Below are 57,671 nucleotides of genomic sequence, written 5' to 3' on the forward strand. Positions count from 1 at the left end.
TCATATCGTATATTTCTTTTAGTGCGTCTGAATTAATAATGTCATTTGTTGGTCCATCTTTTACAACACGACCATCTTTTAGCGCTACTATGCGATCTGAATACACAGAAGCAAAGTTAATATCATGTAAAACAATGACTACTGTTTTACCTAACTCATCAACAAGTTTGCGTAAAATCTTCATAATTTGTACAGAATGCTTCATATCTAGGTTGTTTAATGGCTCATCCAGCAATACATAATCTGTATCTTGCGCTATTACCATGGCAATAAATGCTCGCTGACGTTGACCACCTGATAACTCATCTAAAAATTGATCTTGCATATCCTCTAAGTTCATATAATTCAGTGCTTGGTTTACAAGTTCGATATCTTCAGCATTTAAACGTCCCTTTGAATAGGGGAAACGTCCAAATGAGACTAACTCGCGCACTGTTAAACGAACGTTCATAAAGTTCGATTGTTTTAAAATCGATACGCGCTTGGCAAACTCCTCGGACTTCCAGCTACGTACATCGTTTTTATCTAATAGCACTTCTCCTGAATCTGCAGAAAGCAACCGACTAACCATTGATAATAATGTTGATTTACCGGCGCCATTCGGACCGATAAACGATGTAATTTTGCCTGTTTCAATTGTGACCGATACATCTTCAACAACAGCTTTCTTACCAAAGAATTTGCTTAATCCTTTTACTTGAATCATCCTGTCGCCCTACTTTCCTTCAGTAATAAGTAAATAAAGTACACACCGCCAATAAAGTTAATAATGACGCTTAGAGTTGTACTAAATTCAAATAAATGTTCTACTACAAACTGACCACCGACAAGTGCGATAATACTAATTAAACTTGCGCCAAAAATAAGCGTTGTATGCTTGTACGTCGCAAAGAACTGGTACGAAAGGTTCGCAACAATTAATCCGAAGAATATTATTGGTCCAACAAGTGCTGTGGACGTTGCAATTAATACGGATGATAAAATTAACACATTCATGACAATGCGATCGTAATTCACACCTAAATTCATCGCATGTTCACGTCCTAGTGACATTACATCTAGCTTATTCATCATCGTAAAGCCGTAAATAAACGCGACAAGTAATATTACAGCCGCTACCCATACTAAATCACCATTAACATTATTAAAACTCGCAAACATTTTGTTTTGCAGGCTTAAATATTCATTTGGATCAATGATTACTTGCATGAACGACGTAACACTACCAAGTACCGTCCCTAAAATCATCCCTACTAATAACAAGAAATAAATCGGATGCTTATCTGCACGGAATAGGAAGCGATATAAAAGAAGTGCAAAAATTACCATTGCCACGATTGAAATCGTAAAGTTTAAATATTTATTCATAATTAATATGGATGTGGAGCCGAAGAAGAAATAAATACACGTTTGAACAACCATATACATGGAATCAAGCCCCATAATAGAAGGCGTTAAAATACGATTATGTGTAATCGTCTGGAAAACGACCGTTGCATATGCAATTGCCACACCCGTAATGATCATCGCTAATACACGTATCATACGACGTGGGAACGCATAATCAAAGCTTCCCTTAATATCATACAGTCCGTATATTCCAATACAAATAATACTTAAAATGATTAGAACTATAAACTTAACATTATTATTTCGCATATGCTCTCCCCCTAAATAGCATAATTAAGAAGAGTACGCCGCCAATGACGCCAACAGTTAAATTAATCGGTATTTCATACGGATAAATAACTAACCGTCCAAAAATATCACATGCAAGAAGGAACAATGCCCCTAATACTGCCGTATGTGGTAATGTTTTTGATAAATTATCCCCGTTATAAATCGACACAAGATTTGGTACAATAAGTCCTAAAAACGGAATGACTCCGACTGTTAAAATAACCGTTGTTGAAATAAGCGCAACTAAAATGAGTCCTAAATTCAACACATACTTATATTTCACGCCGAGGTTTTTCGCAAAATCTTCACCCATTCCGGCAACAGTAAAGCGATTAGCATAGAAGTATGTAATAATTAATATCGGAACACTCAAATATAGGAGCTCGTAGTTGCCCTTTAAAATCAAGGTAAAGCTTCCCATCATAAAGGCTGAAACGTTTTGTAAAATATCGGCCTTATACGCAAAAAACGTCGTAATGGAAGATAGGATATTCCCAAACATAATTCCGACTAACGGAATAAAAATCGCATCTTTAAACTTAATCCGATTTAAAATGTGCATAAATAATAGTGTTCCTAGTAACGCAAATGTAAAACTAAAGAAGATCTTTTGCGTATAGGTAGCACTCGTAAAAATCATTGCTATTAAAATACCAAGTTTAGCTGCATCTAGTGTCCCTGCAGTCGTTGGAGAAACAAACTTGTTTCTACTCAAACTTTGCATTATTAAACCAGCAATACTCATACCGACACCAGCCAAAATAATGGCAGCTAGTCGAGGTAACCGACTGATTAAAAATATTTCTGTTTCCTCTGATTGAAAATCCAATAAATCTAGCAGTGTAATGTCTTTCGCTCCGATAAATAATGAAATAAAGGATAGTACAATCATTGCTATTAAAAGATATCTTAGTTTCATAATAATCCCCAATAGATTTATTTTTTTGATAGTATTCTCAATGAAAATGATTATCATTGTTTGCGAAATTAATTATAACATCGAAAATTCCGAAATCAAATTACAAATGACATTGATAATCATTAATAGGAATTTTTTTGTATGCAAAAATCCACTTATCAGAAAATAAGACACATTTTCTAGCTAAAAATTACCTATAATTTATATATTTTTATTAATTCTTGCTTCTACTTTAAAATTGTTATAATTTTTTCGCTTCCAACTGATAATACATCAGAAAAGCGCATTCGCCCCCGTTTGCACGCGGGCAAGCTGCTTGCGAGCCCGAAGCGAAAGTAAAAACTCCACCACTTTCGCCCGAGGGCAGACCGCAACCTAGAGCGTGCGGCGCGAATGCCTAGACATTTGCAAGACACAACTCGCCCAAAATAGGGCGAGTTGATGTCCTTACTTATGTGGATGGGAAGTTATACTTTCTTATCCATTAGAAAAGAGCTACGCTAAAAGTGTGAATTCTCACTTTTAGCGTAGCTCTTTCTCTTCTCTATTTTATAACTACTACATTTTTAGCATAACGGTTAATGATATCGCGATTCACATCGTAACCTATGCCAATTTCTTTCGGCACATAAATATAGCCGGCATCCACAGTCACTTCTGGTACAATCACATCCTCATACCAGTAGCGGCTCGATGCTGCAGTATCTCCAGGCATAACAAAATTCATCAGTGACGTTAATGCAATATTATGGGCTCGTCCAATGCCTGCTTCAAGCATGCCACCACACCAAACAGGGATGCCATGCGCCTCACAGTAATCATGAATGCGTTTTGCTTCTGTAATGCCCCCGACACGTCCAATTTTAATGTTAATGATGCCACAGCTACCAAGCTTCACTGCTTTGCGAGCATCATCAAAGGACGTAATACTTTCATCTAAGCAGATTGGTGTCTTCAACTGCTTTTGTAAAATAGCGTGATCCACAATATCATCATGAGCAAGCGGCTGCTCAATCATCATTAAATTAAATTCGTCTAACTGCTTTAATAAAGCTATATCTTCTATTGTATAAGCAGAATTGGCATCAGCCATAAGCGGGATGTCTGGGAAGCGGGCACGGATTTGACGAATAACATGTACGTCCCAGCCTGGCTTAATCTTCACTTTTATGCGTCTATAGCCTTCGTTTAAAAATTGCGCAATCACTTGAAGTAGTTCTCCTACAGTCGGTTGAATGCCTATGCTAATGCCAACTTCAATTTTTTCTCGTGTCCCTCCAACTGCTTGAGCGAGCGACTGCTTTGTAAGTTGCGCATATATATCCCATACTGCACCTTCAATGGCTGACTTGGCCATATTATTGCGACGAATCGATTGGAATAACCCGGTTACCTCATCTGGATGCCCCAGTTCCCTACCTATCAGCATAGGGACAAGAAAATCCTGTAGCATGTGCAGCGATGTTTTGACCGTTTCCTCCGTATACCAGGGCGTATCAAAAGCAACCCCTTCTCCCCATCCAACGACCCCGGATTCATCCTTTGCTTCTATTAAAAGAAATGTTTTGTCTTGCATTGTACCAAAGCTCGTGGTGAATGCCGTTTTCATTCGCATTTCCATCGTATATAGTTTGACTTCAGTTAACTTCATAAATAGGCTCCTTTATTTAAAGAGCAAATAGAGAGCGTTTCACGAATAAATACTGATTCACATGCTCGTTATGGGGCGTTAAATGAACAATCGTAAAACCCTGATCAAACATTGCCTGAAAAATAGAACGTGTTTTATAGCGCCAGTCTTCAGCTAACGGTGGACTCTCGATTTTAATCTTTTGGAAATATTGCGGAATTGGTAACAAATATGCATCACGGTAATAAGAAATTGATGGTGCAAATTCATTGTCCTTATCAAGCATTGGTAAGCCTACTGCACTTAGTGACCAAGATACGAGTTGTTCTGCACCCTCGAGTAGCTCCTCCACCTTCGCATCCCAGCGCAAGTAGTCATTATCTACGAGCTGCCATTCAACGACTAAACGGTCTGTTGGTAACGAGCGGTTAAATGGGTCTTGCATCTCGCCGTAGCAATCTGAAATATACATATTGGCATACGCACGGAGCTTCGTAAAGTTCAAATAACCATTACGCGCCTCAAGCGGATCAAACGTCCACTTACATTTGCGGTAGCCACGTGTCGTAGCGATATCCTTTTGATAAATTTTTAACAACTCACCAACACCAAGTTCACGGAATTCCCGCTTAATTCCTAGCATATGTGAATATAAATACGTCTCGCCGTCCATATAGCCGGGGCAACTATAATTAAAACCGATTAGCTCCCCATCCAAATAAGCACCCAGCACTAAACCGCCATTACGGATAGCAGATACCGTTTGATGCACTGGAATACTATCTACGTCCCAAATTGTGTGCTCAAGGTGTCTTGCCTCTTCTATTTGCTCAATTGAATTTAACTCTTTCACTATTACTGATTCTAACATAATGTTCTACCTCCTCATTTTTAGCGTGCTGCAAAGCGGATAGTACAGTTCTTGTTAAAATTTCTATGCCTGTAATTAATCGCTGCTCATTAAATGTCATATTAGGGTGATGTAGTCCTGGTGACAGTCCGCAGCCAAGCCCAAGCATTGTCGCCTTCAATCGCGGTCGCTTGACGGCATAATAATGAAAGTCTTCTCCTCCTGGCGTATGAATAGCTGGCTGTAAGTGCTCCTCTCCTACTACATCAATTATCGCTTGACTCAGTATTTCCTGTGCATGCTCATCTACTTCTGCTGCCACAATACTCGACACCTCAGTAACATGAACTTTAACGCCGTGGAGCCGCCCAATGACTTCAATATGATGAATTATTTGCTGTTCAATCATATCCATTACTTCATTGCACTGCGCTCGCACATCAATGGTGAACTCGGCACGGCCTGGAATAATATTCGAGGCTTCACCACCTGCCTGAAAACGCGTCAGCTTAAACGACGCAGGAATCATCGGATCATGGTGAATTGTTGTAAGAGATTGTACAATTGCTGCTCCAATCTCAATGGCGTTTTGACCTAAATGTGGACGTGCAGCATGTGCATCCTCACCAACAATTTCTCCGATAAATGTTTTTGCCGCACCGTGATACAGTGCTGGACTATAATCCCCGTCGTTAAGTTCTTGAATGGGACGTACATGTACGCTAAATAAATAGGATAGCGGATCAATTACGCCCTCTTCTAATAGTTTCAATGCACCTCCGCCTTTTTCCTCCGCAGGCTGAAAAATAACTCGAATCGTGCCATCTACTATTTGCGGTAATTGCTTCAATAATAACAGTGAACCAATGGCCATCGTCATATGACCATCATGCCCACATGAGTGATTTGCTTGCCAAACACCATCTACCTCCTGCCACAGCGCATCCATATCTGCACGTAACCCGACGACCGGACTACCGTGTCCAATATCCACATATACACCTGTACATTGCTTAAAGCGCTTCGGTTCAAAACCTTCTTGCTGTAGCAATCGGGATATGTAATTGGTGGTATATACTTCCAGCCAACTTACTTCAGGATGTTCATGTAAATGCTTAAATATAGATAATATTTTTGGAGCTAGTTCACTTAATATACTTTTCATTTTAATCGCATCCTTCCGTCTACTTAATGACATTATATACCATAAACAAATTTTGTAATTGCTTGTCATTAAATTATTTTTCTTATCCACAAGCAAAAGTGCTAAAGCGCCCACTTAGCCCTGACAAGCTGCTTCCGAGTCCGAAGTGAAGGCGCGCTCTTTGCCTTCGCCAGAGGACAGACCGCGACCTCGAGGGGCTGGCGCTTTCTCCTAGAAGTTGCATGTACTTATTTGAACATTATCCCCAATGCAAAATTTAGGAATTTCCATAGCAAAATAAAACCCAGTTCGTAGATATTCTCTACAAACCAGGCTCTAAATAAACTTATTTTATTCCACGCATTGCTTTTGAAATTTTCGGCGTTAAAAATAGGATAACAATACCTAGCAGCACAGATAACGCACCAAGTACACCGAAATACGCTGTTTCAGAAATAACTTCGTAAATACGTACTAACTGTGCATTGATTGCAGATGCAGCTGAACTTGCTAAGAACCATAAAGCCATTGTTTGTCCAGCGAATGCCGCAGGAGCTAATTTTGTTGTTGCAGATAAGCCAACTGGAGAAAGTAATAGCTCCCCAAGTACTACTAGGAAGAATGAAAATACAACCCATAATGGACTAACTAAAGTTTCACCATCAGTAATTAATGAAGGAATCATCATTATGATGAATGAAGCTCCTGCAAAGATTAATGCGAAGGCGAATTTTTTCGGCGTAGATGGACCACGCTCACCCCATTTTGTCCAAAGTAGCGCAAATAATGGGGCTAATGCGATGATGAATAATGGGTTTAACGATTGGAACCATGACGGTGGAATTTCAAAGTTTCCAAGAGTTAAATCCGTACGAGTATCAACAAATGTTGCAAGGGTTGTTGCAGATTGCTCTGCGATTGCCCAGAACATAACGGCACTAATGAATAGTGGAACGTATGCTAATAAACGGGATTTTTCAACTTCCGTAGTTTTAGGACTACGGTACATGTAAATCATAAATACGGTAGGAATTAATACACCTAAAGTTGTAATTAATAACGAGAAGTTCTCAATACTTGCATTACCAGTAGTGTAAGCGATAATGCCTAAGACTAAGACTACAGCACCACCGATTGAGAAGTTGATTGCTGCTTTTTTCTTTTCTTGTTCGTTCATTGGGTTAGTTGGTTGAGAACCAGCTAAACCAAGATTTTTCTTAGATAACACGAATACGACTAAACCAATGAACATACCAACTGCTGATACTGCAAATCCAGCGTGGAAGCCCCATTTTTGTTCAGTCCAACCCACAAGAAGAGGTGACAAGAATGCACCCATGTTGATACCCATGTAAAAAATAGAGAAACCAGAGTCACGACGAGGGTCATTATCTGCATATAAATCCCCAACGACCGCTGATACGTTCGGTTTTAATAAACCTGTACCAATAATAATGAAGAACATTGATGCATATAGAGACATTGCGCCACCAGGAAGTGCAAGCGCAATATGCCCGATCATAATTAAAATACCACCGTAGAATACAGACTTTTGAGTACCTATAATACGGTCAGCAATCCAACCGCCAATAATTCCTGACATATAAATTAACGAACCATAAATCGACATGATTATATTCGCTTGTGAACGATCTAATCCTAACCCACCATCTTTTACTGCATAGTACATGTAGAAGATAAGGATGGCACGCATACCATAATATGAAAAGCGCTCCCAGAATTCAGTGAAGAATAGAGGAAATAATCCTTTTGGTTGTCCAACGAATCCTGTTTGAGGGACCGACTTTACAATTTCTTCTTTTGTATACATTGTAATACCCTCTTTCCAATTAATTACTATATTCCGATAATTGATTATTCTTAATTCAATTATCAGAAAACTACACTTCAATACATTAAAGTATTCAAGTGTAATTTGCAATAGTGATTATTAATGTTATAAAATTCTCTTTATTCTACATTTTCCGTTAATTATGCATTTTATTCGTTGTAAACACTAGCAATGACATTTGGTGGATTCTATTGCATAACAGTTTAAATTAATTTGGTTTTGTTGTCCGTTACGATAAATTACTTTATTCATATAATTTTTCCAACAATAATACTTATTGGCAAAAGAAAAAAGGCGATTACTTTGAGTATTTATAATTATCTACTCCGCAAACCAACTGGCGCAATAATATCAACGGATACATAACGCCACATGACAGTTCTAATTGTTATTGCAACTAATCGGTGTACTTATACATATAATATAAATAAAAAAAAGGTTCTACACCAAAATCTGAACTTGACAGCACATTCCACTCCAGGCGGTCGTTTCCGTTCCATGTGCCTATAAAGTAGTACACTTTCTTTTAAAGTAAAAAACATGTTTTGGTAAAGACCCAAAAAAATACAAGAAAAATATGCCGATAAAGGTTTAGTAGTACTAGCTTTGCCTTGTAATCAATTCGGTAAACAAAATCCGGAAGATGGTTTTAAAACACAATCATTTTGTAAAATTAACTACCACGCAACATTTCCCCCTTTTTTTCTTTAGATAGAAGTAAATGGCGATAAAACACATACCTTATTCAACTACTTGAAGCATGATATGAATCCGCGTGATATTAACAATAAAAATATGGTGGAGTTAATACGGGCAACACTTGTACACCGGTATTACCCAAACTATTAAATCGGGTGCAATATTCGTTGGCACTTTACGAAATTTTTTTGGCGAAGAAGAGTCAAGTTGTAAAATGCTTTAAGCCTACTGATCCTAAACTAAACATTGAAGAAATTTTATAAATAAATAAAGGAAGGTCGACTGATTAAATTGTCGACCTTCCTTTATTTATTTCACTACAAAATGCTCATATTTATTAAAATCAGATTCCTTTACCTCAACAGATAATAGTGTACCTTTTTCCTCATAACTAGTATTAAAAATCGTCGCATTTGTATTTAAATACGAAACGACTCCACCTTGATCATACGGAATGAGCATGTCACACTTCACATAATCTGAGAAGATTTGCTTCCGAATCATTAACAATAGCTCGTCAAGCCCCACTGGTTGCTTCGCAGAAATCCATATATTATCTCCGCTCACTAACGGATACTCCACACCCGCTAAATCGGATTTATTGTACACATATATAGTAGGAATATCTTCAACACCTACCGCCTTTAGCGTATCATTTGTGACGTCCATCATAAAACGATACTCCTCATTCGAAACGTCTACTACATGTAAGAGCAGATCTGCTTCACGCGCTTCTTCCAGCGTCGAACGGAATGCCTTCACTAGATGGTGAGGTAGCTTACTAACAAAACCAACTGTATCTGTTAATAAGAAAGATTTATTATCCGGTAATTCGATATTACGAACAGATGTTTCAAGTGTCGCGAACAGCATGTCCTTTTCAAATACTTGCTTGTTGTCCTCCTGCCCGATTTTTCGTAGCAGTTGGTTCATGATTGTCGATTTCCCGGCATTCGTATAGCCAACAATGGATACGACAGGCATTGCATTTTTACGGCGTTGCTTACGTTGTGTTTCACGCTGATCCTTTACCACTTCTAAATCCTTTTTAATTTTTGCAATTTGGTCCTCGATTTTACGACGATCCAGTTCGAGCTTCGTTTCACCAGCACCACGGTTTTTGAAGCCGCCTCCTGTACCACCACCTTGGCGAGATAGGGATGCATGAAGTCCCACTAAACGCGGGAGCATATACTGTAGCTGTGCAAGTTCTACCTGCATTTGTGCTTCGCGCGTTTTTGCACGGCGGCCAAAAATATCTAGTATGAGCATCGTACGATCGATTACTTTACATTCTAGATCACGCTCCAAGTTACGAATTTGTGATGGAGAGAGTTCGTCATTGAAAATAACAATATTGGCATCTACCTCATCAAAGAATGCCTTTATTTCTTCAATTTTCCCAGTTCCCACATAATGTGAAGGTGTCACACGCTCTAAATTTTGCGTCACCGTGCCAACAACTTCTACATTTAATGCTTCCGCTAAATTCGCTAGCTCTTCCATTGAATATTCAAAATGACTATTTTTTTGTAAATTGACGCCAACTAAAATTCCTTTTTCAATCAATGTTTCAATGTCTTTTAAATTACTCACTAATTTGCCTCCCTTAAACAAAGGTTTGTATTTCCATCGTAACATAGAATACCCATTTTTTATTTATAAAGACACCTCTCGTACCAAAATAGGACAAGATGATGTCCTTTATAATTTGCTTAAGAAAGCGATTCGTTCTTAACTACTAAAAGTAAAAGCCCACGACGAAATTTGCCGTGAGCTCTAGCCTAGTATTATTTTTCTTTGTTTAATAGTTCAAGTGTTCGATTGAATTCTGCTTCAATCTCTTTATTTGGCTTATAGGTTACTAAACTAACAATTATCGCGACGAATAAACAAACTAAGAAACCTGGTACGATTTCATAAAGCTGATCAGAAAGGGATGTTTTGCCCCAAATAAATGCCGTCAAAGCACCCGTAATCATGCCAGCAAGTGCACCTATATTTGTTAATTTACGCCAAAATAACGCCAATAAAATAATCGGTCCAAAGGCAGCACCAAACCCTGCCCATGCAAAGCCAACTAAACTTAAAATCGAGCTATCTGGATTCCATGCGAGCACGGCCGCAATAACAGAAACAACCAGTACCGCTAATCGACCAACCAACACATAATGCTTATCTGTTGCGGATTTATTAAATAACGCTTTATAAATATCTTCTACTAATGCTGAAGATGTTACAATTAACTGTGATGAAATCGTACTCATAATTGCCGCTAAAATCGCCGCTAGTATAACTCCTGCGATAAACGGATGGAATAATAGCTGACCCATTACAATGAACACCGTTTCCGGATCCTTTAATTCTCCTAGCGTGCTTGCGTTTTGCTGATAATACGCAATACCAACCAGCGCTGTAGCAATCGCACCACCTAAACTTAAAATCATCCATCCAATGCCGATTCGACGCGCTTGTGTCATTTCCTTTACCGAGCTAATCGCCATGAAACGCACGATAATATGAGGCTGACCAAAATACCCTAACCCCCATGCAACAGATGAGATGACCCCCGCAACTGTCGCCGTTTTGGCAAATAAGTTTAAATGCTCCGGATTCACAGCTTTAATGGATTCGATCGTCTCACCAAGTCCACCCGTATAAAAAATACCAAACAGAGGTACCGTTATTAATGCTAAAAACATAATCAAACCTTGTAAAAAGTCCGTATAACTTACCGCTAAAAAGCCACCGAATAATGTATAGGCAACAACCACACCCGAAACAATTAATAACCCTGTATGGTATTCATAGCCGAATGAACTATCGAAAAACTTACCGCCTGCAACCATTCCTGACGATACATAAAACGTAAAGAATACTAAAATAATAATTCCGGAAGCAATCCGTATTAGCTTGGTGCTATCACGTAATCGATTGTCTAAAAAACTAGGAATTGTTATCGAGTCATTTGCTACTTGTGTATAAACACGAAGCCGCGGTGCCACAAATAACCAGTTTAAATATGCACCGACTGTTAACCCAATTGCAATCCACGCTTCTACTAAACCTGACAAATAAATCGCACCTGGTAAACCCATAAGTAGCCATCCAGACATATCTGCCGCACCCGCACTTAAAGCCGTAACAGCCGGACCCAGCCCACGTCCACCGAGCATATAATCACTCAAGTTTGAAGTTTTAACAAATGCATACCATCCAATTGCGAGCATTGAAACCAAGTAAATGGCGATTGCTAATAACTGAAACGCATTATCTGACATTAAACTCCCTCCTTTTCCTAATTATCTACAAGTCCACCGCACCACTTAATTGCCACAAAAAAATCCCAGTCCAAAACGTACTAAAGAAAAAATTCGGTTCATTCATACTATTCGACGAATTACTGCACTATGCAGAATATCCGTTCAAAGTACATTGCAATGTATGGTTATGTTAAACTAATGCCAATCACTTAAAAGAAAAGGCGGATATGATGGATTTTGAACAAATGAAAACGCAACTACTTGAGCTGTTGAACAATAGAACATTAATTAACGCAACAATTAGCCAACCGCGCCAAAAGTCAAATGAACTAAAACGTGTAAAGTTAAAGCCTATCGATTTGCGCGGCGTATATACAATTCAAATCGAGTACCAGTACGAGCGCATCCTGAAACATGCAAACGTGGCATTAGAAGAATTCCCCACGCATCTAGAAGCATTACTCGAGCAATTCCGTCAAATACACGCAGAATTCTCAACTGAAAAAGTTCATATACAGCTATCAAAGAAAAACAAAGTGCTTTGGAAATCAGACAAAACGGCAGAAATAAAACAGGTGAACCTATCACATAACCGTAAAAAACAATATTTACTGGACGATGCCACAGCTTACCCATTCCTTATTCGCCTTGGCGTACAAACAGAGGATGGCAAGGTAAAAAAACAAAAATACGATAAATTCAAGCAAATTAATCGCTTCGTCGAATTTATTGACGATTCTCTTGAGTACTTGCCGAAGGATCGCCAAATTCGTATTTTAGATTTCGGTTCAGGCAAATCGTATTTAACGTTTGCCCTTTATCACTATTTAAAAGTAGAAAAAGGCTTTAATATTCGCGTTACTGGATTGGATTTAAAAAAAGAAGTAATTGAGGAATGTAACCGCATTGCACAGGACCTAAATTATGATGATCTTGAGTTTTTAGTCGGTGATATAAATGATTTCAACGAAGAAACGGCTGTCGATATGGTCGTCACATTACATGCATGTGACGTGGCAACGGATATGGCTTTGGCTCGCGCTGTGAAATGGGGAGCAAAGGTGATTTTAAGTGTTCCTTGCTGCCAGCACGAACTAAATCGCCAGCTTCAAGCGCCTGCATTAGATGTGATGGTGCAGCATGGTTTAATTCGTGAACGCTTCGCCTCTCTTGCTACAGATGCAATTCGCGCAGAGCTTTTGTCACTTGTCGGTTATGATGCGCAACTGCTTGAATTTATCGACATGGAAAATACGCCGAAAAACATTTTAATTCGGGCTTACTTCACAGGAAAAAAACCATCCGAGGAACAACGAGCAAAATATAATGCATTCATACAGTTTTTATCTGCAACACCTTTTTTAGAAAATGAATTACGTGACTATTTGCAATAAAAATGAAAGGGCTGAAATAAACAGCCCTTTTTGTTGTACAGAAGTAATACATTTTAGTAATAAAAATTTAAAAATTCTGTTCCAAAATGATTTTGAATAAATACATTATTATATCAAATACTATAAAAATGTAACTGTTTTTGTTGCAACCTTGCTTTGACAATATTTCACACTCCGAAGTAACCAAACTATTCCAAACTTTTTTCAATCGTACGTTTTTTCCTTTGATTACTTGTGAAACTACTGATATTACTGACTTTATCACACTTTTATTATTCTTAGTCTTTTGCTAGGCTTTAGGTCCTATATATACCACTTGTGAAAGTGTGAACAAATCTTATATTACAGTATTGTAAAGATTGATAATACAACGTTAAAAATTGTGTAGATTCTTTATAGTTTTTGTTATGATGAGTGAGGTTGAAAAATTACAAATCAAAACTTTTATATACATTCAGGAGGCATTCCATGTTTAGTTCAAGAAAGCAAGATCCATTCTTCGCAGCGTTACACAAAATTGCTGAAAACGTCCAAGAATCGGTGCATTATGCAAATGATTACCGTATCGAAACAGTAGCAGATTTAAAAGAAATTAGCATTCGTATGAAGCAATATGAAACTACTGGTGATAAATTAATTCATGAATTGATCGTAATGTTAAACAAGTCATTCATGACACCAATTGAGCGTGAAGATATTTTAGCTTTAGCAATTCGCATGGATGATATTTTAGACGGTACAGAAGGCACAATTGCCCACTTTGAAATGTTCTCTTTAATAGAAATCGATGAATCAATGCGTACCTTCCTTGGCTACATTGTAAAGTCAGCAGATGAAATCGTAAAAGCGATGGACCTTTTAAATAAGAAGGATTTAGTTGGTATGCGCCAACATGCAATTCTGATTAAGGACTATGAGCGTCAATGTGACGAAGTACTTCGTTCATCAATTAAACAATTATTCTTAAACGAAAAAGATCCAATTCGCTTAATCAAATTCAAAGACATTTATGAGCAATTAGAAGAAATTGCTGACTACTGCCAAACAGTAGCTAATACAATCGAAACTATTATTATGCGTAACGCGTAAGAGCGGGAGAATTACTAATGGACATAATATTAATCATCACGTTATTAGTCGTTGCTTTCGCATTACTATTCGACTTTATTAACGGCTTCCATGATACAGCCAATGCGATTGCGACTTCAGTTTCAACGCGTGCTCTACCACCACGTGTAGCAGTACTTATGGCGGCATTTATGAACTTTATCGGGGCCATCACATTCGTAGGGGTTGCAAAAGCAATTGCGAGTGACATTGTTGACCCATTTGCTTTATCTACACCTGAAGCACCTTTAATTGGTTCAGTCGTTATTTTAGCAGCTTTACTTTCAGCTATTACTTGGAACTTAGCAACATGGTACTTCGGTATCCCATCTAGTTCTTCACATACACTAATCGGGTCAATCGCTGGTGCGGCAATTGCAGCAGCTGGCTTTGACATCTTAAACTATACAGGCTTTATTAAAATTCTTGAGGCGCTACTTTTATCGCCATTCATCGCTCTTGCAGCCGGTTTCTTAATGATGTCTCTATTTAAAATAATCTTTAAAAACACAAACCTTTATAAAACAAATAAAGGCTTCCGTACAATGCAAATCTTCACTGCGGCAATTCAATCATTCACACATGGTACGAATGATGCGCAAAAAGCAATGGGTATTATTACGATGGCTTTAATTGCTGGTGGCTTACAGCATACAGATGATGTTCAAGGTTGGGTGCGTCTTGCCTGCGCAGTTGCAATGGGTCTTGGTACGTCAATCGGTGGTTATAAAATCATTAAAACAGTTGGTGGTAAGATTATGAAAATCCGCCCAGTAAACGGGGCTGCTGCTGACTTAGCATCTGCAACGGTTATTTTTGGAGCAACATTAATTCACTTACCGGTATCAACAACACATGTTATATCATCTGCTATTATGGGTGTAGGTTCTGCGCAACGTGTGAAAGGTGTTAAATGGGGAACGGCTCGTAAAATTGTCTTAACTTGGATTATTACAATGCCGATATCTGCTTTAATGGCGGCAATCATCTATACAATCTTAAATTTATTCTTTTAATAAATAATAAAAATAGGGCTATGTCAAAAAAGTGGAAATCCAACTTTTGACATAGCCCTTACTACGTTAAAGAGTTAGCTGTTCAAGGATTTCGCGTCTGTCCGTAATGCCCTTCACTAAATGAATGTGTCTTAGTAGCCTAGTGAGACACAATCTTCTTTATACATTTTTTTGTAATATGCTTTACACTAGAGGAAAAGATTAATGAGAGAGGCGGATTTTTAAGTATGCACGCTTTATCTATATTCGTAACAAAAAACGCAAAAAGTATTATAGCTATTTGGGTCGTGTTTTTTGCTGTTATGGCATTCTTCGCTATTCAATTACCTACAAAATTACAGGGAGATGGGTTCTTTGTAGAAGATGATCATATACGTATCACCGAAGAGCTTTCTGAAACGTTCGGTCTTCCCGCCAAAACGATTTTTGTGTTGTTTGAGAATAAGTCGGATGAAGAAATCAAAGACATCTTAACAACTATCGAAAAAGTAGAGGAAATCAGTTCTATCACCTCCCCCATCGGCATTGATGCCTTAAGTAAAGACGGCATTTCCTATGCAATGCTTGATTTTGATAATACGGTTAATAATTATCCAGCGATTGTGGACGAAATCCGTACAATTTTAACGAATGAGGTTGGGGTTGCCATTACGGGTGAACCCGTTATTAATGAAGATATTAATGTAGCGAGCCAAAAGGATTTAATGCAAGCCGAGGCAATTGGCGTACCGATTGCGATGATTGTACTACTGCTAGCATTCGGTACGGTTGTTTCCGCACTGCTACCCATTATTATTGGTGGCGCCACGGTTATTTCTGCATTTGGAGTTTTAACGCTACTTAGCGAGACATTTAATTTATCAATTTTTGTTTTGAACATTGTGCCCATGCTTGGTCTTGCGCTTAGCATTGACTTTGCGTTGTTATACATTAACCGTTACCGTGAGGAGCGTGAACAAACATCTGTTGAAGAAGCTGTCAAAACATCAATTCGTACAGCAGGGCGCTCCATTATTTTCTCCGCTGTTTGCGTTATGATTGGGCTTGGTGCGATGGTTGTTATTGAAGTGGAGATTTTCCAAAACATCGCATTAGGTGGCACGATTGTTGTATTTTTAGCGGTAGTATCTGGCTTAACTTTACTACCTTCAGCAATTTTATTATTAGGTGATCGTCTGAATAAATGGCGCCTATTCCGTGTTAGACGAGTTACCACTCGTTGGCAGCGTTTTGCGTCGTTTGTCATGAAGCGTCCTATTATCATTATCTTTGTAGCTTTTATTTTACTTGGGATTGCAATGATTCCTATTAAGGATATGAAGCTAACGATTCCTTCTACAGATGCGCTACCAACATCTTATGAAGCGCGCCAAACATACGATAAACTCGCAGCAACATTTGGTTTAGGTGAAGAAGCAGTTGTTTTTCTACTTGCTGAGCGTGAGGGAGGCTGGGAGGATGCGGACGGCCTTGAAAAGATGATGGCAATCCAGCAGCATCTTGAACAGTACCCGCTTGTAACAAAGGTAAATTCGATGTTTACTTCCGCACAAATAGATTCAGTAAACAAGTGGCAGGCTGCAATGACAAATCCTGAAAGCCCAGCTTACCTACAAACAGTTCGGGATTACTTCGTGCAAGACGAGCAAATGTATCTAACGTTCTCACTTGATGCAGACGGTGCCTCAAGTGAAGCCCAAGCCTTTGTACGGGAATTAAAGGACGAAGATTTAGGCGTTACGTTTGGGCTATCTGGACGACCGAAGTTTAATCAGGAAATTTTTGATGAAATTGCGAGCAAAATTGTTGTAGCGCTTGCCATTATTGTGACGACAACATTTATTATTTTAATGATTGCCTTCCGCTCAATCTTAATTCCGTTAAAGGCCATCATTATGAATATTATCGGTTTAGGCGCGACATTTGGCATTCTCGTTTATATATTCCAGTTCGGTCATTTCGGACTGGAGCCAGGGACGATTGTGCTGATTATACCCGTCATCACATTTTGTTTAGTATTCGGTCTCAGTATGGACTATGAGGTATTTTTAATTTCTCGCATTCAAGAGGAATACCAAAACGGCTCGAACAATACAAAGGCAACGATTGACGGGCTCGTTTCAACGAGTAAAATCATTACGTCAGCCGCGCTGATTATGATTGTTATTACAGGGGCGTTTGCCTTTACAGATGTTATTCCAGTCAAACAAATTGGTGTCGGCATTGCGATTGCTGTAGCCATTGATGCAACGATTATTCGTTTACTGCTCGTGCCAAGCTTAATGCGTCTATTTGGCGATTGGAACTGGTGGTTGCCGTTTAGAAAAAAACGTTAATACGTTAAAGAGCGAACTACGATAATATTCGTAGCTCGCTCTTTTTTTCAAGTCCTATCTTCTTGAGAGAAATGCATTTTTTTGATTCTGTACATTTAATACACGGAAGTTCAGTTAACTACGTATCACAACGGATTGCTCTACTACCGGTGTCACATAGCTTGTATCGTCCATGTCAATTTCTTTAGCCGGTTTTGGGTCCCAAACTGCATAAAAGATTTGAATGGCTATAACAATTAAAACGCATACAGCTAAAATTGTTCCTACAATCATAAAAGCCACTTTCTTACCAGTAACTTCTTTACCTGGTGCCACTTTTTCTGACATATCTATTTCCCCCGCATTTTATTTAGTCGATCTAAAGCCTTCTTCTCGTAAATATTGTACTGCCGATTCGCGCGTTCCAAATGCTTCTTCTAAATTATCCTGGTGGTACACATTCCAAGAGCGATTTTCAAAAACTAACTCTAATTTTGTTCCTTCTCGTGATGTCCATGCTTCAACAATCGGTGAATCATCAATTTCCTCAGATAAATAGTCAATCGACGCAGTAATAATTTCTCGTAATGCATCTTCATCGTAATCACGAATGTTCACTAAACCTTGATCACTTGCTTCTTTTTCATATTTCAACAAATCGCCAACGAAAACAAAGCCGTTACCATTTGGATGTAATTTTTCAACAACAATCGACTTTTCATAAAGCGTCGCTTCAAAGTGATAATTTAAACGCTTTAATGAAACCTCTTTTTTCGTTAATTCGGGGAATGATTCAATGATTGCTTGTTTCTGTTCAAATGTTAGCATTGTATGCTCCTTTACTTTTCAATCTTACTTTTTTAGTATACCTTGTTCGCGATTAATTAAAAAGAGAAGCACGTTCTCTCCCTACTGCTATACCGTCTTTGTAGCGGTTTCTTTGATTTTCTTACGCTCATGATAAATATTTTGTACGATGACCTTCAATACCGCATAGGTTGGGATGGCCACTAAAATACCAATGAAACCAGCAATATTACCTGCTGCTAGTACAAGTGAAATGACCGTGAGTGGGTGAATGTCTAAAGATTTCCCCATGATATTTGGTGTAATTAAATTACTTTCTACTTGTTGGGCAATGAGCGTAATGACACCTACCCAAACTACTAAAATGGGTTCCTGAATAACCGCGACAATTAAGGCGGGAATTAGTGAAAGCCATGGCCCAATAAACGGAATCATATTCATAAAGAATGCAGAAATAGCCAGTAATAATGAATACTCTAAACCAATAATTAAATAGCCTATAAACATCATTATCGCAAGTAAAAGACTAATGAGTACTTGTCCTTGTACATAGCTACGTAACACTCTATCGACATCTTCAAGTGTTTCTTTGATCCAAGTGCGGCGTTCCCCAGTAAATAAATCGTAAATTTGTGGAGCAAATTTTTCATGATCTTTCAGCATAAAAATAAAGAAAAACGGCACTAAAATTAATGTGAATGTCGTGGATACCGCCCCACTTACAAATGAGACAATCCATTTACTACTTGTAATTGCGATGTCTTGGATTGAGTTAGTAATCGACGTGACAAACTCCTCCACTTGAGGCGGAAGATTTTTACTGTTATCAATTACATAATTGGTCACTTCTTCTATCTTTTCGCCTAAATACGGTGCATTCGCTGCTAAATTATTGACCTGTGTGGCAATCGGATTACCAATTAATAATAAAAGACCTATTACGAGACCGGCTAATACAAGCACAATTGTTGTAAGACTTCCCCAACGCGGCATGCCACGCTTTTCTAAAAGTCGCTGCAACGGCTCGGATACATAGTACAACACACCCCCAAGTAGTAAAGGAATTAAAATCGTTTTAAAAATAATGACAATTGGATTAAAAATTGAGCGAATCTCAATAAAGTATTTAACAATTAATAATGCAATTAATATCCCAATCCCTACTTGAAACCAAAGCTTCTTTGTCATTTTCTAACATAACTCCCTTTCTGTCAGCTCTATCAGTACATTCTGCCCTATTGCTTTATTATAAATCTATTTACGTTTTTGTCTGTAAAAAAGTGTCACCAATTGAAAAAACCTCTCCAAAAATTTCTAGAGAGGTTACTTAAATTATGGCGCTGTTAAACGCTACTGTTGTTTTATTAGCTAATACAACCGTGATAAAGACCAACGTGGGTGTCATTATAGGAGTAGCATGTATACCACCCGTTGCGCAAGGCTTGGTTGTAGTAAGTGTTCACTACTAATGTTTAATTCAAAAAAACAACACTGTTATTTAACATAACCTATATTATAAAGCTTGATCGTCTACGCTATTTAAGTACGTTTCAATCGTATCAATAACTGACTCTACACAGCCTTCTTCAAACGGTGATATTAAGCCTGCCTCGCGCACTAAGTTTGTGAATGATTGAGATCCACCCAGTCCGCAAAGATGTACATAATCTTTCCAAGCCGCATCAAAATCTTCGCGTGAACGCTTCCAGAATTGGAAAGCACAAATTTGTGCTAGTGTGTAATCAATATAGTAGAAAGGATTTGCATAAATATGCGCTTGACGTTGCCAGAAGCCGCCCATCTCTAAATATTCATTGCCATCATAATTACGGTGAGGTAAATATTTCTCTTCAATTTCTTTCCACGCTGCCTTACGCTCTGCTGGTGTCATTTCTGGATTTTCATACACAACATGCTGGAACTCATCCACTGTTACACCGTATGGCAAGAATAAAAGCGCTCCACTAAGATGCGCGAATTTATATTTCTCTGTTTGGTCTTTAAAGAATAGCTCCATCCACGGCCACGTGAAGAATTCCATACTCATTGAATGAATTTCACAAGACTCATATGTCGGCCACAAATATTCAGGGATTCCGATATTGCGGCTTGAATACACTTGGAACGCATGCCCCGCTTCATGTGTTAATACATCAATATCACCTGACGTACCGTTAAAGTTTGAGAAGATATACGGTGATTCATAATCTTCTATAAACGTACAATAGCCGCCGCCTTCTTTCCCCTTTTTCGCCTCTAAATCCATTAAGTCACGCTCAATCATAAAGTTAAAGAACTCGCCTGTTTGTGGAGATAGCTCTTCGTACATTTTCTTACCGTTTTCAACGATCCACGCAGGCTCGCCTTGTGGTTTAGCGTTTCCAGATAAGAACTTTAAGCCTTCATCATAGTACTTGAAGTCTTCTACACCAATACGTTTTGCTTGGCGTTCGTATAATTTGCTGGCAAGTGGCACGATGAAATCACGTACTTGATCACGAAACTTTGCGACCATTTCTGCATTATAATCGACGCGGTTCATATTCACATAGCCAAGCTCAACATAGTTTTTATAACCTAACTTCGTTGCAATTTCATGACGTAATTTTACAAGTTGATCAAAAATAGTATCAAATTTTTCACCGTTTTGTGCAAAGAAATTAGTGCTCGTATCACGCGCTGCTTTACGAATGGCACGGTCAGTTGATTCACTGTAAGGTCCTAATTGGGCAAGTGTTAGTGTTTTCCCGTCAAACTCAATTTGTGCACTTGCTACAAGCTTGCTGTATTCAGAAACAAGCTTATTTTCCTTTTGCATGAGCTCAATGACTGCTGGTGAAAAGCCTTTAATTTGATTTTCCGCTAGAGCAAATAACTGCGTGCCCCATTTTTCTTCCAGTTGCGGGCGGAACGGAGATTTTACGAGCTCTTTGTAGTATTCAAAAACGATTTCTTCCGCTTCAGGCGATACTTCATCCAAGTAGTCGCGCTCTGTTTGATAAAACTCATCATTCGTATCAATCGAAGCACGGATATACACTAAATTGGCTTGTGTTGAAAAGTAATTACGTTGTGCATTGATTTTTTTAATTACTTCGCTTTGCTCTTCCACTGTTTGAGCCGCCTTGAATTGCTCAATATACGCACGTACGGCTAACTTCATTGCATCTAAATTGGGACGCTTATATTCATAGTCTTTAAAAGTAACCATTCTTCACCCTTCTTTCGACATTATTCGGATACCGAAATTTCTATCTCCATTATTTACTATTTCTGAGCTTGTTGCAACTATTCAGACATAAGAAAGTTGCTAAAGCGCTCGTTTGCATCCTAGTGAAAGATAATGCCGCAATCATCCACTTCATGTAAGCCCCCATTTCAAAGTTGTGGCGCTTTAGCAAAGATTTGAAAAAAAACAACTCATCCAAAATAGAGTGAGTTGATTTCCTTACTTATGTGGATGGGAAAGTTATCATTTCTTCTCCACAAAAAAAGTAAGAGAGTTCTCCTCCCTTACTCTAATCTACCTAATAGAGAATTGTTTAACCGATTCCTGAAGACCAATGATTTCATCGGACAAATCATTTGATGACTGTGTAATGAGCTCAATCGCACGCTGCTGCTCATCTACTGAAGCCGTTACCTCTTCTGTCATCGCTGCATTCTTTTCACTAATGGAGGCGATGCTTTCAATCGAGTGCATAATTGTATTTTTTGAAGCATTTAATTGAATGACACTTGTAGAGACATCTTCAATTGATGTAATAATTTTTCCAACAGCTCCCTCAATTTCCTTGAATGAGGTTTCTGTTAATTTCACAGATTCGTGTTGGTCTTGAACAATCGTGTATGTTTTAGACATTTCTGTCGTCACAAGGTTCGTTTCATTTTCAATGCCACGCAGTGTATTACGCACTAGGTCCGTTGCTTGGCTTGTCTGATCTGCCAACTTACGTACTTCTTCTGCTACTACGGCAAAGCCTTTACCATGCTCACCTGCACGCGCAGCCTCAATGGACGCGTTCAATGCCAGTAGGTTAGTCTGATCTGAAATCTCGTTAATTGTGCCAACGATGCCTTCAATTTCCTTCACCTTAAAAATTAAACTGCCAAATACACTTTGCACCTTCGTAATCAGTTCATACGTTTCATTCGAACGTTCCTTTAATGTGCTTAAATTACGTAAACCTTGTTCATTGGATTGACGCATTTGTTCAGAGGACTCTAACATCGATTTATTTTTCACATGTAGCTGATCAATTTCATCTGCAAACTGCATTGTCGAACGATTTGTCTCTTCTGCATCAACCGCCTGCTGCGAAGCCCCCCTTGCAACTTCTGTTACAGCATTGACGATATCCTCACCGAATGCTGTCGTTTCTTCTGCAACCGCTGTTAAATTCGACGATGTTCCCTGGATTTCCGTAATCGTTTTTTCGACATCTGTAATTAACATCTTTAACTGCTCAACCATGTTATTAAAGCCATCATTTAAAATACCAACTTCATCGCTACGGCCGATTTGTTCGATTTCTACGGTTAAATTCCCTTTAGCCACTTGTCGAACACGGCCAGCTAATCTTTGTAAAGGTAATGCCAGGTGGCGCGAGAACAACATTGCTGCTATTCCACCAAGTACAGTTGCGACTGCTATTGTCAGGACGATTACCTTCAACAATGCCATCGCTGGTGCATTAAAGTCCTGAACATAGGTACCTGATGCCACGATCCAGTTCCAGTGAGGATCTAGCTTCGAATATATTAACTTTGGTGCAACGGCTGTTTGACCAGGTAACTCGAACTCATAGTAAGTAAATCCACCGCCTGCTAATGCTTGGTTTTTTACTTCACGTATAAAATATAATCCAGAGCCGTCTTGAGCATCCCATAAATTATCGCCTTCACGTGTTGGATGACCAATTAATGTACCGTCATGATCGAGAATATAAATGTAGCCATTTTCCCCTAAATCGCTCGGGTACGATAACGTTCGTTTACCTTCCCCATCTTTCTCGCCAATCAGTGCCGTATACACTTTCTCCTGCGCCTCTTCTAATGTCAGTGTACCGTTTTTCACCTGCGCATCTGCCGTGGCAATTAACTGCATAGACGTTTCAACACTATTTTTTATAATTGTTTCGCCAAGTTCATCCATCCCTTGCTTTGCCTGCATATAGCTAACAAGACCGATAATCACACTTGGAATCAAAAATAGTAAGAATGAAAATATTAATAACTTCCCTTGAATAGTACGTAGAAACCTCATTCATCATCACCACTTTTCTATTTGTTTGAATATTTATTCTTTATTTACATTATTACACAAACAGAAAATTAAACAATGTGAAAATCGGTTTTTTGTAGATTATAGTCAATTTTCGCTATAAAAAACAGGAAAATACACTTCACTCATTATACTATGGAGCCTACTCATTTTATTTTTCAAAAAAAAAAATCCAATAGCATCAATCGCTACTGGATTTCGTCATTATTAACTATTCACCTAAATCGGCATTGTGGTATACACGTTGAACGTCTTCTAAATCCTCTAATGCGTCAATCATTTTTTCGAATTTCACTGCATCTTCTTCAGATAAAGTAACTTCTGTTTGTGGAAGCATTGTCAATTCAGCTACTGTGAATTCAGTAATACCTGCTACTTGTAATGCTTCTTGTGTAGCATGGAATTGATCCGGTTCCGTATAAATGATGATTGTTCCTTCTTCATCCAAAATATCGCGAGCATCTAAATCCGCTTCCATTAAGATTTCAAGAATTTCATCTTCTGTTTTGCCTTCGATTCCAAATACAGCGGTTGCATCAAACATGTAAGCAACGGAACCACTTACACCCATGTTGCCGTTGTTTTTTCCGAATGCTGCACGTACGTCAGAAGCTGTACGGTTTACGTTGTTTGTTAGTGCATCCACGATTACCATTGTGCCACCGATACCGAAACCTTCGTATCGTAATTCGTCGAAGCTCTCCTCGCCGCCGCCTTTAGCTTTATCAATTGCTTTTTCAATAATATGCTTCGGTACTGAGTATGTTTTTGCACGTTCTAAAACGGTTTTAAGTGCGCGGTTAGATTCTGGATCTGGCTCCCCAGATTTTGCAGCTACATAAATTTCACGACCAAATTTTGCATTAATACGGCTAGTACTTGCGTCTTTAGAAGCTTTCTTTTCCTTGATATTATTCCATTTACGACCCATTTGGATTCACTCTCTTTCACATATATAAAGTAACTTAGTACTTTAAAAGACACATCTCACTCACTACAGAGCGAGATGTTGCCCTTTCCTATGTGGTTAAGAAATTTATACTTTCTTAACCACGAAAAAATTTATTTATGACTTCATTATTATACATAAATACAATGCGAAATTAAATTCCAAAGTATGAATTTCTGTTATGCCATTGGATTTTTTTAATATACCTTCTTCTAAATCAGCTTTTACTTTAACAAGGTTTGCCTAGGCACCAGCTTAGAAAGACACATCTCGCCCAGTATAGGGCGAGATGATGTCCTTACTTATGTAGATAAGAAAGTGATAATTTCTTATCTACTAAATAATCGGCCATTAATTCAAGCTCTAGATGGTTTCAAAATCAGCTCCAACAGTGCCTCGCAACCCTCAACTGCAAGCCCGTACGTTTCCTGAAAATCACCCGTATACCACGGATCCGGTACATCCATTTTGTGTGACGTTAAATCAAGGAAACGGAAGATTTTCTGGCTATCCGGCTCTCCTAGCATATCACGGATATTTTGTACATTACTCGCATCCATCCCGACAATATAATCAAACGCTTCAAAATCATTTTTCGTTAATTGGCGGGCACACATACCACTCGTAGAAATGCCGTATTCTCTTAATTTTGCCTGCGTTCCTTTATGAGGTGGCTCATCGATATGCCACGAGCTTGTCCCCGCTGAATCAAATTTTATTTCCGCTGACAGTCCTTGCTGCTCAACTAAATCACGCATAACCGCTTCTGCCATTGGTGAACGACAAATATTACCGAGACAAACAAACAATACTCGAATCATCAAAATCCCTCCTATTAGAAAGACACATCTCCCCTAAAAATATAGGGCGAGATGATGCCCTGTATTATGTGGTTAAGAAAGTTTTACTTTCTTAACCACCGAAAAAACACTCCCGTTTTACGAGAGTGTCTTGGACTTATTTAGCTTTTAATTCATTTGTTAAACGCGCCAGTTCTTCTTCTAAATGCTGCATAGATGCCTCGCGCGCTTCTTTTCCGCTCTCTACCATAAACGGCTTGCCGTAAAGTAAATAACCCTTTTCACGTTTTAGCACACCTTTGATATTACGCGGGCCAATATACGCTGCCGGCACGATCTGCGCTTTTGATAGCTGAGCAATCGTAATCGCACCCGCCTTTAAATCTGTGTTTTCTGCGCTACGCGTACCGCTCGGAAATATCCCGACAATATTCCCTTCTTTAATAAGTTGACGGGGGATTTTAATAACACTCGGCCCCGGATTATCACGATCTACTGGAAATGCATTTAGCTGTTTAATTAACCAACCAAGCCCTTTCATATCAAACAATTGTTTTTTCGCCATGAAATGAATTTCACGCGGAATCATTGAAACACCTAAATTAAAAATATCCACATAGCCATTATGCGTACACGCGATGACAAAGCCGCCATCCTTCGGTAAGTTTTCCTGACCATATACCTTTGCCTTTGAACCATTAATCATTAAAAATACTTTTACTACTGTTGCTGCAAATTTATACACGATTGTTTCCTACCTTATTATTATGATGCCTCCATTGTAATCGAAAACTACGTCTCGGTTCAATGAACAGTATTAAGTTTCACTATTTTTAGCAATAGCTGTGACTAACTCTTGAAGCCAACTATGTAAGTCACTGAAAGTAAACCCTGCTTGCTGCGCCTTTGTATTGTGCATATACCAGGAAGATGGGATTGCATAAGGCGAACGAATATCTTCGTTACCAAGTAGTGCAATTTTCGCACGCTTGCCCGTTGCCTCCTCAACTAACTCCAACAGTGCTTTTAATGAAATTACCCCGTTTGCTGTGGCGTTGAACGGACCTTCTACACCACTCATGCCCGCCCATAGTAAGAAACGTGCGGCTTCACTTGCCTGAATAAACGACATTTTCGCATCCATATTGACAAATCCAATCGGCTCTCCGTTTGCAACCCGGTGAACATGGAAATGCAGACGCTTTGTGTAATCATCTTCACCCATAACAATCGGGAAGCGCACCGCTACGACCGGAAATTCAGCATATTTATAAAATACTGCCTCTGCCTGACGTTTGCCTTCACCGTAAGTAAAGTCCTCGATATTGCCCATTCGGATTTCATACGTAAACGGATCAAAATCTGCTTCAACTTTAGCCATACCGTCTATTGCGTAAGTTGATAAAGTAGATGTCAGTACTAGCTTGCCAATGCGCCCATTGAAAATATCACAAAAAGCTTTTGCTTCATTGGGTGAATAACAAATATTGTCATACACAATATCAAAGCTACGTCCTGCTACTGCAGCAGCGAATGCTTCTTTATCACGACGATCTAGCTGAATATGCTCGACCTCATCGCCAAATGGATTGATAGTTTGCCCGCGCGTCACAATCGTTAGGTGATGCCCTTCTTCAATTAATTGCTCCACTAATTTACGTCCAAAAAAACGGGTTCCGCCAAGCACTAAAATATTCTTCATTTAAGTAACCTCCTTTGCAGCGATTATCCGCTAAATAGTAATACCCTTAAAATATATTAATTCACAAAATTTTACAACAAATATAAAAAAAGAGCGCGCTAGCTGCACGCCCCAACTAAAATATTCAAATCAATCGTAATTTCACTAATCTCGATGGCTTTGTGGTTTTCAATATGCCAGCCCATTGGTGTCATTTCTAACAGCTTAGGTACAAGTGATACTTCTAGTGGCATCGTGTACGTAATGCGCGTTACCGCAACTCGGTCAAAGCTTTCTTTAAAGCGCTCCACCGTTTGCTCATTCGAGTAGCTTTCTTTTTCAGAATCCGCGAATGCCTGTGCACGTAACTCTTTTAGGTAACCTGCCTGTGGTACAACTTTAATAACCTTGCCACCCGGTTTTAATAAGCGCTTAAACTCCTCGTAATTTGCAGGCGATAAAATATTTAAAATCGTATCGAATGACTGTGCATTATACGGACTATTTGCTAAATCACCGACACACCAAATCAGTCCTTCGTAAAACTTTGCTGCCGCTAAAATGCCTTCCTTGGCAATATCAATGCCTACACCTACTGAATTTTCTAGCTTCGTACAAATTCTTTGCAAATGAGAGCCTTCTCCGCAGCCCGTATCTAAAATGACCGGTGCCTCGCCTTCGATCAAACTCGCTATTGTCTGTTGCATAGTATCGTATAGACCGCTTACGATAATTTGCTGACGCGCCTCGAATAATTCCTTACTGTACATTGAACCTGCTGGACGGTGCATTAAATTAATATAGCCCTGCTTCGCAATATCAAATGAGTGATTGCTTGCGCAACTCATCTTTCCTTCTTCACTTACCGTCATTGCTTGCGCGCAAATTGGACAAGCGAATAGTGGTTCATTATTTTTCATCGTTTGTATACTGATCGCTCGTTTTGATAATTGGCCCATCGTCATTCTCCTTACTACTTGTTCGTTTTGTATCGTATCATACTAAACAAGAAAAATCCCTTATGCCTACATGACATAAAGGACGGCCGTTACAGTAAATATTCATTTTGCAACTGCTTGCGCATGTCTCGAGAAATCGCAAATTCATGCTCTAAAAATTGCTCCGTCGATTCATAGCGCCGCTCAATCTCACGAAATACGGCATTTAAATATTGCTCTTTTGCCGACATAATATCGTAAAAGTGAGTTAGCTCCAAATTGCTATAATTTTTACTTACAGTATGAGCTAATTTTTCAACCATCGTCGTCAGTAAATTATTTGTTACTAAATAATCCTGCATAATCGTTTCCTTCGGTACATCGAGCGCCATTAAAATGAGTGCACCGCCAACACCTGTTCGATCCTTGCCTGCTGCACAGTGATGCAGTAAACCCAAATTCGTTTTTTCCTGAATGAGCTTCATCAACGCTTGGAAAGACGGATTATTAAATGGCATTTGTGCATAGAACTGCGCAAACGTATCCGCATCAACCTGTTTATAAAAATCCAGATTGGTTTGTTCCTTTTGTGAAACGCTCGGCATTTTGAAAGGTGCTGATCCTTTTGCTGGTACCCTTATATTTTGAACGCCCTCAATGGCTGGGTCTGGATTATTCGTTGCTTCATGTTCATCCCGGTAATCAAAGATTGTACGAATTCCTAAGCTTTGTACTTTACGTCTATCCTCTTCGGTCATTTTCGTTAAGCTAGCTGATCGAAAGAAAAGCCCGTTTCGAACTTTGCGTCCATCTTGCGTTGGATAGCCGCCCATATCTCGGAAATTAAGTACCCCGTCTAATGCAATCACGCGTTCTGTACTATATGGCATAAATTCTCCCCCCCCACGTATGCTGTCTATTTTCTTATTCGCAGTTTGTTGAAAAGTCGCAAAAAGCTCGGCACTACTGCACCGAGCTTCCTATTAATCTAATCTATTTACTAATAGGCAGTCCAACCTGCATCTGCAGTTACAATAATTCCGTTCACAAAATCGGAGTCATCTGAAGCTAAAAATAAAGCTACCTTGGCGATATCTTCTGGTTCTCCGTTACGCGGATTAAAACCGACACCTGCCATCGCACGACTAATGCCGAACTCATTTGGCTCTTTTAATGATGCGGTAATATTCGTATTCACTCCTCCAGGTGCAATCGCATTACAACGAATGCCCTTGCCCGCATACTGAAAGGCTGTATTTTTTGTTAAACCAACAACTGCATGCTTAGCAGCTGTGTAAGACGCACCCGCACGTGAACCATATAAACCACCAATTGATGCAATATTTACAATAACCCCTGCACCCTTCTCTAAGAAAATCGGCATTGCCTGACGTGTTGCACGCATGACGCCCTTCACGTTCACTTCAAATACACGATCCCACATATCATCTGTCACATCGCCAATTGGAGAGAAATCATCCATAATTCCGGCATTATTTACTAAAATATCAATTGTTCCATAACTATTTAACGCTGCTTTAATGAGCTTATGAATATCACCTTCATTTGCCACATTGGCCACTACTGCTGTTGCAGTTCCACCAAGCGCCGTAATTTCTGAAACTGTAGCCCCCGCACCTTCCAATGTTAAATCTGAAACAACTACTTTCGCACCTTCCTGCGCATAAAGAATTGCGATTGCCTTTCCCATACCAGAAGCTGCACCTGTAACGACTGCCACTTTATCTTGAAGTCTCATAAACAAATCCCCCTCAATCGTGATGTTATTTATTCCCATATTGTGTATCTTCTGTTTATTAAGATGTTTTTCCTGCTTGCATATATCAATTCAAGCAATTTTAGGATCATGTTTTTTCAGTAAAATGACAAACAAGCTTGCTAGTAAGCAGAAGCCACCTGCTAAAATAAATGCCCACATATACGAACCGAATACGTTAAAAGCAACCCCACCAAAATAAGCAGCGACACCAGCGCCTACTTGATGGGCAGCAACTATCCACCCATACATCATTGCACTTTTTTCAACTCCAAACTTTTGGCGTGTTAACCCGATTGTTGGCGGGACCGTCGCAATCCAATCTAGCCCGTAAAAGATAGAGAAAATAACTAGCCATGTATAGGAACCTTGTGACAACGCAAATGGTAAGAAAACAAGTGACACACCGCGCAAAGAATAATACCAAAATAGTAGCCAGCGATTATCAAAACGATCCGAAAGCCAACCTGACAGCGTCGTACCAATTAAATCAAAAATCCCCATAAACGATAGCATGGATGCCGCCATTACTAAAGGAATACCAAAACTTACACAATAAGAAATAAAATGAGTACCAATTAGTCCACTCGTTGATAAGCCGCAAATGAAGAAGCTTCCAGCGAGTAGCCAAAATTCCTTTACACGCAAGCCTTCAAGCAGTGAGCCTATTGCCATTTTAAATGGATTTCGCCCTTTCACAGGCGGTTCCTCTACCGTCATATCTTCTTGCCCATATGGCGTTAAGCCGATATCCTTTGGGAAGCTACGCATTAATAGCGCAATAATGATAAACATAACTACACTTAATACTAAAATTAGTAGGATGGCTGCACGCCATGAATAATTTTGGATGAATATTGCTAATACCGGCAATAAAACTAATTGTCCCGTTGCTGTTGCTGCTGTCAATATGCCCACCGCGAGCCCGCGCCGTTTTGCGAACCAACGATTAGCTACCTGTGTACTTAATACCGTTAAGAATAAACCAGAGCCTATTCCGATCATGACACCCCAAATTAAAATGAGCTGCCACTCGGTTTGCATAATAAAGGTAAATGCTAGTCCTATAGCGAGCACAGCCATGGACCAAAGCATCATGCGCTTTAAACCAAAAATCTCTACAAACGCTGCCATAAATGGTCCTGAAAATCCGTATAAAAATAAACATACGGCAAATGCAAAGGAAATTGATGGCCTGCTCCAGCCAAATTCCGATTCGAATGGATCGATGAAAATACCGGATGACGAGCGTACAATACCGGCTACGATGATTGCACAAAAAGTGACGGCTAAGACTACCCAGCTATAATGGAATTTCTTCATTTCGTATCACGAACCTTCTTTTTTTCTCTATTGTACATGAGGATTTGAATTTTGATCAGAAAATCTAAACAAAAAAAGAAGCCTCAAAATAGGACTAGATGATGGCTTTTTTTATGTGGTTGAGCAAGTTATACTTTCTAAAATCCTAAAAAACCAAGTATATTCTATAGAATATACTTGGTTCCTATTAATTTCTATAAATTTGAGTTATGCCTAAGTTAATAGAACAACAACTGCTTTGCTAATCAACACATGAAAAAAGAGCAAATCATACTGTGTTAGTTCAATGAAACTGCTTTAGTTTGTTTTTTTATCAATGCATTCTTTCCTTGAACCATGCCTTCAAGCGCCTTATAAATGGACTCGATGTCGGTTTGTGATAACACCTCACCACTTAGTTGCGTTAACCACGCCTTAAGCTCTGTCGTTTTTATGACATCCGCATTTTGCGAATGAATTTCAATTTGCTGGAACGAGCAACTATCTGTAAACAATATTAATGTTTCAAATAAATCATAATTGATTTCAGGCAATGCATCCTGTAAGGCAAAAATCGAACGTCTATTTTCATGAATGGGGTTAGCAAAGGCCCGCTGTTTCTCTCGGTGGAATAATTGCACCCACTCTTCGTCCTGCTCACGTCCAGAAATCCAACCAGACATATGTTTCAAGTCAATTATGTAAATACCTGACTCGTGCAATAACACCGCATCAACATGGCGTGTACCTGATGCACTTGGAACGAGTAAATCAAGCAATATTTTGTGAGAACCTTCGACATGATTCAGCACCGTCAATAGTTTTTTTGAAGCAAGCGCCTTTTTATTCGTCCATAAATCAAAATAGGAATAGCCTGTAATTTTACTGAAAATAGTATCATCATGCTTATATAACGAAAAGGCAAAATAACCAAAAAGGGAGATGATAACGAAAATTAGCCAAAATGTCATTCTGTCCACTCCTTACATACGTATCTGTTTATTCCCTATTTTAACAAAGTTCGCAAAACTTGACTATGCACCCATTGGCTACATTATATGTGTCATTTCACATGAGGGTTTTCCGACATTGCGCAAATAGTCACTATGTACCGTTACCATTTCATCACGAAAAGGAAATGGTTGAGTGACCAAATGTAACGTAAAATAATGTTATAAGCAATAATTTGTACCCTGCCTACACGAGCTTAGTATAGAAACTTATAACACCATCCACATAAAACGAGAAAAAAATCACGATGAGTAACACAAAAATAACTGATACACTTTTTCCCGCTTCTCCAGCGTTTCACGTTCAAGTAAAACGCTTAGTGCGATCTCGAGAAGAACTTTACCTAGTCCCCAAAGAAATAACAGTTCGCACGATACGAGTGGGCTAGTTTATTTACAATGCAGGATACAGTACTTCAAAACGCTCACAAACGAGCAGTAAATTTTCAGTAAAGGGAAGATCCAATTCAGCAAGGGCTGCCGTGAAGAAATTCACATGACCATTCCACCATTCATGGTATTCGCCTTCACCCTCCGCCAGTGCAAAATCAATGGGCACTTCTTTCATCGGAGAAAGCATCACACCCACATTTTTTATAATGGCAACCGGCTCATCACTTGCATTTAGTACAATATTATACTGACCTACTTGGGGAAGTGGTTCATTTTCTAACTCATAAAATAGATGGCCCGAGCATGTCGCCGTTTTCTTTCCTTCGACCACTAATTGTGCGAGCCAGTCAGCATCTGAACCGAATTGAAATGCTTCTGGTAGAGGTGGGACCGGCTTTTGTAATTGTTGCCAGTAGTTGTCCCAAAATTGTTGTATTGTCATGGTTATCCTCGTTTCGTTTGTTAAATGCATATTCCATTCATCATAGCATTGAAATTGCAGAAAAAATCGAAATATTGTATATTTTATCGAATTTCCCGGGAAATTAACGAAGAAAAAGTGCGCATTAGCTACGCACTTAACATTGTAAAATTGATTGCAATTCCGCTAAACACTTGATTTCATATGTAGGCGTAACGGCTGTGGTATTTTGCTTTCCGGATGGATTTAACCAGCATGTATCAATGCCTGCCCCTGCTCCACCGACAATATCTGCACTTATAGAATCACCAATAATTAGTGTTTTTGATGCATCAAAATTAGAAATACGCTCAAATACATAATCAAAAAATGGTTTCATTGGTTTTTGATAACCGGTATCCTCTGACACGAATATTTGTTTAAAATACGGCGCTAACCCTGTATATTGAATGCGTGCATTTTGCGTTTCCGAAATACCATTCGATGTTATATATAAGTCATAATGCTTTGATAATCGTTGAATTATTTCAAATGCCCCTTCAACAAACACTTTGCTCTCTGCTAAAAAACGACGGTACTGTGCATCAAGCTCTTTGCCGTTTACTTCAATTCCGAACTCTCTAAACGTCTTCGCAAAACGTGTTGCCATTAACTCCTCACGCGTTACCGTACCTTCTTCAAGCGCATGCCATAAGCCACTATTAATTTCTTTATACCTTGCCTCTACTTCTGGTGTTAAAGGAAATCCTTGCGATTCAAATAACTTCGGTAATGCGATATGTTCTGCCGCGCCAAAATCTAACAATGTATCATCTAGGTCAAATAATAGATATCGATAGCTTTTCATTTTGAATTCTCCATTCTTTTATACATTCACTTTCTTACGGTAACACAAAAATCCAGAGTGTATGTACAATTTCATTTAATCTCTTTACAACAAAACCCTTTTCCGATAGGATTTCTTTTAGATAGAAAGAAGGTTAGTAGGATGCTATTTGATTTAGACCCACAGCTCGTTGTAATTTTAATATGCTTTGGCTTTTTAGCTGCCTTTATTGATTCCGTTGTTGGCGGAGGTGGACTCATTTCTCTCCCTGCGTTAATGTTCACAGGTCTTAGTCCGTCTGCAGCAGTTGCGACGAACAAGCTTGCTGGAACAATGGGCTCGCTCACAAGCACAATCACGTTTTATCGTTCAGGCAAAATCGATTTAAAATCGGTGCTGAAATTTTTCCCATTCGTATTTTTTGGCTCCATGATAGGGGCTTGGATTGTCCATTTAATGAATCCCGAGCTACTTAAGCCCTTGATGCTTATCATGTTGGCAGCAGTAGCGATTTATACAATTTTTAAAAAAGACTGGGGTAGCCTTTCCGCTGTTAAAAAGCTTTCAAAAGGAAAGTTTGCATTATTTTTAATCGTCATTACTTTAATCGGTACTTATGATGGCTTTTTAGGACCTGGGACAGGCTCGTTTTTAATCTTCGCTTTTTTAATTGTTGGCTACGATTTTTTAAAGGCTGCAGGCAATGCCAAGTTTTTAAACTTTGGGAGTAATATCGGCGCTCTGCTCATGTTCATGTGTCTTGGCCAAATTAATTATGCATACGGTCTCATTATGGGTGTAGCACAAATTCTTGGCGCTATATGCGGCTCAAAATATGCGATCAAGCGTGGCAGTGGCTATGTACGTGTGTTGTTTATTACAGTAACTGTACTGTTGCTTGCGAAAAACGCGTATGATTATTTCTTGTAAGTACAGCCTATGTTGAATTCCATTGTTGTTTTTTGTAGGGACCATTTATCGTTCCTCCGCACATCATTTCTTCCTATTTTGTGCGAGCTGTTTCTTTTTAACGTGATATGCCTCAATCGTACAAATTGGTATACAACTTATTTGAAATTAAGCGACATTGGCACTTATTTGTGAATAAGTTGTATCTCCAATTCGTCTTTTTATGTTTTTAACAAAAAAAAACTGTTTGTTATAAAACCTAATTAAACTAGGAGGTGCTACATCTGTAGTGCCCCCTAGTTTTTATTTTTTATTTACGAATTCAAGCTCAAGCAACTTTTCTTTCATTTCCAGCCCTCCGCGGAAACCAGTTAGTGTCCCATTTTTTCCAATGACGCGGTGGCAAGGAATTACGACCATAACTGGATTAGCTCCAATAGCCGTTCCAACTGCACGTACAGCTTTTGGATTACCAATTATTTGTGCAATGGCGGAGTACGTTGTCGTTTCACCGAACGGAATGTCCTGCAACGCGTGCCAAATTCCCTTCTGAAAATCGGTTCCTTCATAATGTATCGAAAAATCTAACACTTTGCGCTCACCGTTAAAATATTGTTTAAACTGTTCAACATATAGCGCAAGCTTTTCAGCATTTTCCACAAGTTCGCTCCCTTTAAAGCGTTTTGCTGCCCATGCTTCAAGCTCCTCCACATCACGATTTTGTGAGCCAGTATAGCAAAGTCCCCCGTCTGTAGCTGCTAACAGAAAGCGCCATGGTCCATCTTCAAAATACGTCCAGTATATTGTTGGTTGCAAATTTTTTCCCCCTTGATAATTATTTTTCTTCATTAAATATTGTTATATAAAAAACTCCGAACACTTGTGTCCGGAGCTCGAACTTATTTGTTTTGCATTTCCTTTGTTGGCCCCATAATCGGCGGGACCGTTAAACCTGCTTGACGTAGTAAAACAGTCATTTGACCGCGGTGATGTGTTTGGTGGTCGATGAACGCGCGCAGTAATTTTCCACGCGAAGTTGGCCCACCAAAACCAGCCACTTCTTCTAATAACATCTCATCTGTTAATGTTGAAGCTTCCTTGTTATAGGCCGCGATGACCATTTCATACGCTTCAACGATTTCTGTCATATCTGTTGGCATTGCCATATCAGATCCTGGTGCTGGAATTTGTAAGCCCGCGAAATGACCAAATGCTCCCCCTGCACCAACTAAGTGCCAAGCTAACCACCCTAAAGAATTGTGATCATCAACAATGGCGAAATCTATTTTTTCATTCGTAATAGCTTTTATTACATTTAATGTGCCGGCTGATGATACTTGCCAATCTTCTAGAAAATCTTCTACTGTACGATACATTTGCACTCACTCCTAATCCTCTATTTCTGTTTTATCATAACCAAAAACCAGGCTGTCTGGCTATAAATAACGTTTGATGATTTGCCAATCCGCAACCTTTTCTTCGAAAGACTTTATATTTTTCCCAGGTATTGGACTTGTTGAGGGCATTTTTTCGTACTGACGGTTTTGCAAAATATCAAAGCCAACTCGTTTTTTAAACACATCAAATGCTTTACCCCCATTGAATAATATGAGCTCAATTTGTGGGAACTCTTCAAACAGTTTGCCAAAAGCATTCGGAATTTCATTACGAATATTCGAATCAAGACTCCCTTTGCGCTCGCATGATTGAATAACATCCCAAAGCCCGATATGGTACGCGCGCAAAAGTTGAATGCGCTGTTCGTAATTAGTCGGGATGTCCGTTTTAAGAATTTCTCCCATGATCGGCCAAAAATGATTACGTGCATTGCCGTAATACTGCTGTTTTTCCAGCGATTGCTGACCAGGCATTGAGCCAACAATTAACACGCATGTATCCGCTCCGACAATCGGTGGAAGAATATTGGTAATCGGTTTTTGTGGTTGCATGGAATCACCCTTTCTTAAAGAGTAGTATACAGGAAGTTGCGTTTTATTCGGCTGTTGGAGGAGTTTCTTTCGGGATTTGAAGCTGTTGTTCGAAACTTTATGGCATGTATTCAGAACCTAACTTTTCAAGAAAACTAGACTTGAAGAGATCGTTAAAAGTGGTTGTTGCTGTTTCGATTTTATTTACCCCTCAGCTATACACACGGCTTAAATGTTATTAATCACCACTATGTAAATGGATTGCTAAAACATTTAATTAGAAAGACACAACTTCCCCAAAATAGGGCGAATTGATGTCCTTATTTTTACGGATTGGAAAGTTATTCTTTCTAATCCGCATAAAAAAAACGCTTAGGAGATTTCCTAAGCGTTCACGTATTATTTCGGTTTAGCAGCGTTATTGTCATCACGTGTATAAGGCTTTCCAACCATTAAATGATCTAAAATTTCTTCGTAAGAGCCATTATGAATAAACGTCACGTCATTTAGTTCCGTGAAATTGGCGAAATACGATTGAATCAACGTCCCTGCAAACATAGCGCCCCCAGCTGAGCCCTGCACATTATAAATATTGTCATCGAGATTTAGTACAAGCGACGTGTTATTATTTTCAAACGTATAATCAAGTAAGCCGACATTAAATTCCGCTGTTTGCTCAAAAATAAAACGCACCAACTCCGTTTCCTCGCCTGTATAAATAACGTCATACGGCTCTACATATTCTGCATTAGCGTCCGATTTAAATAGCGTTAATGGAATCTGTTGTTCTGTATTCGAAGTAGATTCTTCTTGTGATGCATTCCCCTGCTCTGTCGAAACATTCGGATCGACTTCTTCACCTTGCCCACAGCCTACCAACAGTACTGCGAGTAGTGCACTAAAAATTAATTTCTTCATGTTACATAGCTCCCTTCAATTGCCACTATATCCTTAGTATAACGAAAAATTATCAGTTGTCTTGTACCGAATTATCCGGGACAAATTACTCGGCTAGCCTAAATTCGTGTTTGGGGTTGCTGTACGAGCTGTGTCACAAGTTAATTTTCACTTTTGACACAGCTACTATTGCTACTATTTACTTCAGAGATTTGCTCATATTCATCCAAACTTCCCCGCCGTGCTTAGAAGAGGATAAACCCTTATTCACGTATCCTAGGTTCTCATAAAACGACACTAAGTTTTCTAAGCATGTAAGCGTATCGGTTTCACGTTGATGCTTTGTCGCCTGTTCCTCCAGCTTCTGCAATAATCGTTTCGCAATGCCGCGCTTTTGTGCTGATGGTGCAACCGCTAATCCTAAAATCGTTTGATGTCCACCAAGAGCAGGGTTTTCTTGAATGTCTGCAAATAATTCATCGGTAATAAATTCTGTATGGACGACCGGTCCGTTCACTAGCCCAATCAGCGCTCCATCTTCCTGCGCTACAAAAAAGCTATCCGCAATCTTTTCAATTCGCTTCTCAAATGCTTCGCGTGTTGCCGCCTCTATTGGTGTAAAACACATATTCTCAATTGCAACAAGCTGGTCTAAATCTAGCTTTTCCACATGCCGAATAATCATCATTATTTCCCTCCGCTATTCCGTCCTAGAAAAAATAATAGCAGTGTTGGACAGGAGAAAGAAAGGTTTTTTAAATAGATTGTTGAAAACTAGTACATGCTAAGATATCCTCTGCCGGCATTGTCAGCAATATACTTTGCTCTTTAACGCAACAGTTTTCTTGAAAAGACTGTACCATTCTGTAGCCCGCGCAGTAGCCAATCCATAGTGGTAACCCTGCCCGTTCGTCTCCATATAAAAACGGCCGGTGATTGTTCAAGCCTTTAAGTTTTAACGCTGGCAGAAAATGAGACTGCCAAATTTCTTTTACCTTATCAACCGAGTAACGCTTCGTCCAAGGACTTAACCGCTGCTCACCATACAATGCCTCCACTGCATATTCTGCAAGGCCTTCCACCATTAGTGAATCCAATAATGTTATTTCAGAGGTCAATGTATTGAGATAATGAAGCCTACACACATGATGGTATTCATGTGCAAACAACGCCTTTAGCTCTCCTTCATCTAATCGTATAGAAACAAATAAAAAGATGGCATCCTTATAAGCGATACCGTTTTTAGGTATCTCCCCATTGGTAATCGGGAAAATATAAATGGGCACATTTGGACCATTCCAGTCAGTTTTTAGACGTGCAAATTCATTTTCTACAATTCCCCAAACATTTTGTCTTACTAGTTGTTTCACGTTTTTTTGTAAATAAGTGACTTCATGTCTATTAAATAAGCCGTTTTTTATCAACTCATAATGGATTGCCTCTATTGGTACACTAGTGAATAACCCAATAAGTGGCTCACATAAAACTTCAATTAAGTTATCTTGCTGCTCATTAATTTGATACAACCATCTATCTGTTCGCACAACGCCCATTCTCTCATCCTTTTTAATAGTATATGCTTTGGACGATTCGCTCGTGTGTGCTCATTAGTTCTACATATATTAGGACACAGTCTAAATAGATAGGGGGAATAACGATGAATCAATCTGATGCATATAATTTATGCTGTAAATATCAAGGACGCAAAGTAATTATTACAGATAATCGGGGACGCCGGCATATAGGACGCATTACAAAAGTAGATAACCGAAAAGTGTGGATCATGCCGGATGATGTTGGGAGTTACGGCATTGGCTTTTGGGGCTATGGAAGACCAGGTATCGGATTTGGCTACGGCATCGCGCTCGGTGTGATAACAGGCATTGTACTATCTTCATTATTTTTATTTTAGGACACCTGTAATTAGATGGGACTGCCTATGCAGTCCCTTTTCGTTTCTACTATTAAAAATTCTAATACATATAAGCTAACTAGAGAAAGGTCATTGGTGCTCTGGCCTTCGCTTTTCCGCGGGCGGTGGCGAGACTCCCCAAGCAGAGGTGAGGTACCCATTTTTCTCATGTATCAAAAACAGGTAAAAAAAACGAATTGTTTTTCTCCACCTGTTTTAATTTAGGGACTTTTTAGACAGCCCCTTCGTTTTCTATAATAGGAAAATCTGAATTATTTATTTCTCTCGAATACTATACGTCCTGCAACGACCGTTTTCACAGCTTTCGCTCCAAGCATTTCTTCTGACGTGCCCGCAAATAAATCACGGTCAAAAATCGAGAAATCTGCTACGTATCCTGGTTTAATCAATCCGCGTTCATGTTCTTTGCAAATCGCCTGTGCACTGCCAATTGTGTACATTTGTATCGCTTCAAAGCGTGATACCTTCTGTGCTGGCAAATATCCGTCATGTGCTTCAGAAGGTTTTTTACGTTCAACAGCTGCATAAATAGTAGCAACCGGATTAATATCCTCTATTGGTGCATCTGTTCCTGCTGCGCACATAATCCCACGATCGATTAATGTTTTCCAAGGGTATGCGAACTCGAGACGGTCCTCTCCTAGACGATCAATTACCCAAGGGAAATCTGACGGCACAAAGGCAGGCTGTAGGTCTACTACAACAGGTAATTTACTTATGCGCTCCACCAATTCTTCATTCAGCACAGAGCAATGAATTAAACGATCTCGCTTTCCATTTGGTACAGGATATTTTTCAATAACTTTCAGTACTTGCTCTGCGCCTGCATCACCAATCATATGTACTGCAATCGCCTCATTGTAGCTACGCGCAAGCTTCACCAATTCCTCTAATTGTTGATCTGTTTGAATGAATAATCCATTATTACTCGGCTGATCTGCGTATGGTTTTAATAGTGCAGCAGTTGAACCACCGAGCGCCCCGTCTGCAAAGATTTTCATCGCTCCTAGTTCAACAAATGGGCCGTCAAACTGCACATTTTCTTCCATCATCTCTTTAAACACAACATTATGACGTAGCAAGTTCACGCGAAAGTTACGTTTCTCCCCAACGACGCGATGATACGCCGTTAGCGGATTCATAAAGTTCCCGAAATAATGCATTTCTTCTGTATGTCCGCCAGTTAACCCATGTGACAGCATATCACCCACTGCTAGATTGAGCGCATCTGTTAGAGACTGAATATACGCTTCGCCTTCTTTTGGAATAGCATCCGTTACTAAGTTTGACGCCAATTCATAGAGTAATCCATTTAGCTGACCATCTGCAGTACGACCAATTTCACCGCCTGCTGGAGACGTACTTTCTTCCGTAATACCTCCCGCTTTAAGAGCTGCTGAATTTCCTAATATGACGTGATGGCAAACTCTCGTTAATAGAATCGGTTCTTTACGAATTGCATCAATCTCATCTTTTGTTGGAATTCGTTTGTCTTCAAAATTATTTTCATTCCAGCCCTCACCAAATAACCACTGATCAGCAGGAGTTGTCTTCGCTGCTTCTCTTACCATTTCTAGCATTTCTTCAGTTGACTTGGCTTTTGTTAAATCCAATCGAAGTAACTTTTCTCCTTGAAAAATCATATGAAGATGGCTATCTACAAAGCCTGGATACATGATCGCACCTTGCAAATCAATCTCCTCATCTGCTTGTGCACGAAGCGCATCTAGCGTGCCTGTTGCGAGAATTTTATCATGCTCAACAAGGACCGCTTCTACCGTTTCATTTTCTTGTTCCATTGTGTAAATCGTCCCACCGTACCAAAGTTGTTTCATAAAAAAACCCTCTCTTTCATTAGTAAATGGCATCCCAATAGTCCAATGCCCAATTAATACACTTATTTTACCATAGAGAAATCAAAATTTTCTTATTAATAAGCCACTACTAAATCGTCTAGTAATGCACGTTCTACTTAAATGAACTAAAAAAATAGTTCAAATAATACTATGCTTCGCTCTGCCTAACATGTTCTCGTCCACCTTTTGTATTAAACATTATGAGACTATTTAACCGTTTTTATTAAATGCATATATATATCTGCTTTAGAACCGATATTAGCATCGTAAAGTCAGAGAAATTTGATGTCACAAAGCTATAGGGGCTAAGGAGGTTACTATCACTCTATGCCAGCCAGCTGCCATTACCTAAAAAGAGACGGAGGAATAGGGAATGTTAAAAAAAATAATAACCGTTGTTGCTACGGTACTTGCAACAGGATTGATTTTATCGGGGCCAAGTGCTTATGCTGCACCAAAAGCAAATGTGTTAGCAGTACAAAAGCAAGAAACGAAACACCAGAAAGAGCAGGTCAAAAAAGAGGAAATACAGAAGAAAAATCAGGTTAAAAAAGAAGAAAAACTTAAAAAAGCTCAAATACAACAGCTTAAATCTATCGATAAGAAATTAGACAAAATCGAGGATAAATTAAGTAATTATCAAGACAAACTTTCAGATAAAGAAGAAGAGTTAACCGAGAACATCAATGAGCTGGACAAAAATCAATCAGATGACGTCCAACAAGTTGAACTGATTGAAAATGAATCAGGTGACATCCAACAAGATGAGCTGGATGATGAAGAGTTAGATGAAGAAGCACTGACAGACGAAGAGATTGAGGAACAAATAAAGGAAGTAGAAGATAAATTAAAAGAACACCAAGGTTATATTGGAAAATTCAATTCATTACAAAATCAATTAAATGCTGTTACAAAGCAATTAGATGTACTTTCTTCCAAAGGATTCGATCGCACAATTTTGGCAGAACGATATGACCGTATAGCCTCGCTAAGTCAAGAGCTTGCTGAAGTATTAGCACATATTAAAGATGTACAAGACCAAGTAAAAGAAGCGATTAAAAAGGATACTACTGTTGAAGAAATACCACCCGTAACTACGATACCGCCTACGAAAGAATGGAAAATTAAATTTAACAAAAAACTAGATAAAAATACTTTATCTAATCTAGATATTATTGTAATGGATTCTGAGAAAAATATTATAGAAACAACGTTCAGTTATTCAGATAAAACGGAAACTGTAACAATTACATCGCTTCAACACTATACAGCAGGTGAAACATACACTCTTTATATAGGTAAACAAATTGCAGCTAACAATGGATTAACTTTAAAAAATTCATATAAAATGAATTTTTCTATTAAGTAAAGGTTACTAAAAATACATAAACCGAGAGTCTTATTTTTCGACTCTCGGTTTTCTTATCGTACTAATTTCTTAGCCCCGAATGTAAATTCTATTTTCCCTCCATTGCCTCCAACGCTTTGCTTTTAAATCCACATTGTTCCATCGCTTCAGCAAGCTCTGCTCTTAATTGTGTTACATTAAAATTTACTAATTCCTTATTAGTCACAACCTGTTTTCCAGCAATAAATACGTCGCTTACATTACTAGCATTAGCTGAGTACACTAAAGCTGAATACGCATCAAAAATAGGAAACATATTGACCGAGTCAGTTTCTACTAATATGAAGTCTGCTTGTTTTCCTACCTCAATCGAACCAATATGCTCCTGCATTCCTAACACTTTTGCTCCCTCAATGGTTGCTAACTTTACAATTTCTTCGGCCGGAAACGCACTACGATCCTGCAAATATGTTTTATGGAAATTCGCAAACAAACGCATTTGGCTAAATAAATCGAGCGTATTACCACTACTTGGGCCATCTGTTCCGAGTCCAACTGTTACACCTGCAGCGAGTAAATCGCGCACACGTGCTACCCCTTTCGCAGATTTAGTATTGGCACCAATGCAATGAGCTACCTTCACATCGTATTTCTTTAATAACTCGATATCATGGTCTGACAAATGAATACAATGCGCGGCGACTAGTCTTGAGCTCAATACCCCAATCTTCTCTAAAAACTCAATTGGCGTTTGATTGTGTTGATCGCGATACTTCGCCATTTCAAAGTCCATCTCACTAACATGCATCATCCAAGGCACCTTGTACTTTAAAGATAATTTATCGACCTGTTGTAGCACTTCAATAGTGTTGGAGTATGGGGCGTGAGGGGCGACTGATGCTTGAACCATCGAATGTCCTTGCCATTTCGGCAGAAAACGTTCAGCGTATTGTAAGCCACCCATTGGCTCAGCCACATCCACTGTTACCGAATCAATAACTGTTTCTGCTAAAAGTGCACGGCTATGCATTTCCTCTGCTGCTTCTGCCAATTGTTGTTCAAAATAATACATATCAAAGAACGCAGTCACTCCCGCAAGTTGCATTTCGGCAATGGCATATTTCCCACTCGTGTAGGCAAGTTGTTCATTCATACACTCATTTTCTAATGGGAATAAGAAACGGCGTAAACGGTCTGGATAGTCGTCTCCTAAAGACCGAAATGGAATCATGCCAATATGGGTATGTGTATTAACCATGCCAGGTAATAAAATTGCACGTTTCGCATCCATGCACTTGTCATACTTCACATCCTGTGGCAATGAATCCATCGCGCCAACTTCTAAAATCTTCGTATCTTCAACTACTAAATAGCCATGTTCAAATTGCTCCATTTGATCATTCATCGTTAAAATCCAAGCGTTTTTAATGAGTATTTTCAATTTTCCTCACCCTCAACTAATGGAATCATCTTTTGAGAACGCACATTCATCATACCTTTGTCCGTAATTTTGATAACAGGTGAAACCGGTAAAGATAAAGTAGAAAAAGACATGATTTCATTGCTGTTGCGATAGCCTAACGCATTCATCGCTTGGCGTACTTCCTTCAACCCCGCACCAAGCTCTTGAATGGATGCATCACTAATAATGCCACCCACCGGTAATGGACAAGTTGCTTGTACCTGGCCACCTTGTGCAACGGCATAGCCACCTTGAATGTCTAGTATGTGGTTTTGAGAAATTATCATATCTGCCGCGCACGTTCCCATTACCATTAAATTGTGATGATCATGCGCCCAAGTTGTCGCTATAGCCCCTTTTTCACGTAATGCATTTTCGACGAAGCCGTATGCGATGTTGCCAGTTTTCCCGTATCGCTCCATCACGACAATTAAAGATAATCCACTGTTCTCCCAATCTAAATAGCCATCTACTACTTCAACCTCTCGCTGCACATGTTCTGTAAATGTACCTACTTCGGCAATTTGTATTACGTTCACTAACGCCTTTCCAGAAGCAGTTACCTTAATACACAAATCTTCCGCTGTTAATGGACGACATTGTATGGATTGATAGAAATGCTCTGGAAAATTAGGTTTTTCTGCAGGATAACGGAAGTCCTCTCCTTTTTCATGCACCAATTGGCCATTTTTATAAACCGCCGCAATGTCCAACTTTTCAACATCATCTAGCAACAGAAAATCTGCTTTAAAGCCCGTCACAATCGCACCACGATCTTGGAATCCCATACGTCGAGCAGGCGTGTAGGTAGTACAGTAAATTGCTTGTTCTGCTGGCATGCCACATGCGATCGCCAAGCGTACATTGGCGTCCAAATGCCCTTCTAGAAAGTCGTCGGCCATTACATCATCCGTGATAATAGCTACATAGTCATAGAAATTATTTTCAACGACAACACGCATATTTTCCGACGTTATCGATTTCTTTTGAAACTCTAAAAACATCCCGCTTGAGATTTTCTCATAAATTGATTCGGGTGATTGATGGGTATGATCTGCCGTTAATCCTGCATATAAAAATTTTGCCAATTCTAATCCAGAAACGCGCGGAATGTGGCCTTCTAAAGGCATAAATGGCTTGTTCATTTGAACCTCACGTAAAATTTGGCGAATTAAAGAATCTGGTTCATTGACAATACCATTAAAGTTCATCGCTTCTCCTAAAGCAATTACTTTCGGATGTTTTAACAGCTGTTTCACTTCTTCAACACCAATATAGCCGCCTGTTGTTTCTAATTCTGGCGTCGTCGAAGGAACAGAGGAAGGAATCGCATAGAAAATATCCATCACACTCGGTTGGTCAAAGAATGCCTCTAGCCCTTCCATACCAAACACATTTGCAATCTCATGCGCATCCGCTACTATCGTAGTCACACCATATGTTAGTGCTGTCTCAGAAAAAATAGACGGGGATGTCATCGAGCTTTCAATATGCATATGAATATCCATCAACCCTGGCACCATATATTTTCCTTCTGCATCTACAACTTCAGCAGCCACCAAATTTTCAAACTCGTCAGTTGTAATATAGTAAAATTTATCCCCAATTATTGATACATTTTTCTTTTCAAACTTTTTTGTAAACGTATTGAAAACTTGAGCATTTAAAATAGCTAAATCAATATTCATTTCATATTCCCTCCATGTTACAAAGATTAGAAAGACACAACTCGCCCAAAATAGGGTGAGTTGATGTCCTTACTTAGGTGGATGGGAAAGTTATCCTTTCTTATCCACTGAAAAAGAAAAAAGGCCAAGAATAATCCTTAGCCTTCCTCCTTACTAACCCTTTATTTGTTCAGTATTCTGTTCCATTGACTAATCCAAGATTCAAGATTTTCATTAACGAATGTTGGATTAACTAAGTTTGTGCGTTTTGCAACTTCACCGTACGTTTTATTTTTAGCTGTTTCTTCATCTAATACAACTTCTTTATTCGTTGGAGCTTCGTTTAAAGAAACAGAAGTTTTTTCTTGTATTTCTTGGCTTAATCTCCAGTCGATATACTTATAAGCTAAATCTTTATTTTTAGAGTTAGCATTGATATTGATTGTGTTGAAGTTTGCATATGTGCCTGATTGTGGAACAACATAAGCAACATCTGCATTAGCTTGCGTAATAATTGGAACAGCAAAGTCACCAACCACAGCAGCTACGATTTCACCTGACTGGAACATGTTTGCTAAGTCTGAAGATTTACTATACGTTTTGACAACGTTTGGAGATAAGTCAGTAATTCCTTTGAAAGCTGCTTCCCCTTTATCCGTTGTAATGTCAACATTTTGGTTGCTACTTGCTACATACAGCATTGCTGGACCAAATGTTGATGTAATGTCTGGAATTGAAATTTTACCTTTTAATTTAGGATCCCAAAGGTCATTCCACTCTTTAATTTCCATACCGGCTGCCTCTTTATTGTAAACAATTCCAATACTGTTCAATGTGTATGCTGGGCCAGAACCATCTGCAGCTAATTCTTTTGCGCTATCGATTAAGTTCTCCATATTCGGCACTTTTGAGCCATCAATTTTTTCAAATATCCCTTCCGCTACGCCAGATGCCGCATTTGCTTGAGATAATTCAATTACGTCAACCGTTGAGTTCGGGTTACTTTGCAATTTTGTATAACGTTCCGAGCTTGTACCAGTTTCTAACACAATGTCTACATTGTATTTTTCTTCAAATGGTTTGAAAACATCTTCCTGCATTTTGTCTTCTTCTAAACCAAACGTTGAGATAACCAATGTTTGTTGCTCGTCTTTTGTAGATTTTCCACCACATGCGCCTAAAACACTAGCCGTTACTAAAGTTAAAGCCACTAAACCTAATTTTTTCTTCATATTTTTCTCTCCTTTTAATTACGCGTGAACGTATTTTCCCTACCAACATTTACTTCTAACTTACCCATCACATTAACTATTGTGTACCCATTTGAACTCTTATTAAACGATGATCAGTTTGTGAGCTGGAATCGATAATGCCACGTTGTCTCCCACTTGATAGATGACATGATCAGGTTCATTGACAAGTAATGTACCAATCGAAGTTTCTATTTCATATTGATACGATTTCCCTAAGAACGTACGAACTTTTATTGTGCCAGATACGACATTATTCGTTTTCACTTCAGTACTAGCTACAATATCAATGTCATCCGGACGAATCGTTCCGGTCTTTCTTTCAGCATCCCATGCGCGCGTACTTTGGAAAACCGTTCCATCAGCGGTTTTGTATTTCCCATCTTCTACTTTCGTTAAATCAAAGAAATTTTCAAAGCCGATAAAGCGCGCGACAAACTCAGTTTTTGGATTTTTATAAATCGCTTCTGGTGTGTCGAACTGTTCGATAACCCCTTTATTCATGACCGCTACCTTGTCAGAAATCGAGAAACATTCCTCTTGATCGTGCGTTACAAACACAGAGGTAATCCCTAATTGACTTTGGATCCGTTTAATTTCGATACGCATAGCTACGCGCAATTTCGCATCTAAGTTACTTAACGGTTCATCTAATAACAATAATTTTGGTTCAATGACTAAGGCACGTGCTAAAGCAACACGTTGTCTTTGTCCACCAGAAAGCTGTTTCGGATAACGATTAGCAAGCTCTTCTAAGCCTGTAATAGCTAATATATCATTTACCTTCTTATCAATGGCTGCCTTATCTTCTTTGCGTAATTTCAAGCCAAACGCAACGTTTTCCTTAATTGTTAAATGAGGAAACAGTGCATAGCTTTGGAATACCATCCCAAATTTACGCTTATGAACAGGCACCTTTGTTAAGTTTTGATTGTCCACTAAAAATTGCCCATCATTCGGTTCGATTAAGCCAGCAATAACACGTAAAGTTGTTGTTTTCCCGCACCCAGATGGCCCTAATAAGGAAACTAATTCCCCTTTTTCAATGGATAAGTTCAAATCTTTTAATATATCCGTTTTGTCATCATAACTTACTCGAATATCTTTTAATTCAACATAGGACATTTATTATTCTTCCTCCTTCGCACATACATCTTGCCTGTTCCTATGAAATACTTGCTAACCCTAACGTCTTTTCAATAATAAACATTAGAACAATCGTACCTAGCATTAAAATCACTGATAATGCAGAAACAGATGGATCATAATTGTATTCAATATAATTCATTAAGCTCGTTGGGAGCATCGTCACACCTGGTCCAGATAAAAATTGCGACACAGGAATATTGTTGAAGGAATTAATGAATGCCAACATGAAAGAAGCAAAAATTCCTGAAGTAATATTCGGTAAAACGATTTTGCTAAACGTTTGTAATTTTGTGCAACCTAATGTCCACGACACTTCTTCAATGGAAAAATCTAATTGCTCGATAGTCGAGCCAACTACCCGAATCACATAAGGTAAACATACAAGGAAATGCCCTAGTAGCAGTCCTTGTATAATCGGAAATTGAAATTGAATAACAACAAATTGATACAATGAATAACCAACTACTAAACCTGGTACGATTGTTGGTGATAGGAAAAAGCTTTTGATCCAATTACGTCCGAATACATTATGGCGTGCTAAAGAGTAAGCTGCCGGAACACCTACAAGCAAAGCCAGAACCGTAGCAAAAAGCGCGATCTTTAAACTAAGGGCAAAGCTGTTCATAAATGATTCATTTTTAAATACTTTGCTATACCAATCAAGCGTGAAGCCTTCAATCGGAAATTGAATTGTTGAGCTAGTTCCAAAAGAGGTCACCACAATAATAATTAGTGGTATAAACAAAAATGCAAACACTAAACAAGCAAAGATCCTTAACCCCACATTTTTACGCACGTGCTTCACCTCTCTTATCTAAACGATTCGCAATCCAGTTAAATAACTTCATTACGACTACAGTTGTCACTATCATGATTAACGCGATTACACTTGCACCTTGCCAATTACCTAACGCCGTCGCATTTTGATATAAGAAAGTGGCTAACATCATGTTTCGGTTCCCACCTAATAATTGCGGAGTTGTATACGCAGTCAAGGTACCTGTGAATACTAAAATACTGCCCACAATAATTCCTGGAACACTTAAAGGTAAGATTACCTTCGCAAAAGCAACTACGCGATTGGCACCTAACGTTTCAGCCGCTTCCATAATTTCCGAATCAATATTTTCTAAAATCCCTACTAACGTAATAACCATTAAAGGTAGGAATAGATACACGGAGCCAATCGTAATGGCAAACTCCGTATAAAGTAATGTAAGCGGTTCGGAAATTAAGCCGATTTTCATTAACCCATTATTAACAATGCCGTCTTGTCCTAAAAGCGTAATCCATGCAAAACTCCGTACAACGGAATTTGTTAACAACGGAAATAGAGTTAACGACATTAACAAGCTACGCCATTTTTTCGGACTTTGCGAAATGTAATAAGCAGTTGGAACGCCGAATATTACACAAATTGCCGTCACAATGAGTGAAATTTTTAGTGTTCGCCAAAAAATACTGAAATTATATTCATCCTTTAAAAACGAAGTATAGTTTGAAAAGGTGAATCCTCCATCAAAGAACGTTGGAAAAATGATGGATACTAGAGGTAACACCAAAAATAAAATCAAAAGAATCAATCCTGGAGCCAGTATGATATAGGGGATTCTTCTATGCGTCATGTCGATCCTCACTTTCCTTTTTTAAAGGGATTATTTATTGATGAGAAATACCATATAGTATACGGTTTTATCTTTTCACACCATACAATGCATTATAATTAATTCGACACGGTTCGACAACATAAAAACGAATATTTTTTTGATATAATTAATAAATATTCGTCATTTCAGCAAGACCACTGCAAAGATAGTATTTTTTCTTCTCTTTTACTACCAATTCGTCATATTTTAGATAATTCCAATAAAACAATAAAATTAGTACCTTAATTACAACCGGCTTCTACTGAATCAGGAATGAGAGGATTGGTGAAAAAGAGTGAGCAGATGCGGGATATAATATTAGGGGTTATTTGGATAATATGAGACTATATTTGTAAACGAAGAAAGGAGCAGATTTTATGGACATGCAGCATTACGTTGATTCGATGGATGATAAATGGAAGGACGCCTATGCGCAATTAGTAGAACTATTAGACAATACGTTGCCAATAGGATTTGAGAAATGTTTTCTGTACAATATGATTAGCTATGTTGTGCCACTTGCTACATATCCAAGCGGCTATCATGTGACGCCTAATACACCACTCCCGTTTATTAGTATTGGTGTACAAAAAAAGCATATTGCCATTTATCATATGGGCATCTATGCAAACAAGGAATTATTGAATTGGTTTACCGAAAACTATCAGCAGCAAGTCCCGACAAAATTAAATATGGGGAAAAGTTGTATTCGCTTTACAAATCCTCACAAGATTCCATTTTCTCTTTTGCAGGAGCTTTTTGAAAAAATAACACCTGAGCAGTGGATTACTGCCTATGAAAAGGAGCGAAATCGATGAAATCTGTTCGAACGTTTTTAATGTTTCAAGGAAATGCAGATCAAGCAATTCAGCAATATGAGGCATGGTTCCCCGCGTGCATCGTAGTTCATAAAGCGTACCAAGAGGATAATAAACTTATAGCGATGGCCGTACTAAATATTAACGGCTATGAAATCTTAATTAATGATAGTTCTATCCAACACGGTTTTACATTTACCCCGTCTACATCTCTGTTTATCGAGTGTGATTCAGAAGAAGAAATTCAAGATTTAACCGAAAAATTAACACAAGACGGTGAAATATTAATGCCACTTGACCATTACGGCTTTTCGAAAAAATTTGCATGGATTCAGGATCGCTTCGGCGTGTCGTGGCAGTTAAACTTAGCATAGTGGATACAAGTTTTTCCGTTTAATGGGGACACCTAGAAAAAGACCTAACATCTTAATAGATATTAGGTCCCCTTTTAAATTCCGTATGTACAGTTGTTCCTCTTACTATTGAAGATAACTTTGGATTTCTTGTATGATCTCCGCAATGTCACGGTTTGTCGTTGAAATGCGGATAAATTCACTTTCAAGCGCATTAAACTCTTCTAAAAATCGTTGGCGAAGCTGGTCATCATCTAACTGATTGTCTAAAAAACCTCTACCTCTTTCATCCAATCTCAGCTGACGCTCATTTTCATCCACATCTAAATAGAAAATATAATCCGGCTTACGAATCGAATATAGCTCTGTCTCATGCTCATACGCTGCATTTACACCTTTTGCTCGATGCGAAACGACTGTATCAATAAAATAGCGAACACAATAAATATTGTCGTCATTTTGGCTCATCTTTTCATTAATAAGCTCCGTTAAATATACATTCGATGCTAAATAATATAAATAATGAGCGGTTGGCGAAACATGATAAACCTTTTCATCTATCTCATTTCGGTTCACCGAAAAAGGAACCGGTGGCGATTTTAATAATGAAGAACCTTTATCTTCTAAATGTAGCTGTTCCGCAACCGTACTTGTTCCACTACCATCTAAACCTGTCAAAATAACTAACTTACCCAAACCGAGTCACCTCTCCTTTTTAAAATCTACCAAAATGTACCACAATATTATTGGAGCGTAAACATCATCAGAGAAAGCTAGCGATTAATGGGGAAAATAAGAAAGAACGGACAGAACCTTTTTCTATTAAGTTGCGTCTGGGGCGTATTTCGCTTTATACTTCTCAAGAATTCGGCTAAACTGCGATGCCAATATTTGTTGAAATAGCATGCCGAATACAACGGGCATCACTACTTTCGAAGGAAAATACGTGCTTGCCACAACAACACCAACCGCAATATTGCGCATGCCACCTGTAAAAATAAATGTCGTAATAATACTTGCATCCTTCTTCCATAAAATATGTCCGATCAATAAGCACATTGCATAGCCAGATACAGCAAGCAAAAATACAACTAAAATGACACCAAGCGTTTCCCACGAAATGTTTTTAACATATGGGGCAATGACGCTACTATTAATCATAACAATTAAAAATAAGCTTATTTTTGAAAATGGCGCGAGTGTTTTCCCGAGCGTTTTCTCAATTTCCCCTTTTGTCCATTCATTGAAGAGCACACCCACGATCGACGGGAGAACAATCATCCATAATAAATCAAGCATTAGGGATGCCGTGTCAATTTCAATGGCTTGCCCAACAACAAGATGCACTAAGGCCGGCATCACAATTGGAGCGAGGAGCGTATCAATTAAAATAATCGATAAACCAAGCGCGAGATGCCCACGACTAATACTAATCCAAATAAAACTCGTCACCCCTGTTGGAACAGCTACAGACAACACAAAACCAATCGTCAGTAAATGATCATCAAACAGCGCCGTTGACACAAAGTACGCCCAAACTGGCATGACAATATGTAAAAAAGCAATCGTTAATAAAATAACAGCAGGATACTTCTGAAAGCTCTGCAACCCTGTAAAATTCAAACTCAAACTTCCTGCAAACGTCATAAACGCAAAAAGCACTGGCACTAAAAAAACTAGCTGACTCCCTACATCCCCAATCAGCACACCAATCACCAAACTAAGCGGCGTCAAAATCGGCATCAACTTTTGGAGCCGGACATTCAACCTGTCTAACATATAGATGCCTTCTTTCCTTGTGAAAATTAAACTGCAGTCGGGCCATTGAAAAGCGCTAAATCTACATCTAGCCTTGTCATACAGTACCCACACTAAACATTTAATGATATACCATATTTTGTTGCATTAGGATTTGATGGAAATAACAATAGCACTGGCTTTATACTTTTTGAATCATCTCTATTTGCTTATGGATTTTCGAAATAAGGCTCGCTTTTTCAAAATTTTATTTGCATTTTCCGACTGATCGTTTCCATTCCAAAAGAGTCATAGAATAACATTGCCTTTTCATTGAATTCCCATACATTTAATTCTAGTGAACTAGCCTCTCTTGCTTTTGCCCAACTAACACATGCTTCAAATAATATTTTGCCAATTCCTTTTCGTTGCTCACCGGATTTAATCCCAAAATCATTAATATAAGCATATTCTCTTTCTACTAAAGAATCGAAAGAAGGCGACTTTTCCATACTCATAACTGCAAATCCAACAATTATTAGTCCCTCTTTAGCCACTAGGATTTCACTACAATTGTCTTCTAATAATTCCTGGTAATAAGATGTTGGCATGACTTGAGCTACACTTTTAAATACGTTTGGCAAAGCCTCGACATGTTCTTCATGCCCTTCTTTAACAATTTCATTAACCGCTTCAAAATCATCTATAGTTGCAATTCCAATTGAAATGGCCAAATTTATTCCCCCTATTTTCTGCCCTTACTGTAAGTATTCGAACTCCGGAACACGATTCCCTTTAGCAGCCCTAAAATACATGCAACATACCCCAAAAATTAGGGTGAGCTGATGTCCTTATTTATGTGGGTGGGAAAATGATACTTTTTTGCACTAAAAAAGTATAGACCAAAATCGTCTATACTTTTAAGCCACCTAATCCATAAGTCAAATTACGTTCAGCGTTCTTCTTTAGATATGAACGTTTTACAGCAAGTATCTGAAGACTTACTCGCTTCTTCAGGCATAGTCCGTAAATCAAAATCGGAAGCAAACTCTGTATTCTTTTTGTTTTTTGATTGGTAATCCATATTGATCTCAATTTTTTCAGCCCCACAAACATTTCCTTCTACATGGAAAACACAATTCGATACAGTACAGTTCACCTCTACATTAGGCATAGCGCTCCTCCTCATGGATTTGATATGTCTTGAAAAATACAGAAAAGGTTTCATTCCCTCATCCATACTCCTCATAGTGTATTTTGTCCATTTCAAGGTTTTTTATTAACTAATATGATAAACGTTCTTTTTCAAACGAAGAACATTAAATTTTTCTATTACCGTTAACGTCACTTCCTGATGATACGGATCACCGTGATGTAAATAAATGAGGTTGTTGTTCATTTTGCAATACATTTACGACAATTATACGCTATTGCAATTAAATGCCTAGTTATTTAGTTTCAAAAGAGCTGTTTCATCAACTAAGGTAGATGTGTTAAATAAAAATAGCACGTCATTAATTCCATTCTTGGACATATAATCAGCAATACTGCCGTTATAATACCGCATGTCAATCACATGAATTTCTGGTACATGTCTTGTGAGAAATGGGATTACGTTATGCGCATACGAGTCTTTAATGACTAGCAGCTTATCCTGTTCAATCTGTTGTGAATTGAGCTTGGTTGTAATCGTCATCAGCGCATGGACACCACCTAGGAAATAGGAATACTGATCCTTCTTAGCAAGAAAACTTGAATCATACATACTCGTCATCGTTTGATTCGTATCCGCGATATACATCTCTGTAGGAATGAGCTTACGAGGACTATAGACTTGGATGGTATCCGGTGCTAATCCACTAAACTGACTCCTTGTATGGTAGCTCCCTAGAAACGAATTGCTCACGGTTTGAATCAAAAAGTCACTTTGGGAAAGAGGATGCCACCCTTTCTTCTCCGCATAGGCAGCATACGCCAAATAAGCTCCGTACGTCGTCCAATGATGATCCGTACGATAATAAATTGATTCAAAAGCATGGGGACTAAGGAAATCAAAGCCGTCAATAAAAGTTAATTCTTTCGCAAGTTGCTCACCAATATAGTCATTCACCTTCTTTTGTGAATAAGACGGTGCTAACCATGGTAAACGTTCGGGATAAAGACCCACCGATGTAGGCGCTAGCATAAACATCATGTTCACTTCCGGATGGTTGTTAGCAAATTCGTTTACCGAATCTGTATATTGCTCAACCTTTTTGTAATCCGGTTTGATAAAATTTTCAAATAAATAGCCATCTTGCCCTTTATAAATCCCATTATTCTCTTGCTGCAGACGAGATTGTTCAGCAGCTGATTTTATCCAAAGCCACTTATCTCGGAAAGGAAAATGGTCCGTTACGAAACTCTCCGCCTCTTCTGCATATTTATTGGACAATACGTTATCCCAAGTTAGATGGGGGACACCTTGTAAATATCTGTTTTCCAGATTGGAGAAACGTTGATGAGGCAAAATGAAAAATAACAGAGAGATTAGAAACAATGTTCCAACAAACCCAATAACCAAAAATCGCTCTGCTTTCTGCTTCATGATTTTCTACCTCCCTAGAAACGAAAATATAAGAATGGGTTAAAGGTAGCGTCTACCAAATAGGCGATGGAAAGAAAGAAGAGAAATCCATACCAAACAACATGCAAAAGCGACATTTCATTCTCTCTTGCCCATTGCTTCTGAGATAAAGAGGCGATAACCAATACTAGGAATAAAACTGCGTTCGTATAAAACAAGTAAAGCGTGTCATTATTCCAAAGCGCTTGGTGATTGAATCCCGCCATGGCACGCAAATAATCAACAATTAAGTGTGGCTGGTCAAAGGCAAATAGCACCCACCCAATCAGAATGAGGATGATGGCATAAAGATGTCTGATCCAACGTGGTGCACGAAGAAGTAATGATAACCCCCACCACTTTTCGAAAATGAGAATGACGCCAAAATACAATCCCCATAAAATAAAGTTCCAGCTTGCTCCATGCCAAAATCCTGTAAGCATCCAGACAATTAGGATATTACGTGTTTGAATGGCTAACCCTCGCCGATTGCCGCCAAGTGGAATGTAGACGTATTCTCGAAACCAACTACTGAGCGATATATGCCATCTCCTCCAGAAGTCGGTAATGCTCTGCGCAATATATGGCTTGTTGAAATTCTCGTTAAATCGAAAACCAAACATGAGGCCAAGACCAATCGCCATGTCTGAATATCCGCTAAAATCAAAATAGATTTGGAATGCAAATGCGATGATACCTAGCCATGCCGTTAATGCAGGCATAGCATCTGCATTTGATTGCGAGATGGCGTGCCAAAGCAGCCCGATATTATTGGCTAGTAATACCTTCTTCGCCAGTCCGATAATAAACCGTCGAATGCCCTCTGCAAACATCTCAATATTTTCCGATCGCTTGTGGAGCTGTTCCGCAATCGTGCTATATTTCACGATTGGACCTGCAACAAGTTGAGGGAACAAGGCGACGAACGTTCCGAAGTCAATCCAATTCCGTTGTGCTTTAGCGGTCCCTCTATACACATCTATGATATAAGACATGGATTGGAACGTGTAAAATGATATCCCAATAGGTAAAGGAAGCTCGGTCAAAGGGATATTTGTACCGAGCAACGCATTTACATTTTGAATAAGAAAATCAGCATATTTAAAATAAGATAACAGTGTCAGGTTAACAATAATAGATAAGGCGACAATCCACTTTCGTTTCATGGAACTCAAATTAGGTCTATCCAGTAGCAACCCGAAGCTGTAATCCGTAAAAGTCGATACCAACATAATAATAATGTAAACCGGTTCACCCCAGGCATAAAAGATAAGACTGGTTAAAAATAAGATTAGATTTCTAATCATCTTTGGTGAACAATAGTAAAGTGCTAATACAGCTGGCAAAAACAAAAATAGAAATAGCAGACTGCTAAATACCATTGCCGTTTATTTTTGGTCAAAGAGACTATTATAAACTTTTACAAGTGCGTCTGCTTCTTCCGAGATAACTAATAACACATAGTTGCCTTTCGTAATTAGCTTATAGTTTTTTGCATTTTCGTATTGGTCTGGAAGATATGTTTCAAATTGCTTTTTCACATTTTCCGCTCTTTGCTTTACCGCTGATTCCACGTCAGGGATATCTTCAGCATTTTTCACTTTCAAAATTGCAATTTCATTTGTCTTTACGTTCATCATCGGTATTCTAATCGAATATTCATCAAGCATTTCCGGGTCTATATTGTAAAATTCCTTCACTTGATCTGGTTGCAATTCCATTAGCATAGGTTGTTCGACTTCCTTCACCATTTGATCTGCCATTTCTTTTGCAGGTAACTTCGCCTCGATTGTAGATGACTTATCATTAGAACAGCCTGTAATCACCAATCCTAATGCCATTGTTAACATAAGATAGATTATTGTCTTTTTCATTGTTATGTACTCCCCTTTTCTACAAGTTAGACTTCAAAGTATTTAGACGTACGAATTTCATAAATGTTACATAAATTATTATTTCACAAAAACAAAAGTTTATTCATACACGAATTTTCTACCTTCTACCACTTTGCTATATTTACTAAATCCCTCTATTAACGCCTATGTTCAAGCATTAA

At 38.7% G+C, this 57,671-nt stretch carries 55 protein-coding genes and 1 riboswitch (1 of these 56 cut by a window edge); of the genes, 10 read left to right on the top strand and 45 right to left on the bottom strand.

Annotated elements, in window-relative coordinates:
• From MHH87_RS16760 to MHH87_RS16790, 7 genes are all read right to left on the bottom strand, one after another.
• A protein-coding gene (locus MHH87_RS16760; RefSeq protein ID WP_340750416.1) for an iron ABC transporter ATP-binding protein crosses the window boundary here: on the bottom strand, positions 1–706 show its 5' portion. It extends 62 nt beyond the left edge of the window; only the first 706 of its 768 coding nucleotides appear in the window; the start codon lies at positions 704–706; its stop codon lies off the left edge, out of view.
• Positions 703–1,659, bottom strand: a complete 957-nt coding sequence (locus MHH87_RS16765) for an iron chelate uptake ABC transporter family permease subunit (protein WP_340750418.1) — start codon at positions 1,657–1,659, stop codon at positions 703–705. Before MHH87_RS16765 ends, MHH87_RS16760 begins: the two co-directional genes overlap by 4 nt.
• A complete protein-coding gene (locus MHH87_RS16770) occupies positions 1,649–2,599 on the bottom strand; it encodes an ABC transporter permease (RefSeq protein ID WP_340750420.1) in 951 nt (316 codons plus the stop codon). The genes MHH87_RS16765 and MHH87_RS16770 overlap by 11 nt, the downstream gene beginning before the upstream one ends.
• A 544-nt stretch (positions 2,600–3,143) precedes the next feature.
• Positions 3,144–4,250, bottom strand: coding sequence for an o-succinylbenzoate synthase (gene menC / locus MHH87_RS16775; RefSeq protein ID WP_340750423.1), 1,107 nt, complete (start codon positions 4,248–4,250; stop codon positions 3,144–3,146).
• 16 nt (positions 4,251–4,266) lie between these two features.
• Positions 4,267–5,100 carry a GNAT family N-acetyltransferase gene (locus MHH87_RS16780; protein ID WP_340750425.1) on the bottom strand — a complete coding sequence of 278 codons (834 nt, stop codon included), beginning with the start codon at positions 5,098–5,100 and terminating at the stop codon, positions 4,267–4,269.
• Positions 5,060–6,244 carry a M20 peptidase aminoacylase family protein gene (locus MHH87_RS16785; RefSeq protein WP_340750427.1) on the bottom strand — a complete coding sequence of 395 codons (1,185 nt, stop codon included), beginning with the start codon at positions 6,242–6,244 and terminating at the stop codon, positions 5,060–5,062. Before MHH87_RS16785 ends, MHH87_RS16780 begins: the two co-directional genes overlap by 41 nt.
• Positions 6,245–6,569: 325 nt before the next feature.
• Positions 6,570–8,054 (bottom strand): peptide MFS transporter, encoded by a 1,485-nt coding sequence (locus MHH87_RS16790; protein WP_340750429.1) that lies wholly within the window; start codon positions 8,052–8,054, stop codon positions 6,570–6,572.
• A 585-nt stretch (positions 8,055–8,639) separates the two neighbouring features.
• Between MHH87_RS16790 and MHH87_RS18975 the strand changes: the two genes are divergently transcribed.
• Positions 8,640–8,786 carry a hypothetical protein gene (locus MHH87_RS18975; RefSeq protein ID WP_445683132.1) on the top strand — a complete coding sequence of 49 codons (147 nt, stop codon included), beginning with the start codon at positions 8,640–8,642 and terminating at the stop codon, positions 8,784–8,786.
• 297 nt (positions 8,787–9,083) lie between these two features.
• On the opposite strand, the gene hflX is transcribed toward MHH87_RS18975, so the two are convergent.
• Together hflX and putP are read right to left on the bottom strand one after the other, a co-directional pair.
• A complete protein-coding gene (gene hflX, locus MHH87_RS16795) occupies positions 9,084–10,352 on the bottom strand; it encodes a GTPase HflX (RefSeq protein WP_445683133.1) in 1,269 nt (422 codons plus the stop codon).
• Positions 10,353–10,564: 212 nt separating this feature from the next.
• A complete protein-coding gene (putP, locus tag MHH87_RS16800; protein ID WP_340750433.1) occupies positions 10,565–12,055 on the bottom strand; it encodes a sodium/proline symporter PutP in 1,491 nt (496 codons plus the stop codon).
• Between the two features lie 212 nt (positions 12,056–12,267).
• Here putP and MHH87_RS16805 point away from each other — a divergent pair, with 212 nt between their 5' ends.
• From MHH87_RS16805 to MHH87_RS16820, 4 genes are all read left to right on the top strand, one after another.
• Positions 12,268–13,431 (top strand): class I SAM-dependent methyltransferase, encoded by a 1,164-nt coding sequence (locus tag MHH87_RS16805; RefSeq protein WP_340750435.1) that lies wholly within the window; start codon positions 12,268–12,270, stop codon positions 13,429–13,431.
• Between the two features lie 468 nt (positions 13,432–13,899).
• Positions 13,900–14,520, top strand: a complete 621-nt coding sequence (locus MHH87_RS16810; RefSeq protein WP_340750436.1) for a DUF47 domain-containing protein — start codon at positions 13,900–13,902, stop codon at positions 14,518–14,520.
• Between the two features lie 17 nt (positions 14,521–14,537).
• Positions 14,538–15,554: an inorganic phosphate transporter gene (locus tag MHH87_RS16815; protein WP_340750439.1), complete on the top strand. Its 1,017-nt coding sequence runs from the start codon at positions 14,538–14,540 to the stop codon at positions 15,552–15,554.
• A gap of 227 nt (positions 15,555–15,781) precedes the next feature.
• Positions 15,782–17,890: an MMPL family transporter gene (locus tag MHH87_RS16820; protein WP_340750441.1), complete on the top strand. Its 2,109-nt coding sequence runs from the start codon at positions 15,782–15,784 to the stop codon at positions 17,888–17,890.
• A gap of 114 nt (positions 17,891–18,004) precedes the next feature.
• On the opposite strand, the gene MHH87_RS16825 is transcribed toward MHH87_RS16820, so the two are convergent.
• The 16 genes from MHH87_RS16825 to MHH87_RS16900 form a co-directional block, all read right to left on the bottom strand.
• The gene (locus MHH87_RS16825; RefSeq protein ID WP_340750442.1) at positions 18,005–18,217 is read right to left on the bottom strand and encodes a hypothetical protein; all 213 of its coding nucleotides are present in this window, start codon (positions 18,215–18,217) and stop codon (positions 18,005–18,007) included.
• An 18-nt stretch (positions 18,218–18,235) separates the two neighbouring features.
• Positions 18,236–18,697 carry a hypothetical protein gene (locus MHH87_RS16830; RefSeq protein WP_340750444.1) on the bottom strand — a complete coding sequence of 154 codons (462 nt, stop codon included), beginning with the start codon at positions 18,695–18,697 and terminating at the stop codon, positions 18,236–18,238.
• Positions 18,698–18,784: 87 nt separating this feature from the next.
• Positions 18,785–19,864 (bottom strand): AI-2E family transporter, encoded by a 1,080-nt coding sequence (locus tag MHH87_RS16835; RefSeq protein ID WP_340750446.1) that lies wholly within the window; start codon positions 19,862–19,864, stop codon positions 18,785–18,787.
• 325 nt (positions 19,865–20,189) lie between these two features.
• On the bottom strand, positions 20,190–21,887 hold the full coding sequence (locus tag MHH87_RS16840) for a M3 family oligoendopeptidase (RefSeq protein ID WP_340750448.1): 1,698 nt from the start codon (positions 21,885–21,887) through the stop codon (positions 20,190–20,192).
• A 312-nt stretch (positions 21,888–22,199) separates the two neighbouring features.
• Positions 22,200–23,942 (bottom strand): methyl-accepting chemotaxis protein, encoded by a 1,743-nt coding sequence (locus tag MHH87_RS16845; RefSeq protein ID WP_340750450.1) that lies wholly within the window; start codon positions 23,940–23,942, stop codon positions 22,200–22,202.
• 229 nt (positions 23,943–24,171) lie between these two features.
• Positions 24,172–24,891: a YebC/PmpR family DNA-binding transcriptional regulator gene (locus MHH87_RS16850; RefSeq protein ID WP_340750452.1), complete on the bottom strand. Its 720-nt coding sequence runs from the start codon at positions 24,889–24,891 to the stop codon at positions 24,172–24,174.
• Between the two features lie 374 nt (positions 24,892–25,265).
• A complete protein-coding gene (locus MHH87_RS16855; RefSeq protein ID WP_340750453.1) occupies positions 25,266–25,730 on the bottom strand; it encodes a low molecular weight protein-tyrosine-phosphatase in 465 nt (154 codons plus the stop codon).
• Between the two features lie 136 nt (positions 25,731–25,866).
• A complete protein-coding gene (locus tag MHH87_RS16860; RefSeq protein WP_340750455.1) occupies positions 25,867–26,454 on the bottom strand; it encodes a lysophospholipid acyltransferase family protein in 588 nt (195 codons plus the stop codon).
• Between the two features lie 72 nt (positions 26,455–26,526).
• The gene (locus MHH87_RS16865; protein WP_340750457.1) at positions 26,527–27,411 is read right to left on the bottom strand and encodes an NAD-dependent epimerase/dehydratase family protein; all 885 of its coding nucleotides are present in this window, start codon (positions 27,409–27,411) and stop codon (positions 26,527–26,529) included.
• Between the two features lie 98 nt (positions 27,412–27,509).
• Positions 27,510–28,349 carry a putative RNA methyltransferase gene (locus MHH87_RS16870; RefSeq protein ID WP_340750459.1) on the bottom strand — a complete coding sequence of 280 codons (840 nt, stop codon included), beginning with the start codon at positions 28,347–28,349 and terminating at the stop codon, positions 27,510–27,512.
• Positions 28,350–28,438: 89 nt separating this feature from the next.
• The gene (locus MHH87_RS16875; RefSeq protein ID WP_340750461.1) at positions 28,439–29,218 is read right to left on the bottom strand and encodes a tyrosine-protein phosphatase; all 780 of its coding nucleotides are present in this window, start codon (positions 29,216–29,218) and stop codon (positions 28,439–28,441) included.
• A 110-nt stretch (positions 29,219–29,328) separates the two neighbouring features.
• Positions 29,329–30,087, bottom strand: a complete 759-nt coding sequence (locus MHH87_RS16880) for an SDR family oxidoreductase (RefSeq protein ID WP_340750463.1) — start codon at positions 30,085–30,087, stop codon at positions 29,329–29,331.
• Positions 30,088–30,177: 90 nt separating this feature from the next.
• Positions 30,178–31,428 carry an MFS transporter gene (locus MHH87_RS16885; RefSeq protein WP_340750465.1) on the bottom strand — a complete coding sequence of 417 codons (1,251 nt, stop codon included), beginning with the start codon at positions 31,426–31,428 and terminating at the stop codon, positions 30,178–30,180.
• A 278-nt stretch (positions 31,429–31,706) separates the two neighbouring features.
• Entirely contained in the window at positions 31,707–32,378 is a 672-nt protein-coding gene (locus MHH87_RS16890; RefSeq protein ID WP_340750468.1) for a nuclease-related domain-containing protein, read from the bottom strand.
• A 433-nt stretch (positions 32,379–32,811) separates the two neighbouring features.
• Positions 32,812–33,258 (bottom strand): ASCH domain-containing protein, encoded by a 447-nt coding sequence (locus tag MHH87_RS16895; RefSeq protein ID WP_445683134.1) that lies wholly within the window; start codon positions 33,256–33,258, stop codon positions 32,812–32,814.
• Positions 33,259–33,388: 130 nt separating this feature from the next.
• Positions 33,389–34,078, bottom strand: a complete 690-nt coding sequence (locus MHH87_RS16900) for a YjjG family noncanonical pyrimidine nucleotidase (RefSeq protein ID WP_340750473.1) — start codon at positions 34,076–34,078, stop codon at positions 33,389–33,391.
• Positions 34,079–34,219: 141 nt separating this feature from the next.
• Between MHH87_RS16900 and MHH87_RS16905 the strand changes: the two genes are divergently transcribed.
• Positions 34,220–34,987: a TSUP family transporter gene (locus MHH87_RS16905; RefSeq protein WP_340750475.1), complete on the top strand. Its 768-nt coding sequence runs from the start codon at positions 34,220–34,222 to the stop codon at positions 34,985–34,987.
• 282 nt (positions 34,988–35,269) lie between these two features.
• Here the strand turns inward: MHH87_RS16905 and MHH87_RS16910 are convergent, their stop codons facing one another.
• From MHH87_RS16910 to MHH87_RS16935, 6 genes are all read right to left on the bottom strand, one after another.
• Positions 35,270–35,815 carry a methylated-DNA--[protein]-cysteine S-methyltransferase gene (locus tag MHH87_RS16910; RefSeq protein WP_445683108.1) on the bottom strand — a complete coding sequence of 182 codons (546 nt, stop codon included), beginning with the start codon at positions 35,813–35,815 and terminating at the stop codon, positions 35,270–35,272.
• A 50-nt stretch (positions 35,816–35,865) separates the two neighbouring features.
• On the bottom strand, positions 35,866–36,342 hold the full coding sequence (locus MHH87_RS16915) for a DinB family protein (RefSeq protein WP_340750479.1): 477 nt from the start codon (positions 36,340–36,342) through the stop codon (positions 35,866–35,868).
• Between the two features lie 60 nt (positions 36,343–36,402).
• The gene (locus tag MHH87_RS16920; RefSeq protein ID WP_340750481.1) at positions 36,403–36,915 is read right to left on the bottom strand and encodes a DNA-deoxyinosine glycosylase; all 513 of its coding nucleotides are present in this window, start codon (positions 36,913–36,915) and stop codon (positions 36,403–36,405) included.
• 378 nt (positions 36,916–37,293) lie between these two features.
• Positions 37,294–37,812, bottom strand: coding sequence for a fructose-2,6-bisphosphatase (locus MHH87_RS16925; protein ID WP_340750483.1), 519 nt, complete (start codon positions 37,810–37,812; stop codon positions 37,294–37,296).
• 178 nt (positions 37,813–37,990) lie between these two features.
• Positions 37,991–38,479 (bottom strand): GNAT family N-acetyltransferase, encoded by a 489-nt coding sequence (locus tag MHH87_RS16930; protein ID WP_340750485.1) that lies wholly within the window; start codon positions 38,477–38,479, stop codon positions 37,991–37,993.
• Positions 38,480–38,546: 67 nt separating this feature from the next.
• Entirely contained in the window at positions 38,547–39,344 is a 798-nt protein-coding gene (locus tag MHH87_RS16935) for a DUF2268 domain-containing protein (RefSeq protein WP_340750487.1), read from the bottom strand.
• 104 nt (positions 39,345–39,448) lie between these two features.
• Here MHH87_RS16935 and MHH87_RS16940 point away from each other — a divergent pair, with 104 nt between their 5' ends.
• On the top strand, positions 39,449–39,703 hold the full coding sequence (locus tag MHH87_RS16940) for a hypothetical protein (protein WP_340750489.1): 255 nt from the start codon (positions 39,449–39,451) through the stop codon (positions 39,701–39,703).
• Between the two features lie 272 nt (positions 39,704–39,975).
• On the opposite strand, the gene MHH87_RS16945 is transcribed toward MHH87_RS16940, so the two are convergent.
• On the bottom strand, positions 39,976–41,559 hold the full coding sequence (locus MHH87_RS16945) for an amidohydrolase (RefSeq protein WP_340750491.1): 1,584 nt from the start codon (positions 41,557–41,559) through the stop codon (positions 39,976–39,978).
• A 276-nt stretch (positions 41,560–41,835) separates the two neighbouring features.
• A riboswitch (cyclic di-GMP riboswitch) is annotated at positions 41,836–41,926 on the top strand.
• Positions 41,927–41,953: 27 nt separating this feature from the next.
• Here MHH87_RS16945 and MHH87_RS16950 point away from each other — a divergent pair.
• Complete coding sequence (locus tag MHH87_RS16950) at positions 41,954–42,949, top strand: Ig-like domain-containing protein (protein ID WP_340750493.1); 996 nt, start codon at positions 41,954–41,956, stop codon at positions 42,947–42,949.
• Positions 42,950–43,037: 88 nt separating this feature from the next.
• Here the strand turns inward: MHH87_RS16950 and MHH87_RS16955 are convergent, their stop codons facing one another.
• From MHH87_RS16955 to MHH87_RS16980, 6 genes are all read right to left on the bottom strand, one after another.
• Positions 43,038–44,369: an amidohydrolase gene (locus MHH87_RS16955; RefSeq protein WP_340750495.1), complete on the bottom strand. Its 1,332-nt coding sequence runs from the start codon at positions 44,367–44,369 to the stop codon at positions 43,038–43,040.
• Positions 44,366–46,078, bottom strand: coding sequence for an adenine deaminase C-terminal domain-containing protein (locus MHH87_RS16960; RefSeq protein WP_340750497.1), 1,713 nt, complete (start codon positions 46,076–46,078; stop codon positions 44,366–44,368). Before MHH87_RS16960 ends, MHH87_RS16955 begins: the two co-directional genes overlap by 4 nt.
• Before the next feature lie 161 nt (positions 46,079–46,239).
• Positions 46,240–47,289: an ABC transporter substrate-binding protein gene (locus MHH87_RS16965; protein ID WP_340750499.1), complete on the bottom strand. Its 1,050-nt coding sequence runs from the start codon at positions 47,287–47,289 to the stop codon at positions 46,240–46,242.
• A gap of 102 nt (positions 47,290–47,391) precedes the next feature.
• On the bottom strand, positions 47,392–48,432 hold the full coding sequence (locus MHH87_RS16970) for an ABC transporter ATP-binding protein (protein ID WP_340750501.1): 1,041 nt from the start codon (positions 48,430–48,432) through the stop codon (positions 47,392–47,394).
• 40 nt (positions 48,433–48,472) lie between these two features.
• Positions 48,473–49,252 (bottom strand): ABC transporter permease, encoded by a 780-nt coding sequence (locus tag MHH87_RS16975; RefSeq protein ID WP_340750503.1) that lies wholly within the window; start codon positions 49,250–49,252, stop codon positions 48,473–48,475.
• Positions 49,245–50,081: an ABC transporter permease gene (locus MHH87_RS16980; RefSeq protein WP_340750505.1), complete on the bottom strand. Its 837-nt coding sequence runs from the start codon at positions 50,079–50,081 to the stop codon at positions 49,245–49,247. Before MHH87_RS16980 ends, MHH87_RS16975 begins: the two co-directional genes overlap by 8 nt.
• 398 nt (positions 50,082–50,479) lie before the next feature.
• Here MHH87_RS16980 and MHH87_RS16985 point away from each other — a divergent pair, with 398 nt between their 5' ends.
• Positions 50,480–50,920, top strand: coding sequence for a DUF1801 domain-containing protein (locus MHH87_RS16985; protein WP_340750507.1), 441 nt, complete (start codon positions 50,480–50,482; stop codon positions 50,918–50,920).
• Positions 50,917–51,294: a VOC family protein gene (locus MHH87_RS16990; RefSeq protein ID WP_340750509.1), complete on the top strand. Its 378-nt coding sequence runs from the start codon at positions 50,917–50,919 to the stop codon at positions 51,292–51,294. The genes MHH87_RS16985 and MHH87_RS16990 overlap by 4 nt, the downstream gene beginning before the upstream one ends.
• 105 nt (positions 51,295–51,399) lie before the next feature.
• On the opposite strand, the gene MHH87_RS16995 is transcribed toward MHH87_RS16990, so the two are convergent.
• From MHH87_RS16995 to MHH87_RS17025, 7 genes are all read right to left on the bottom strand, one after another.
• Positions 51,400–51,969 carry a hypothetical protein gene (locus MHH87_RS16995; RefSeq protein ID WP_340750511.1) on the bottom strand — a complete coding sequence of 190 codons (570 nt, stop codon included), beginning with the start codon at positions 51,967–51,969 and terminating at the stop codon, positions 51,400–51,402.
• A 126-nt stretch (positions 51,970–52,095) separates the two neighbouring features.
• Positions 52,096–53,052, bottom strand: coding sequence for a bile acid:sodium symporter family protein (locus MHH87_RS17000; RefSeq protein ID WP_340750513.1), 957 nt, complete (start codon positions 53,050–53,052; stop codon positions 52,096–52,098).
• Positions 53,053–53,270: 218 nt separating this feature from the next.
• Entirely contained in the window at positions 53,271–53,744 is a 474-nt protein-coding gene (locus MHH87_RS17005) for a GNAT family N-acetyltransferase (RefSeq protein WP_340750515.1), read from the bottom strand.
• 218 nt (positions 53,745–53,962) lie between these two features.
• Positions 53,963–54,184 carry a DUF1540 domain-containing protein gene (locus MHH87_RS17010; RefSeq protein WP_340750517.1) on the bottom strand — a complete coding sequence of 74 codons (222 nt, stop codon included), beginning with the start codon at positions 54,182–54,184 and terminating at the stop codon, positions 53,963–53,965.
• Between the two features lie 270 nt (positions 54,185–54,454).
• Positions 54,455–55,597, bottom strand: a complete 1,143-nt coding sequence (locus MHH87_RS17015; RefSeq protein ID WP_340750519.1) for a DHHW family protein — start codon at positions 55,595–55,597, stop codon at positions 54,455–54,457.
• Positions 55,598–55,611: 14 nt separating this feature from the next.
• Positions 55,612–56,997, bottom strand: coding sequence for an MBOAT family O-acyltransferase (locus tag MHH87_RS17020; RefSeq protein WP_340750521.1), 1,386 nt, complete (start codon positions 56,995–56,997; stop codon positions 55,612–55,614).
• Between the two features lie 6 nt (positions 56,998–57,003).
• The gene (locus tag MHH87_RS17025) at positions 57,004–57,489 is read right to left on the bottom strand and encodes a DUF4358 domain-containing protein (RefSeq protein ID WP_340750523.1); all 486 of its coding nucleotides are present in this window, start codon (positions 57,487–57,489) and stop codon (positions 57,004–57,006) included.
• Positions 57,490–57,671 lie beyond the last annotated feature (182 nt).

The sequence above is a fragment of the Solibacillus sp. FSL H8-0538 genome, assembly GCF_038003525.1.
Taxonomy (GTDB): Bacteria; Bacillota; Bacilli; order Bacillales_A; family Planococcaceae; genus JBBOPI01.

Coding starts and splice junctions, on each gene's coding strand:
- MHH87_RS16765 (WP_340750418.1), bottom strand. CDS start 1,659: ATGCGAAATAATAATGTTAAGTTTATAGTTCTAATCATTTTAAGTATT.
- MHH87_RS16770 (WP_340750420.1), bottom strand. CDS start 2,599: ATGAAACTAAGATATCTTTTAATAGCAATGATTGTACTATCCTTTATT.
- menC (WP_340750423.1), bottom strand. CDS start 4,250: ATGAAGTTAACTGAAGTCAAACTATATACGATGGAAATGCGAATGAAA.
- MHH87_RS16780 (WP_340750425.1), bottom strand. CDS start 5,100: ATGTTAGAATCAGTAATAGTGAAAGAGTTAAATTCAATTGAGCAAATA.
- MHH87_RS16785 (WP_340750427.1), bottom strand. CDS start 6,244: ATGAAAAGTATATTAAGTGAACTAGCTCCAAAAATATTATCTATATTT.
- MHH87_RS16790 (WP_340750429.1), bottom strand. CDS start 8,054: ATGTATACAAAAGAAGAAATTGTAAAGTCGGTCCCTCAAACAGGATTC.
- putP (WP_340750433.1), bottom strand. CDS start 12,055: ATGTCAGATAATGCGTTTCAGTTATTAGCAATCGCCATTTACTTGGTT.
- MHH87_RS16805 (WP_340750435.1), top strand. CDS start 12,268: ATGGATTTTGAACAAATGAAAACGCAACTACTTGAGCTGTTGAACAAT.
- MHH87_RS16810 (WP_340750436.1), top strand. CDS start 13,900: ATGTTTAGTTCAAGAAAGCAAGATCCATTCTTCGCAGCGTTACACAAA.
- MHH87_RS16815 (WP_340750439.1), top strand. CDS start 14,538: ATGGACATAATATTAATCATCACGTTATTAGTCGTTGCTTTCGCATTA.
- MHH87_RS16820 (WP_340750441.1), top strand. CDS start 15,782: ATGCACGCTTTATCTATATTCGTAACAAAAAACGCAAAAAGTATTATA.
- MHH87_RS16825 (WP_340750442.1), bottom strand. CDS start 18,217: ATGTCAGAAAAAGTGGCACCAGGTAAAGAAGTTACTGGTAAGAAAGTG.
- MHH87_RS16830 (WP_340750444.1), bottom strand. CDS start 18,697: ATGCTAACATTTGAACAGAAACAAGCAATCATTGAATCATTCCCCGAA.
- MHH87_RS16835 (WP_340750446.1), bottom strand. CDS start 19,864: ATGACAAAGAAGCTTTGGTTTCAAGTAGGGATTGGGATATTAATTGCA.
- MHH87_RS16840 (WP_340750448.1), bottom strand. CDS start 21,887: ATGGTTACTTTTAAAGACTATGAATATAAGCGTCCCAATTTAGATGCA.
- MHH87_RS16845 (WP_340750450.1), bottom strand. CDS start 23,942: ATGAGGTTTCTACGTACTATTCAAGGGAAGTTATTAATATTTTCATTC.
- MHH87_RS16850 (WP_340750452.1), bottom strand. CDS start 24,891: ATGGGTCGTAAATGGAATAATATCAAGGAAAAGAAAGCTTCTAAAGAC.
- MHH87_RS16855 (WP_340750453.1), bottom strand. CDS start 25,730: ATGATTCGAGTATTGTTTGTTTGTCTCGGTAATATTTGTCGTTCACCA.
- MHH87_RS16865 (WP_340750457.1), bottom strand. CDS start 27,411: ATGAAGAATATTTTAGTGCTTGGCGGAACCCGTTTTTTTGGACGTAAA.
- MHH87_RS16870 (WP_340750459.1), bottom strand. CDS start 28,349: ATGGGCCAATTATCAAAACGAGCGATCAGTATACAAACGATGAAAAAT.
- MHH87_RS16875 (WP_340750461.1), bottom strand. CDS start 29,218: ATGCCATATAGTACAGAACGCGTGATTGCATTAGACGGGGTACTTAAT.
- MHH87_RS16880 (WP_340750463.1), bottom strand. CDS start 30,087: ATGAGACTTCAAGATAAAGTGGCAGTCGTTACAGGTGCAGCTTCTGGT.
- MHH87_RS16885 (WP_340750465.1), bottom strand. CDS start 31,428: ATGAAGAAATTCCATTATAGCTGGGTAGTCTTAGCCGTCACTTTTTGT.
- MHH87_RS16890 (WP_340750468.1), bottom strand. CDS start 32,378: ATGACATTTTGGCTAATTTTCGTTATCATCTCCCTTTTTGGTTATTTT.
- MHH87_RS16900 (WP_340750473.1), bottom strand. CDS start 34,078: ATGAAAAGCTATCGATATCTATTATTTGACCTAGATGATACATTGTTA.
- MHH87_RS16905 (WP_340750475.1), top strand. CDS start 34,220: ATGCTATTTGATTTAGACCCACAGCTCGTTGTAATTTTAATATGCTTT.
- MHH87_RS16910 (WP_445683108.1), bottom strand. CDS start 35,815: ATGAAGAAAAATAATTATCAAGGGGGAAAAAATTTGCAACCAACAATA.
- MHH87_RS16915 (WP_340750479.1), bottom strand. CDS start 36,342: ATGTATCGTACAGTAGAAGATTTTCTAGAAGATTGGCAAGTATCATCA.
- MHH87_RS16920 (WP_340750481.1), bottom strand. CDS start 36,915: ATGCAACCACAAAAACCGATTACCAATATTCTTCCACCGATTGTCGGA.
- MHH87_RS16925 (WP_340750483.1), bottom strand. CDS start 37,812: ATGAAGAAATTAATTTTTAGTGCACTACTCGCAGTACTGTTGGTAGGC.
- MHH87_RS16930 (WP_340750485.1), bottom strand. CDS start 38,479: ATGATGATTATTCGGCATGTGGAAAAGCTAGATTTAGACCAGCTTGTT.
- MHH87_RS16935 (WP_340750487.1), bottom strand. CDS start 39,344: ATGGGCGTTGTGCGAACAGATAGATGGTTGTATCAAATTAATGAGCAG.
- MHH87_RS16940 (WP_340750489.1), top strand. CDS start 39,449: ATGAATCAATCTGATGCATATAATTTATGCTGTAAATATCAAGGACGC.
- MHH87_RS16945 (WP_340750491.1), bottom strand. CDS start 41,559: ATGAAACAACTTTGGTACGGTGGGACGATTTACACAATGGAACAAGAA.
- MHH87_RS16950 (WP_340750493.1), top strand. CDS start 41,954: ATGTTAAAAAAAATAATAACCGTTGTTGCTACGGTACTTGCAACAGGA.
- MHH87_RS16960 (WP_340750497.1), bottom strand. CDS start 46,078: ATGAATATTGATTTAGCTATTTTAAATGCTCAAGTTTTCAATACGTTT.
- MHH87_RS16965 (WP_340750499.1), bottom strand. CDS start 47,289: ATGAAGAAAAAATTAGGTTTAGTGGCTTTAACTTTAGTAACGGCTAGT.
- MHH87_RS16970 (WP_340750501.1), bottom strand. CDS start 48,432: ATGTCCTATGTTGAATTAAAAGATATTCGAGTAAGTTATGATGACAAA.
- MHH87_RS16980 (WP_340750505.1), bottom strand. CDS start 50,081: ATGACGCATAGAAGAATCCCCTATATCATACTGGCTCCAGGATTGATT.
- MHH87_RS16985 (WP_340750507.1), top strand. CDS start 50,480: ATGGACATGCAGCATTACGTTGATTCGATGGATGATAAATGGAAGGAC.
- MHH87_RS16990 (WP_340750509.1), top strand. CDS start 50,917: ATGAAATCTGTTCGAACGTTTTTAATGTTTCAAGGAAATGCAGATCAA.
- MHH87_RS17000 (WP_340750513.1), bottom strand. CDS start 53,052: ATGTTAGACAGGTTGAATGTCCGGCTCCAAAAGTTGATGCCGATTTTG.
- MHH87_RS17010 (WP_340750517.1), bottom strand. CDS start 54,184: ATGCCTAATGTAGAGGTGAACTGTACTGTATCGAATTGTGTTTTCCAT.
- MHH87_RS17015 (WP_340750519.1), bottom strand. CDS start 55,597: ATGAAGCAGAAAGCAGAGCGATTTTTGGTTATTGGGTTTGTTGGAACA.
- MHH87_RS17020 (WP_340750521.1), bottom strand. CDS start 56,997: ATGGTATTTAGCAGTCTGCTATTTCTATTTTTGTTTTTGCCAGCTGTA.
- MHH87_RS17025 (WP_340750523.1), bottom strand. CDS start 57,489: ATGAAAAAGACAATAATCTATCTTATGTTAACAATGGCATTAGGATTG.